Below are 56,768 nucleotides of genomic sequence, written 5' to 3'. Positions count from 1 at the left end.
ACGCAGGATGACGAGCGCCATCTCGTCGGCGATGGAAGCCAGGGCGTTCTTGACGATCTCCAGCGTCACCGGATCGGAGCGCGTCCGATCGGGAACGGAATTCGTGGCAAGCATGATGTTACCTTTCGGATGCTGTGAGCACGAGGTTGCCCAGTTCGTCTAAGCCCGCGGTCCAGCCGGGCGGCACGACGCAGGTGGCGTCGTATTCCTCGACGATCAGCGGACTTTCCCGGTCGCCGGCAGCGAGGTCCCAGCGCGTGATGACCGGGGTTGGCAGGTGGCCCCATTCCGCGCCGAACCAGCAGATCCGCGCCGCTTGGGTACCGGATGATGCCGTCTGCGCTTGAGGGACTGACGGCCGGTAGGCCGTGGCGCTCTCGCTATGAGGGCGCCCTGTGATGCGGATGTTGACGATTTCGAGTGGATCGTTCGCCGAGGCATGGCCATAGGTCAGCTCGTGCTCGCGATGGAAGGCCTCGCTCGTGGCCTCGATGTCGATCGCCCCGTCCGGATGACGGGCGACTCCGATGGTCAGCTCATAGGCCTGCCCGGCGTAACGCAGGTCCGCGAGCCGATCGATCTCGATGTCGTCCTTCGCGAACCCGTCCGTCTCCAGGCCGGCAACCATGCTCGCCTCGAGCTTGCGGTAGGCAATATCGAGCTCGTCGGTGTCGACCCCATCCAGGGCGCAGAAATAGGTCTGCATCAGGTCGTGCTCGGTCGTCGAATAGAGCAGCCCGAGCGCGCTGAAGACGCCGGGATGCGACGGGACGACGACGCGCTTCATGTCGAGGAGACGGGCGATCTCCGCCGCCACGGCCGGGCCGTTGCCGCCGAATGCGAACAAGGTGAAGTCGCGCGGGTCGCGCCCGCGATAGGTCGAGACGGCCTTGACGGCGCGCATCATCGTCGATGCCGCGATGGCGTAGACGCCATGCGCCGCAGCCTGGAGGTCGAGGCCCGTCGGCGCGCAGACCTGCTCGCTGAGCGCCTGCCGGGAGCGCTCCGCATCCAGGCGCACGGCGCCGCCGGCGAGGTGTTCCGGATTGATGTAGCCCAGCATGACGAGTGCGTCGGTCAGCGTCGGCCGGGATCCGCCCGCGCCATAGCAGGCCGGCCCCGGAACGGCGCCGGCGCTGTCTGGGCCGACCTGGATCAGGCCGCCGGCATCGACCCGGATGATGCTGCCGCCGCCTGCCCCGATCTCCGAGACGTCGATGAACGGCAGCTTCACCGCATGCCCACCGCCCTTGACCAGCTTGCTCGAAATGTTGATCCCGGCCCCGACCTCGTACTCAGTGGTGCGGGCGGGCTGGCCTTGCTCGATGATCGCGGCCTTGGCGGTCGTGCCGCCCATGTCGATGGTGATGATGTCGCTGGAGCTGCCGGCCGCACCGATGCGGGCCGCCGCGATCACCCCGGCCGCGGGACCTGACTCGATGATGCAGGCCGGCTTCTCGCTCGCCGCCAGCGCGCTCATCACGCCGCCGCTCGACTGCATCACCTGCAGTGGAGCGTGGATGCCGGCCTCGTGCAGCCGGGTCGTCAACGCCCGCAGATAGGAACGCACGACCGGCCCGAGATAGGCATTGACCACCACCGTGCTGGTTCGCTCGTATTCGCGGATCTCCGGCAGGACATCGCTGGAGCAGCAGACGAAGACATCCGGGCCGAGGGTCTCGGTCAGGATCTCGCAGGTCCGCCGCTCGTGCTGCGGATTGGCATAGGCGTGCAGGAAGCTCACCGCGACAGCGCGCGTACCGTCGGCGGCGATGCGGCGCGCCATCTCGGCCACCGCCTTCTCGTCCAGCGGCAGGACGACTTCGCCATGCGCACCGATGCGCTCGGGGATTTCGTAGCGCCTGTGGCGCGGCACCAGCGGCGTCGGTTTCTCGTAGTTGAGGTTGTAGAGCTCGGGCATGCGCAGCCGGCCGAGCTCGAGGACGTCCCGGAACCCGCGTGTCGTCAGCAGCGCAGTCTTGGCGCCCTTGCCTTCCAGGATGGCGTTGGTCGCCACGGTCGTGGCGTGCACGACCTCCTCGATCTCGCTCACCTTGCCGCCGATGCGCTCGAGCAGCGCCAGGATGCCGTCGACGATGCCGCGGCTGTAGTCGTCCGGTGTCGACGGGTGCTTGAAGGAATGAATCGTCTCCCCGTTTTCGAGGAATGTGATGTCGGTGAACGTGCCGCCGATATCGGCGCCGACGCGAAACGAGCGCGTTGTCATGGGTTGGTCTCCGCGATGATGGGCCGAGATGGCGCGAGGTGGCAGGCGACGAGCCGGTCACCGAGGAGGACCTCGGGCGGTTCGCTTTCCGCGCAGATCGGGATCCGGTTGCTGCAACGGGGTTCGAAGGGGCAGCCGCCATGGCGGGCGGCTTCGGAAAGCGGCGGTTCGGCGGGGCGATTGCGCCCGGCGAGCCCGCGCGGAATGGCCGCGACTAGGCGCTGCGTATAGGGATGCGCCGGCTCCGCCAGGATCTGTGCGGCAGGCCCTGCTTCGACGATGCGCCCGGCATACATGACGAGCACGCGGTCGCAGAACGCTCCGACGAGCCCGAGATCGTGGCTGATGATCACCAGCGTCAGCTGCCGGTCGCGGTGCAGTTGCTGCAGCAGCGCGACGATCTCGCTCTGCACGGAAACGTCGAGCGCTGATGTCGGCTCGTCGGCGATCAGCACCTCCGGCTGGCGCGCCAGGGCACGGGCGATCCCGATGCGCTGCTTCTGTCCACCCGACAATTGATGCGGCAGCCGGTCGAGCAACTCCGGCCCGAGGCTGACCTGCGCCAGCAAGGCGCTGAGTGCGCCCGGCGCGGGTTGGTCCGGAAAGGCTTCGCTCAAGCTGCGCGCAACGGTCTTGCGCGGATTCAGCGCCGTGTGTGCGCCCTGAAAGACGAATTGGACGCGGTTTCGGAAGCGCTGCCAGTCCGTGGCCGCAAACGAGGACAGATCGCGCCCTTCGAACAGAACCTGGCCGCTGCTTGGGCGGTCGAGGCCGACGAGGAGCCGCGCGAGCGTCGACTTCCCGCTGCCGCTTTCGCCGACGATGCCGAGGACGTCGCCGGCCCGCACCTCCAGGCTCGCCCCGAGAAGGGCGGACGTCGTGCGGCGGTCGAACAGCCGCGCCAGCGGCGAATGCGCCAGTGGGTAGCGCCGGCCAACGCCCGCGGCAGCAAGAAGTGGCGATGGGAAGCCTTCTGCCCGCATCATCTCAGGCACTCCGCCAGCAGGCGCACAAATGCGAGCCCTCGCCCTGCAGGGCAGGCCGCACGTGGCAATCCGCATCCGCCCGGGGACAGCGGGAAAAATAATCGCAAGCCCTCTCGCCGGGGCTTTCTTGCAAGCGGCCGGGCACCGTCGCTCGCAGCGGGTGGCCGGGTCGCGGGACGGCGTCCAGCAGGAGCCGCGTATACGGATGCTGCGGCGAGCTGAAGATCGCTTCCGTGCTGCCGGATTCCACGATCCGGCCGCGATACATCACTGCGATCCGGTCGCAGAACTCCGCAACCAGATCGAGATTGTGCGAGATGAACAGCAACGCGATCCCGGAGCTGGCGCAGATATCCCGCAGCAGCGCGATCACCTGGGCCTGAACGGTGACGTCGAGCGCCGTCGTGGGCTCGTCCGCGATCAGCAGGCGCGGCCGGCAGGCGATGGCCATCGCGATCAGGACGCGCTGGCGCATGCCGCCGCTGAGTTCGTGGGGATATTGGCCGCTTCGCCGGCGCGGGTCGTCGATGCCGACCTTGGCAAGAAGCTGCTCGGCTTCCGACCAGGCCGCCTTGCGGCCGGGATCGTCATGGCTGCGGATGGCGTCCACGAGCTGCCGGCCGACGGTGAAGGCGGGATTGAGGGCTGTCATTGGATCCTGGAAGATCATTGCCACCTTGCGGCCGCGCAGCTCCCGGCAGGCGCTTTCGGGCAAGCTGGTGATGTCCTCGCCGTCGAGGCGCATCGAGCCGCCGACGATCCGCCCGGCGCGTCCGAGCTGGTGCATGACCGCAAGCGCCGTGACGCTCTTGCCCGAGCCCGATTCGCCGACGATCGCCAGCTTCTCGCCAGCCCTGACCTGCAGCGTCACGCCGTGGACGACCTTCCGGGCTGCGATCTCGGGACCGAAGGCGACCGACAGTTCGGTGAGGCACAGTGCGGGAGCGGTCATAGCGCCGGCCCTCCGTCGCGCCGCCGCGGATCGAGCACCGTCCGGAGCGCATCGCCGACCAGATTGAAGCCGATCACGGCCAGGAAGATGGCCAGGCCCGGCCAGGTCGCGACCCACCATTCGTCGGAGAAGGCGAGCGAGCGCGCATCGGCCAGCATGCCACCCCAACTCGGTGTCGGTGGCTGCACGCCGAGGCCGATGAAGCTCAGCGACGCCTCAATGATGATGCCGATGCCGATCAGCACGCTCGCCTGCACGAAGAGTGGCGAGAGGATGTTGGGCAGGATGTCGCTGGTCATGATCGACCACGCTCCCGCGCCCTGCAGGCGCCGCGCCGCGACATAGTCCGCCTTGGCCTCGGCCAAGGCCAGGCCATGGGCGACACGCGCCAGCCCGGGAATGAAGAGCAGCCCGACGAGCAGGATGATCTTGGCTTCGTTCGGAACCAGGAGCGGGCCCAGCTGCACCGGCCCGGTGCCGAAGATGCCGACGATGGCGATGGCCCAGACGAGCAGCGGGATCGCCGCGAAGATGTCCATCAGGCCCAGCAGCACGCTTTCGACCAGCGTCCCGCTGTAATAGCCGGACAAGATCCCGACCAGGAGGCCACCCGAGAGTCCGATCGCGACGGTCAGCACGCCGATCATCAGCGAGCCCCGCGCCCCCCAGACCAGCCTGGCGAAGATGTCGCGCCCCATCTCGTCCGTGCCGAGCAGGAACGACGCGCCCGGTGGCTCCAGCCGGTGCTCCATCATCAGATCGAGCGGATCATGCAGCGGCAGCCAGGGCGCCAGGAGAGCGGCCAGGAAAAGCAAGCCGACGATCACCAGGCCGACCAGGCCGATCCGGGTCCCGGCGAGGCGGCACATGAGACCGGCAAGCCCGGAGAGCGGATGCAAGCGCCTCGCATTGGCAGCCTCTGCTGCGGGGGCAGATCCCGTGGAGCGCATGACGTCAAGCATGTCGCAGCCTCGGGTTGATCAGCCTCTGGATGAGGTCGGCCACGAGGTTCGAGACGATGAACATCGCCGTGACGACCAGCACTGTGGCCTGGATCATCGGGTAGTCGCGCTGGGTGATCGCCGTCAGCAAGGCCCGCGAGAGGCCAGGAATGTTGAAGACCAGCTCGATGATGATCGCCCAGCCGAACATGTAGCCGAACGACATGCCGGCGACGCTGACGAAGGGCGGCAGCGCGTTCTTGACCACGTAGCGAGCGACCAGGAGCCGGCTCAAGCCAAGCGAATGGGCGGTGCGGACATAGTCCTGGCCGAGGACCTCGATCACGGCGGCGCGCATCAGGCGGCTCAGCGCCCCGATGTAGTAGAGCGCGATCGACAAGGCCGGCAGCACCAGGGAGGCGAGATGGGCGTGCCAGCCTTCGGCGAGCGGCGTGATCCCGATGGGTGGCACCCAGCCCAGCTTGACCGCGAAGACACGGATCAGGATCAGGGCAAGCCAGAACCCCGGAACCGACACGGCCATCAGGGACAGCATGCGGATCAGATGGTCCGGCCAGCGATCCTCGGTCAGTGCAGCGATAAGACCGAGCGGAATCGCGCCGGCCAGGGTCAGCAGAAAGGTGATCACCACCAGCTCGACCGTGACAGGCAAGCTCTCCAGGAGCTCTAGGTCGATCGAGCGGCCGGTGATGTAGGAGGCCCCGAACCCTGACCGGGGAAGCTGTGCAACCCAGGCCGCATATTGCGCGGGCAGGCTGCGATCGAGGCCGCGATCATGCTCGAACGCCTGGATCTGCTCGGTGGTGGCATCGGAGCCGAGCACGATCCGCGCCGGCGATAGCGGCGTCAGCCGCGTCAGCGCGAAAAGCAGCACGCTGACCACGGCGAGCACCACAAAGCTGCTGGCTATTCGACCTGCGAACCACATCGATCTCACCTCAGCGGGGGTCGGTCACGGCCACGTCGGTCAGGCGAAGCGTGATCCCTGTGTTGGGCTCGAAGCCCTGCACATTGGTCCGCCAGAGGTTGAAGCTGTGGACCGCGCCGATCCAGGTCGAAGGCGAGTCCTCCGCCAGGATCGCCTGCATGTCGGCGAGGATCGGCCCGAGCGATGGCTCGTCGTCGACGCGGAAGCTGTCGGCCAGGAGCGTGTTGAGCCGCTCGCTGCTGTAGCCGGAGCTGCGCGTCATGACCTGGTTCGGCGTATAGATGCCCTGGATAATGAAGGTCGGGTCGGAAGGGCCGATCACGGCCATGAGCACCGAAGTCTGGTTTCCGGCGAAGACCTGCTCGATCAGTTGGCCGGTCTCGAGCGGCTGGAGCTTCACCTTGATTCCGAGCCGCGCAAGCGATGCCTGGATGAACAGGGCCGCATCGCCGACATCCAGCAGATAGCCTTGCGACGAATAGAGCAGCTCGAACTCGGCACCGGACGCGTAGCGGGACTTGGCGAGATAAGCCTTCGCCTTGTCGAGATTGAAAGCCAGCGCCTCGGCCGCCTTGGCATTGTACCACCAGGCCGAGGCTGGCGCCGGTACTGCCGAAGGCTCGACCAGACCGTTGAAGATTTTCTCGGCAATGGTCTTGCGATCGGTCGCCAGCGACACAGCCTTGCGAAAATTGGGGTCGTCGAACGGCGGCTTGCGGGTGTTGTGGATCATCAGCATCATGCTGCCGAGTGCCGGGCGGCTGCCTCCGGCGAGGCCCTGCGCCTTGGCCTGTTTCAGGCGAACATAGTCGCGGACGGGCGGCGCTCCGATGATGTGCACTGACTTCGACAGCAGCGCAGCGATCCGGGCCGCCTCCTCGGAGACGATCCGCACGCGCAGCCGGTCCCAGGCAAGGCTGTCCTTGCGCCAGTAGTTCGGGTTGCGGCGGAATTCGACGACATCGTTGGAACGCGCCGAGACGAAGATGCCGGGCCCCGTTCCAAGCCCTTCCGGCCTCTGCTGGAAGACCTCGTTGCCGTATTTCTCGCGGCTTCCGGCCGGGAAAATCCCCATGTACTTGGTCATGTAATCGAGGAAGGGCCGGAAAGGCGCCTTCAGCTTGAAGCGCACCTTGTGGCGTTCCAGGACATCGACGGATTCGATATTCGTCCAGACCGAGCGCCGCAGCGCCTTGTGGGCCGGATCGAGCATATAGTCGTAACTGTACTTCACATCCTCCGCGGTGAACGGCTGGCCGTTCTGGAATGTGACGTCGTCGCGTAGCTCGAAGACATATTCGGTTCGGTCGGCGGAGATCGCCGGCAGCGCCTTCGCGAGCATGGGGCGACGACGGCCGTCGCCGTCGATCTCGATCAGGTTCTCGAAAATCAGCTGATTGACCACCATGGCGTCGTGATTGCCCTGGTTGATCGGGTCGAAGGTCGAGGGGTTCGACGGGATCGCGACGACCAGGGAGCGCTCGTCGGCCGCCCGGACGGCAAGGGGGAGGCCAAGCCCTCCGATGGCGGCGACTCCGCCCTGGAGGAACGCGCGACGAGCAAGTGAGGTAAGACCCATGGCAATCCCCTCCTGGAAACGTTTCCATATTTTCTGGAAACGTTTCACCAACCGAATTTGTTGTCAAGTCTCGAGGTCTCGATTTCAACCGGAGCCCGTCGCGATGCGCACAAATTCTCCACCTCGCGCATCGCGCCAGATCGCATGCAGGGGGACTGGGAGGCCCGAAGCCAAATGCGATGAGACTAGGGGGAGGTCACCTCGGCCTTCCGCCCGTGAGGCTGCGAATTTTGGGAGAAGCTCACGAATGCCGGGCAGGGGTGGGTTTCAAGCTCAAGGCGCCAAGGCGTTAGAAGCTGCGCCGCGCCAGGAGCGGACATAGCAAGGGTGCCCGAAAGCGGGCATATCGGGACAGCGCAGGGGTCGTCTTTATAGGCGTATCCTAACAAACAGCTCTTCAGCGTAACATTTGTCATTAACCTGTCGTCGGCGGTTTGGAGAAGCGCGGGTCCGTTAGCCGTTCTAGGCCAGATGCTTCGTTTTCTCGTTCTTCGTTTGCTGCGCGCCCTTCTCACCGTCGCGATCTGCGTGTCGGCGGTGTTCCTGGCACTGCGGCTCGCTGGCGATCCCGCCGACATCATGCTCTCAATCGAGACTCCGCCTGATGTCCGCGCCCATTACCGCGAGCTCTGGGGGCTCGATCGTCCACTCCCCGAGCAGTATCTGCGCTATCTCGCCAGCGTGATCAGAGGCGATTTCGGCCTCTCCTTCGCCGATGACCGGCCGGCCTTCGCCGCGGTCGTCGACGCCCTGCCGAAGACATTCCTGCTCGGGGCCTGCGCGCTCCTGCTCGCTCTGCTGATCGGCATGCCGCTCGGCGCCCTGGCGGCGCTGCGCCACAACAGCGCGGTCGACCGCTTCGCCATGGCGGTCGCCGTGCTCGGCTACGCGATCCCGATCTTCTTCCTCGGTATCCTGCTGATCCTGCTCTTCGCGCTGAAGCTGCGCGTGCTGCCCTCGGCGGGGTCCGAGACCCTCTGGCACCTGATCCTGCCGGTGGTGACGCTCGCTTTGCCGCTGGCCGGCCGCCTCGCCCGCTTCGCGCGCACCGCGACGCTCGAAGTCCTCGGCAAGCCGTTCATCCGCGCTGCCCGGGCCCGCGGGGTGATGCCGCTCTCGGTCATCCTGCGCCACGCCCTGCCCAATGCCGCCGTGCCGCTCCTGATGTTCATCGGCATCGAGATCGGCCACATCCTCGCCGGCAGCGCGGTGGTCGAGACGATCTTCGCCTGGCCGGGCATCGGCCGCCTGCTGGTCGATTCCGTCTCGACGCGTGATCTCGCCGTGGTCCAGGCGGTGATCCTGACCGTGACCGTCGTCATGGTCGCCGCCAACCTGCTGGTCGATGTCCTGCACATCCTGATCGATCCGCGCCTCGGCGGCTTCTCGCGCAGCCTGGGCAAGCCGGCATGAGCGCGAGCCTCGATCTCGGCGCCGCTCCAGCCACCCGTCCGCGCGGGCGCCGCATGTCGCCGGTGGTGAAGCTCTCGGCCGGCTTCCTGATCCTGGTGGTACTCGTCGCCATCCTGGCCGACTGGCTGGCGCCGATCCACTACACCACCCAGAACCTGCTGGCGCGGCTGAAGCCGCCTTTAACGCAGAGCGGCGGCACAACCTACTGGCTCGGCACCGACCAGCTCGGCCGCGATATCCTCAGCCGCATGATCTACGCGGTCCGGACCTCGATCCTGATCGCGGTGATGGGCACGCTGATCGGGGCGATGTTCGGCACGCTGCTCGGCTTCATCGCGGCGCGGATGCGCGGCGTCGTCGACCAGACGATCATGATGCTGGTCGATGCGCAGGCGGCGATCCCGGCGCTGTTCCTGGCGCTGACCATGCTCGCCTTCTTCGGCAACAACATCGTGCTGTTCATCATCCTGGTCAGCATTGACGGCTGGGATCGCTATACGCGGCTCGCCCGCGGCCTCGTCGCCTCCGAGCAGGAGAGCGACTACATCAATGCGGTCGAGGCGCTGGGTGCCAGCACCCCGCGCGTGATCCTGCGTCATCTCCTGCCGAACATCGTCGCAGCGCTCGTGGTACAGGCGACGCTCAACTTTCCCGGCACGATCCTGCTCGAGACCTCGCTCTCCTTCCTCGGCCTCGGCGTGCAGCCGCCCGGCACCTCGCTCGGCCTGATGCTCGGCGAAGGCAGGCGCTATCTCCTCAACGCCTGGTGGATCGCCGTCTTTCCCGGGCTCGTCATCTTCCTGACGACGCTGTCGATGAGCCTGTTCGGCGACTGGCTGCGCGACCGCTTCGACCCGACCAGCGAGCGGCACTGAGGTCATGAGTTTCTCGATACGCAGCATCGCCGGCCCCCTACCGCTCGCAATCGCCCATCGCGGCGGGGCTCTGCTCGGCCCGGAAAACACTGCCGAGGCCTTCGAGCGGGCCAGGATGGTCGGCGCTGAGATGATCGAGACCGACGTGCGGCTCAGCTCCGACGGCGCGCTGGTCTGCCTGCACGATGCGGACCTCCGGCGCACCGCCGGCGATCCGCGCCTCGTCGCCGAGATCAAGCTCGCGGAATTGCGTGCGATCCTGCTCGGCCTGCTGACGCTGGACGAGGCGATCGCGGCCTCCACGCCGCTCGGCCTGCTGCTCGACGTCAAGCTCGCCGACCCGGCCATGCTGCGGCGCATCCTCGACAGCGTCTCGGCAGCCGACGCCACCGGGCGGGTGCTGCTCGGCCTGCGCTCGCTCGATCTCATCGCCGCCGCACGCACCTTGTCCGAGGAGATCGCCATCCTCGCACTGGTTGCCGACCCGGATACCTACCGGCAAACTAAAGCCCTCGGCGCGAACTGGTTCCGCTTCTGGCAAGGCGAAGCGACATTCGAGCGCATCGCGGCTGCGCGCGCCGCCGATCTGCGGACGGTCATCATGGTCGGGCAGCCGCGCTCGGTGGCGATAGCCGGCTATCCGCCCTTTCCGGTTGGGCTGATCGATGCGGACGGGATTGACCGCCTCCTCGGGCTCGCTCCCGATGCGGTGATGCTCGACGATCCCCGTTTGCTGCTCTCGGCTCGCCCCGTCACGGCCCTGTCGTCAAGCTGAGGCATGGCAGCCGCAGCGTGCGGCAGGCCGGATCGGCGTCGCCGCCGATAGCGATGCGAGACACGCCATGATCACCATTTCCCGCCGCCGCTTCATCGAGGGCGCTTCGGCCGCCTCCGCGCTGCTCGCCGCCCCGCAGGCCTTCGCCGGCGAGACGCGCCCCAACTTCACCGTCGCCGTCGCCGACCTGCCGGCTACGCTGGAGCCGGCGCGCGAGCTCTCCAATGTCGGCACGCGGGTCACCTATTCGATCTTCGACACGCTGATCCGCCGCGATTTCCTCGGAGCTGCCGATGGCGGCGGCTCCGAGCTGAAGCCGCATCTGGCGGTGAAGTGGGAGCGCGTCTCGCCGCAGGAGCTGGTCGTGACGCTGCGCCAGGGCGTCAAGTTCCACAATGGCGACGAGCTGACGTCGGAGGACGTCGCCTACACCTTCCGGGACGGCCGCCTCTGGGGCGACAAGGCCCAGATCCCCGGCGGCAAGCCCTATTTCGGCATCCTCGCCAGCGTCGAGCCTATCGATCGCTACACCGTGCGCTTCCGCACCAAGGTCGCCGACGTGCTGCTGGAGCAGCGCCTGGCCTCCTGGTGCGCCTGGATCGTCAACAAGCGCGCCTATGAGGCGATGGGCTTCGAGGCCTATTCGCGCAAGCCGGTGGCGACCGGCCCCTACCGCGTCGTCTCGCATTCGGCGGCCGAGGCGACGGTGCTGGAAGCCTTCGACGACTATTTCATGGGCAAGCCGACGGCGAGGCGCGTCACCTTCCGCCGCGTGCCGGAGCTGGCGGCGCGCGTCGCCGGTCTCGTCGCCGGCGACTACGACCTGATCACCAACATCCCGCCCGACCAGATGAGCGTGGTCGGCGCCTACAAGGACATCGACGTCCGTTCGGTCGTGCTCGCGAACGTGCACGTCCTCGCCTACAACGAGCAGGACAAGGTCCTGGCCGACAAGCGGGTGCGCCAGGCCCTGAACTACGCCATCGACCGGCAGAAGCTGGTCGATGCGCTCTGGCAGGGCACGGCGCAGGTGCCAGCGAGCCATAATTTCCCCGAATACGGCCAGATGTTCGTCGAAGGCCGCAAGCTCCCTTACGACCCGGCCAAGGCCAAGGCACTCCTGCAGCAGGCTGGCTACAAGGGCGAGCCGATCGTCTACCGCACCATGGCCAATTACTACACCAATGCGCTCGAGGCGGCGCAGATCCTGGTCGAGCAGTGGAAGGCCGTCGGCATCAACGCCTCGCTGCAGGTGGTCGAGAACTCCACCCAGATGCGCGGTGCCGGCGCGCAGATCTTCAACTGGTCGAACTCGACACGCCTGCCCGATCCGCTCGGCGCGATCTGGGTCGCCTGGGGCCCGGCGGGCGAGCACCAGGTCTCGAAGTTCTGGACCTCGGCCGAAGGCTTCAACAAGGCCGGCACGGCGCTGGAGGCAGAGGTCGACCCGGGCAAGCGCAAGGCGCTGTTCACTGAGATGCTCGACATCTGGGAGGACGAGGCGCCAGCGACGATCCTCTACCAGCCGAGCGAGGCCTATGCGATCAAGAAGGCGATCGCCTGGCGGCCGACGACCTTCTACTTCATGGATCTGCGCCCGGACAATCTGTCCTTCGCCCGCAGCTGAGTGGTGCGCGTGCGCAATAAAAAAGGGGCGGCATAGCCGCCCCTTTTTGCGTTCGTTCCCTTGGATCAGTGCCCGCCGAGGATGAAGCGGCGACCGTCCTGCTCGGCGAACTCGACCTGCTGCACGAAGGCGCCGCGGCTGGCCGAGACACGGCGGATGCGCGCTTCCTCCCGCGCCGGGCGGGAGAGGTCGCGGCCGACCATGCTCGGCGCCTTATCCAGACCGGAAAGGCCGAGCACGGTTGGGCCGATGTCGATGATTCCGGCTGGCTCCTGCGAGATCATGCCGGCGTCGGCATTGCCGCCGGAGACGATCAGCACGGTGTTGAGCTCATGCGGATTGATGCCGCCGTGCATGCCGCCGCCGAGCGGGACATCGCCCGGCGTCATCGCGCCGAGGCCGGGCAGGCCGTACTGGTCGGCCTCCAGCGACGATTTCAGGATGAACATCAGGTCCGGCTGGCGCCCGGCATGGCCGGCGCCGATCAGGTCGAGCGACAAGGTGCCGGCGATGTCGCCTTCCTCGCTGCTGCCGCGCGAGAAGACATGGCCGACCGTCGGCTGCTCCATCAGCCAGGCGGCGATACGCTCGAGCTGACTGCGGTCGTCGCCGCGCAGGCGGATCTCGCCGCTGATGCCGCCGGTCGCCAGGAAAGCTGCGCCGTCGACCGCCTTGGCATTGCTGAGATCGAAGCCGGCCTGGCGCGCCGCATCGAACAGCGGCTCGACCGCCCCGGTCGAAATCTGGCCATGGTCGGAGGCGGCGATCACTGCGATGCGCTCGCCATCGGGCTGGGCTTCGACCCAATCGAGGATGGCGCCGAAGGCACGATCCGCTTCCTGAAGGCCGGCCTTGGCCTCCGGCGAGCCGAGTCCGCGATAGTGGAAGGTCGTGTCGGGCTCGTTGAACCAGATCAGGGCGACATCGGGTTTCAGCGTCGGTAGCACGTGCTCGACCATCACCCGGCCGCCATAGGCGACCTCGCCGAGGCGCGGCAGTTCGCGCTCCGGCAGCGGCCCAATCCTGGCGATCGCTTCCTCGACCGCTTCCGGCGTCTGCGTCGCCTCGGCGCCGTGCATGGAGAAGGTCCAGTGCCCGTTGGCGCGGGCGCGCGGATTGATGAAATGCGCTGAACCGGCTGAGCCGGTATGGACGACGGCGAGCCTTTTGCCCGCCCGCGCCAGCACGTCGCCGAAGGTGTCGACCGCGACCAGCCGCCCGCCATGATGTGCCTCGGCCCGGCGGATCAGGGCGGCGTCGCTGGTGTCGAAGATGCGCTCAGGGATGGCGTCGCCGAGATAGAAGGCGTTGCCGACGATGCCGTGCACGCCGGGTGGTGCGCCGGTGGCGATCGCGCTGGTCGCGACGCGGGTCACCGAGGGGAAAACACTGCGCGCCTGCCGGAACCAGGTGCCGCGCGCTGCCAGCCGCAGGATGTTGGGCGTCAGCTCCGGCGTGACCAGATCGGGCCTCAGCCCGTCGAAGACCGCAACGATGACGCGCGTGGCTGGGGAACGATCGTCTTGAGTCATGTCGGTGTCCGGTCGGTCGGTGGGATCAGGCGGCAGCTGCCCTGGCGTCGGCAGTCACCGGTACCAGATGGCAGGCGGCCAGTCGTCCATCGCTGGCGAGGCGCAGCGCCGGTGCCTCCTCGCGGCAGCGGGCGATGGCGCGCGTGCAGCGCGGATGGAACGCGCAGCCCTGTGGCCGGTCGACCGGATTGGGCGGGTCGCCGCGCAGGACGATACGCTCGCGCGTGCGGCGCTGGAGCGTCGGCACCGCCGATACCAGCGCCTCGGTATAGGGATGGGCCGGCGCGTGGAACAGCGCCTCGGGCGGGCCCTGCTCGACGATCCTGCCGAGATACATCACCGCGACCTCGTCGGCGATCTGCCGGACGACCTTCAGATCATGGCTGATGAAGAGATAGGCCATGCCGAAGCGCGCCTGCAGATCCTGCAGCAGGTTGATGACCTGGGCGGCGACGGAGACGTCGAGCGCCGAGATCGGCTCGTCGCAGACCAGCAGGTCGGGACCGAGGATCAGCGCGCGGGCGAGCACGACACGTTGGCGCTGCCCGCCGGAGAGCTCGTGCGGATAGCGTTCGAACAGGTCCGGGCGCAAGCCGACCGCGTCGAACAGCTGGAGCGCCTTCTGCCGCCGCGCCTCGGTGCCGGCTTCGAGGCCATGGATGACGAGCGGCTCGACGATCTGCTCCCCAACCGGGAGCCGCCGGTCGAGCGCCGCGAGCGGGTCCTGATGCACCAGCTGCATCCGACGGCGCAGCGCCCGCCACTGTCGGTCGCGGATCGCACTGACCTCTTCGCCAGCGAACGCGATCCGCCCGCGCGTCGCTGGCAGCAAGCCGAGCACGAGCCGCGCGGTGGTCGACTTGCCGCAGCCGGACTCGCCGACCAGACCGAGCGTCTTGCCGGCGGCGAGACTGAAGCTCACGCCGTCGACCGCATGGAGCAGCCGTTTCTGCCCGGTGCCCGTCGCGACCGGGTAGTGCCGCGCAAGGTCGCTGACATGCAGGAGCGGAGTCATGCGAAGGCCCCGGCAGGAGCGGCCTCCTGGGCGACCTGCGCCGTCGTGGTCTCCGCGAGGCGCAGGCAGGCGGCGCGCTGGTCCTGCGCTGCCAGGACCAGCGCAGGCGTCTGCTCATGGCAAGCCTCGATCACGAGCGGGCAGCGCGGCGCGAAGGCGCAGCCGGGAGGCATCCGATCGGGTGCTGGGACGGTGCCGGCGATCGGTGTCAGCCGGCGGCGCGGCCCATCGAGGCTCGGCAGCGCGGCGAGCAGGCCGCGCGTATAGGGATGACGCGGTCGACTCAGCAGATCTCGCGTTGCGGCAGTCTCGACGATGCGGCCGGCATACATCACCGCGACGCGGTCGCAGAGATCGGCGATGACGCCGATATCGTGCGAGATCAGCACCAGCCCCATGCCGCTCTCGCGGCGGATGTCGCGGATCAGGTCGAGGATCTGCGCCTGGATCGTCGCGTCGAGCGCTGTGGTCGGTTCGTCGGCGATCAGCACTTCGGGCTCGCCGGCGAGCGCCAGTGCGATCATCACACGTTGGTTCATGCCGCCGGAGAATTCGTGCGGATACTGCCGCAGCCGCCGTGGCGCATCGGCGATGCCGACGCGATCAAGCAGGCGCAGCGCCTCGCGATGGGCGGCGTCACCGCGCAGCCCGCGGTGCAGCCGCAGCACTTCGGCGAGTTGGGTGCCAATGCGCTGCACTGGGTTCAGGGCGCTGGAAGGGTCCTGGAAGACGAGTGCGATACGGCCGCCGCGGACATGCGCAAGCTCGCGCCCGGACAATTGCATGATGTCGCGTCCGTCGAGCAGCACCTCTCCGCTGGTTGTCACGCCCTGTCCAAGAAGGCGCAACGCTGCGAGCCAGGTGATGCTTTTGCCGCATCCCGACTCGCCGACGATGCCGAGCGCCTCGCCGCGAGCGACGGAGAGCTCGATCCCACGGACCACCGGCACGCCTTCTCGAACGGAGACGGTAAAATCCTGCAGGCGGAGTAAAGGTTCTCCGGCACCCGCAGCAGCGAATGCCGAGACCAATTCGGCAGGCCGCTCCCGCGTTAGAACTGACGATGACAGCATGGCGGCTGGCATACTGCCGGTCTCATGACCGCCATGTGACGGCGCCCTCAGGGATTCATCGTGGACCAATACCGCAGCATTGCCAGCTAGCGCCAGAAGCCGACGTTCCGGAGGCAATGGGTGAGTTGATTGAGTTTAGGTTCCCGACCTCAGACGGCCACCTCGGGGAAGCCAATCTTGCCGCTAGCCTCGAGCCAGACCAGAAATTGAGGTGCTGCCGCGTAAGCGGGGATCCGTGTGAAGCCCGGCGGTCAACCGGCCCCATTGCGACAGCGGGATAGGGACCCGGAGCTTTGAAGGACTACCAAGTTATCTTCAGACCGACCCGCCCGTCATAGGCGTGGGATCGACCGTCGGTTCCGATCGAGTAACCTGCCGAGGCGTAAAGGGTGGTATTTCGCGAAAACTGTGCATCCACCCCTGCCTTGAGCTCGACCCAGGAGCCGCCGAGATCGGAGCTAAAAGTGACGGGCCCTGCGTCGGATGAGAACGAGGTTTTCGGGTTGCCAAGGAACTCGTTCCAGAGGCTTGCCTTGAGCCAGGCCGTCATCATGCGCGGGGCAGGCGCGTTGCCATCCAGCGCCCAGCTTCGCGCCAGCCGGGCACCGACGCGCCCGGCAAGCGAGTCGACATCGGAGAAGCGGACCAGCGCGGCCCCGTCATGTCCGGAGCCGTTGATCAGCGTCTGATAGATCAGTTGCGCCTGCGGCTCGATGATCCAGCCATTGCCGAGTGCAATCGGATAGCCACCCTCCAACGATGCGGCGAAGCCGAACCCGTCGCGGTTGAGCTTAATCGAGCGCTTGGAGTCAGCCTCGGCGTCGAACCACGTTCCCTGAACCACGCCATCGAGGTACCAGCCTGACGGGCCGAAGTGCGTCCAGTAAGCCCCAAGCGAATAGCCGTCGATGGTATTCGTGCCCGCTCGGAGGCCATTATAATGCGTGACATCCCCTCGAATGCGTCCGACGGCTCCATAGACGCCCGCGTGATCGCGCGACCCGTCTGAGTTCCACCCCCTGTAAAGATCGATGCCGGCTTGAAGGGCAAAGATCTCGTAATCGAAGTTGGGGCCGTTCCGGAAAATGCCGCCTGGGCCACCGTCATGATTGCCGTGAGTGCCGATGATCCGGCCCCAGCCGAGCGACGCATGCGAACGACTGGCAGAAGCGGAATCTGGCGCAATCTGCACGCGGGTCGCGCAGCGCTCACGGCGTTCAGCGGGACATGGGATGGCGCGCTCCTCTGCGAGCGGGGTGAGCTCAGTCGGACGCAACTCGCCGATCCGTTCGTGCAGGCTGTCGATGATGGTCCGTCCGTAAAGCAACCCCATGGCGGGAAGGGCAGAGTAAAGGGAGACCTCCCGACGATAGTTTGGAAGTGGTGAAGGACCAGGCGTCGGATTGGGCGGGGACGGACCAGGCGTCGGATCGGGCGTCGGTTCGGCCGTGGAGCGCAGATACCAATCGTTTGGTGCTGTGCCATCGAAGCTACCGCGATAGAGCAGGTATTCATACGGCCCTGCAACCACTGGACGGCCGAGTTGGAACGCGTTGGCCGTCGTGCCACCGTTCGCTTCCACTATCCGTATCCCATCGCCGACCGTTATTGCGCCGAGCCCGCCGACATTGTTGACCAGAATGCTCGCCGTGCCTGTCGTAGCGCTGCCTCCGAGATTGAGCACTAGGAGGTCGGTGTTCTGCACGCTGGCGTCGTTCAGGAAGGTGTTAAAACTGACGCTGCCGCCCAGCGAGAGCGCACTTGTATCGATCGTGAAGACGCTTCGTGTTCCCTGTTGCCGACCGGCAATGGAGAGATCGCCGGCCAAGTTGACCGCATCCGCCCGAAGGAATGCGGTCGCGCCGCCCTGAAGCATCGTCCCGGGCAGCGTGGAGAACGTCGTAGGCGCGGCGCCGCCAACGTCGGATGCCAAAACACCATAGGTCGCGCCGTTGGCGATCTCGAATGTTCCGCCGGCAAGAGTCGTTTGTCCGTAGAGCTTCGACCATCGATCTGCCGGAGCTACCATTCGGCTGCCGTCGAAGCTGACGAGGCCTGCTCCGGTCTTCGACACGGCGAGCAAACCGTTCACCGCATTGCTTTCGACCGGATCGAAGAACAGGATCGATCGCCCGGCAGCTGCGTCGAATGTTGCTACGGCGTTGCCCGGCTCGTTGTTGAAATAGATCGCGTTCGGGCCGCCACCCTGGAGGTTCCCGGAGAAAGTGATGTCACCGCCCGCTGCCGCCAGGTTCACGTTGCTACCCGCATAGACGGCACCGCCAAGCGTGCCTGCCGTATTCGACAGGAAATTGGTGGGGCCGGCCGAGACGACGTTGAATGCCCCGACGGCGAGGGCTGCGCCACCCTGGCCCGTTGTGGCGGTATTGCCGATCACGTCAAGCGAGCCTGACGTCGGTGCGAGCGTGATGCTGCCGAGCGAGTAGAATGCGCCGCCATGGACCTGCGCCGAGTTTCCGGAAATCAGGACGGAGCCGTAGTTGCCAGCGAGATCGATGGCCGTGCCCGCGTAGGCAGCTCCGCCACGCGAGGTTGTCGATGAGTTTCCGGAGATGACGAGGCTACCGACATTGCTGGACGTATCCCCGATTGCGATGCGCCCGAGCGCATGCAGCGCTCCGCCGTTTTGTGTAGCGACGTTCGAGGTGATGGCGATATTCCCGTAGTTGCCGCTGATCGCGATTCCCCCAGGGCTGTTGCCATAGATTGCGCCACCGTGCCGTCCGGCCTGGTTCAAAGTGATGGTTAGGTTATTGGTACTTCCCGCCGGGTTGCCGTTCGAGATAACAATCGGACCGTTGGCGACGAAGGCACCTCCGTTCACTCCGGCCTGGTTCCCGATTATCGTAATGTCGCCAACGCTAGCGGGAACAATGCTGATGCCCGCTCCGGGAGCAAGCGCACCACCGCTGCCGGTGACCACGTTCCCGGACACGAGCATGCTGCCGATCGTGGTGGGGGAATTCGCCCCGAAGGATATTAGCCCGGGCGCGTTCATGGCGCCCCCGCTGTCGGCGGTGTTCCCGGTTATGACGATCGACCCATAGGTCCCATCGAAGGAGATGGTGCCACCGCTGCCGATAGCACCCGCGCGCGTACTGGTATTGTTGCGGATCGCAAGCGTCCCAACTGTGGCGTTTACGATAATGCTGCCCGGCGTGGACGCTGCTAAGCCGCCGCCGAAAGGTCCCTCTGCTGTATTTCCGTCGATCAGGATGCTGCCGTAGCTGCCCCTGATGATGATGCCATCCGCGCCTGCACGAAGGCCTCCGCCGGTGCTCAGGCCATTGTTGTTGGTGATGGCCAGAGCGCCGCTGGTTTGAGTATCGAGTATGATACCCGTACTGGCAAAAATTGCCGGTCCGGTGTTTCCGTCGATGATGATGTTGGTGAAGCTGCCGCTGAACGAGAGCGTTCCGGCGGTTTCCGCGCCGCCGAACCGCGAGGAGGTATTGTTCAAGAAGCGCAGCTCGGCATTGTTACCGACGATGCTTGTTGACCCCGTTGAGTGGATGGCACCAGCATCGGTCGTTGCTTCGTTACCGCTAAAGGTGACGGTTCCCGTCAGATTGAGGGTCGAATTGGCGCCCAGCCGGAGTGCGCCGCCGATAGCGTCAGCTCCAATACCTCCCGCACGCCCACCTGTCAGGGTAACATTCGAAAGGTTCAGAACTGAATTGGCAGGTGTCGAGAAGCGCCCGAAGTGGGAAGCCCCGTCGTTCAACGTGATGAGACTTCCGCCGGCCGCGCCGATGATCGAGAAATTCTGAGGCAAAGCCTTCGTGACGAGGGGCGTGGTCAGGTTCGAAAGATAAGCATCGCCTGTCAGCGTCCAAATCCCGCCATTTGGCGCGGCAACCGGATTTAGATTATCTCCGTTCCCGATTGACTGAGCTTCGGCTGGAGCTGTTAGCGAGCACGACACGACAGCAACAATGGTCGCCTTCAACACGGTGCAATTGAGCGCGCTTTTCCGCCAAGCTTTCCGACAGTCCCGTGCCATGAGCAGCTCCGGCAGAGGCCAACTGGCCGATTCCGGCGACCCTTATTAAATGCAACTTGGCCGCGAGTTGGCCGGCTTGTCTAGCCAGAAACGCCTGTTGCCCGGAGCTGTCGCGGCCATACTTAAGATTTGGTGGATGGCTCCCGGCGGGCTTCTTTCCGTCGGCCTCAATGCTTGCACACGGTCCGAGAGAGAAACTGCGCGGCCCGTTTCCGAGTGCCGCGCGACGGTGCCAAATTGCACCACCAGGGAGCAGACGTTCCCAATTTCGGGAAAGGGCCAGATCCGCGACAAAAACTCGGCCACTGCGGTTGTCACCGGGAACCGCAGTAGCGCGAGACCGAGGCGAGAAACGGACTTCGGGCGCGCCCAAATATTCTCAACGGCCACGAAACTGAGAACGTCCCGGCGCCTTCAAAGCACGGAAATACCGGCCATTTCTGGCGATTCTGCGCTGAGGGCTGAAGCTGACAGACTAAATGGCGGACAGGGCGGGACTGGCCCAAATCCGCCCTTAGCTATGCAAAATCAATCACTTAGAAGCCGCTGATTTTGATCGCGTGTACCACTCCTGTGGCCCACCGTCGAGCCCGCTGGGCGCTTCCTACCGGGCGCTCTCCCCGCGGTATTTTCGGCAATCGGCGAGCATGGCCTCGGTGGTGAAGAAGCCGGTCAAGCTCGTGTTCTCGGGCAGGATCTCGCGCATGAGCTCGTCGAATTCACCATCGGTGTTGTAGGCCAGCGTGGCTTGGCCGAGGCGCAGTTGAATGAGCTTGGCGTTCAGAACCTGGTCGAGTTGCTTGTAGGCCATGGGCGAGCGATCGAAATAGAGCTCGATGCCGAGGGAAACGCCCGGCAGCGTGAACGGGCCTTGGCCGTCGAGGCTGAACTGGCCGTCGATCTTGTTGTGCAGCGACGGATAGGGCGCGCCCTGCGCGATCATGTCCTTCAGGAAGAAGTCGAGATGGGTGGATGTGCGCCGGCTCTTGGGGCAGACGAAACTCATCTGCTGGATCAGCGTCGTCGCGTCCCTGTTCACCGAATAGCGGACGTAGGATTTCAGATCCGGCCGTATGTGCGCTTTGGTGGTGATCCAGAACGTGGTGACCGTAGCCGCGATCTCGCCGTTTTGGGGGGCAGGCTGCACTTGGGCGATCGCGCTGCTGCTGACAATGGAGCAAGTCAGGGCAGCGGCGAGAAGGATAGCGGTTCTGCTCATCGGACACCTGGTGGCGGGAAACGGTAGGATTTGGCGGGGCGCACGGCTGATCGCTCAGCGCATGTTCTTGAAGAAGATCGCCAGCATGCCGCCGACCTCTTCGCCCGTACGTGGATTGCCGGCGAAATTGCCTTCGACGAAGACCAGCCGCTTCTCGTCGGGATAGTGGTCGACGTAAAAATCCCAGGCCGGCTTGCCCGGCGCCTGACAGCTTAGCGTCGAGGGGCCAGAGCGTGGTCCCCCCGCATTGTCGAGAGCGCAGGACCAGTTCTGCATCTTCGCGAACTCGTAGAAGATCCGGAACGGACCAAGATCGCGCTGCTCGCCCTGGATGGTGACCTCCATGGTCGTGCTCGGCGGGAAGTCCATCGGGCTCCATTTGATCCGCGGCACCTGGGCAACGGCGGCGGTGGCCACCATGCAGGCGGCGATGATAAGGGGCAGGCGCATGGTCGAGCCTCGCGTTTGGCTGAAGAGATGCGGGTTGCTGGCGCGGGGCTCGCTCAGTCGTAGAGCACGGCGAAGATGTCGCTGAACGCCTTTCCCTTCCAAGCATTGCTGTTCATGCTGGCCAGGCTGAAGCTGCGTCCATCCGGATTGACGGTCCACTGGATCTCGACCGGCTCGCCCACCGGCCAATAGGCATCCTCGGCCCAGGTCTGGACCACGTCGCGCATCAGCGTGAAGGTCGCCCGGATCGCATCGCAGGCCGCCAGGGTCGTCTGCTGCGCGCAGCCATGCTTGTCCGCGATCGGCTGAAGCCGGTTGCGGGCCTTCAGATGCTCGATCGCGGTCTGGTAGTAGGGCAGCAGCGTGTCGTAGCTGCCATAGCGCGCATTGATGTCGTTTTCGGTCGCGGCCTCGTTGACCGGCCGCATGAGCTGCTCGATCGCGTTCGCGTGCAGGCTCGCATTGATCCGGCCGGTGAACTTCACCACCGTCGCTCCCTTGTCGGAGGTGAAGGGCTGCCACTCGGCATCGTCGAAGCTGGCGGCCAGGGCCTTGCCGATGGTCGTGCTGGAATAGCCGGTCATGTAGCCGTCGCGGACTAGCGCGACCGAGCCGCCGCCCCAGCTCGGCAGATTGAGATGCGGCACGCCCGCCGCGGCGATGACGAGGGCGAACGCCACGATCGGCGCGACGAGATTGACGCCGCCGGTCTGCCTGGCCTTCGCCAGCGCGACGGCCTGGTCCGGTTCCTGGCGCAGGGCTTCCCAGCGCTTGCGGACAACGTCGAGATACCAGGCGTTGCCGTAAAGCGCGAACACGACGCCCAGGCCGAAGGTGGCGAAGAGGAAGGCGCGGGCAACCGAAGTCGGCACGCTGTCCGGGAGCAGCACATAAGCGAGCTGGACGGCGAGCACGATGCCGCCGAGCACATACATGCGACGATACAGGAGCCAGCCATAAGGCAGGAACAGCGCCGGCCAGTTCCATGAACTGGTCGTCGCGATCTTGGCCGGATCGCCGCCGGCCTTCGCCAGGATCGTCCGCCACTTCGCGAGATAGTGGTCCTGCTTCTTGCCGATCAACGCTTTGGTCAGCTCGCTGTCGAAGAAGTCGCTCGGCTCGGAAGCCGGCCGACCGGGATTGGGCGGGAGGGCCGGCGGCTCCTTGTTCGGCAACGGCGGCGGCTTGATCGGCTGAGGCGGGGCAAACTCTGTATCGCCGAGCCGCTTCCATTCGCTGCCGAAGGCTGCCGTCCAGACCAGATTGGTGAGGCTGATCGCCCCGCTCGACACCATCGTCTTGAGCTCGTCGGCACTGACCGGCCCGCCGCGCTCGCCATTTTTCTCGAAATACCAGTCGCTCACGCCAGCTCGCCTTCGTCGCCGAATTCCATGCAGCGAAGGCGAGCAAAGACAGACCAATCGCGTTCGAGTCGCGATCGTCCTGGCTACTGTCTGCGAACTCCCCCGCTTCCTCGGTGCAATTCACGCGAACACGCAGTTTCTTTCGTGCGCTACCGAATTGTGTTGAACATATTCGATGGTTTACGGCACGGCAAGTTGCTGGCTTCGCGCTCATGGATGCGCGGACGCGAGTGGCATGGAATCTGCGACGGATCAGGGTTGAGCGAGGCCTCTCGCAGGAGAACCTGGCCGTCGACGCCAACGTGGATCGCAGCTACATCAGCGGCATGGAACGGCAGGAGTTCAATCCGACCGTAGACCTCCTCGACCGGCTTGCCGCAGCGCTCGATGTTGACGTTAGCCATCTCCTCCATGCGCCAGAGGCTGGAGAGGAACCACCAAAACCGATGAAAAGTGGACGACGCGCGAAGTGATTTGCGGCCACCGGAATTGAATGCCGGCGCACGGTTCCGCTGGTAGCGAGCAGGCTTGAGCCCCCGGCGGATCGCCATCAAGCTCCTACTAAGTTAGTGGCGATTCGCTGCAGCGAATTGTCTCAAGAGACATAAATAGCCGCGGCTTTGCGCATAGCTTGACGCGAGAAAGACGGGTCATGTTCGAACTGCCTGAGAATTTATTCGATGCTCAGAGGTATCTTAATGCGCATGCCTCTCAGCATTTAGATTCCTTGGGGTCGTTGTTCACGGCTTACGATTTTCGATCGTGTGTCGCTGCAGCTGGAGGGCTTCTGACAGTCCCTGCGTTGCAAGCAAACACCGTTCGACTCGAAGCGATCTGTCACCTCGCCGTGGCAAACGCCGCCGGCAGAAAGAAGCCGGTAAAACAGGATGCTTCACGCTGGTTCAAGCAGGTAGGAAATGCGGTCTCTCTTCTCGAAGACCCGGCCGAAGATGTATTTGCAACTCGCGTTTGGTTGGACGGCAAGAACTACCGCGTGCTTGAAGGTCTGGCCGAGGCCAATGGTCATTACCTCCAGCATTTACTGAATGTGTTGATGACTATGCCGAAACGAGGGCCGTATCTCAGCCTTCGCGAGGTTTGTCGGTGCTTGCTCGCCATATCGGATACCGTTTGCGAGCGAGCAGAGATCGAAGCCTACACGAAAGGGGAAGAATTCGGGCAAAACGATCTCGATCTCACCGCGTTGCCTACGCTCAAAACGTTGGCGCGGCGCGTAACCTTCGAGAGTGAAGAGCTGGCCATACTTTGTGGCACCTCCCACCTACATCTGCTTGAACGCTTTGTAACGCGGCTGAGCGAACGACAGGTCGGCTATGGCGGATCGGGTGACCGTTTCCTCGAAGCCAAGCCGTTGGTCCAGTCTGGCGAAGAGCTCATCGTTGCGCTCCCCTCGGCTGTTGGCCTCGCAATTCGACGGGCCATCATTGCCTCATGTATCGAGGCAGGTGGCCTGATACCGTTGCGCACTTTACTACTCCAGTCACAGACCGATCAAATCTCCGTCAATCCTCTAATACATGAACTGCCTCTATTGCCTACGCAAATAGACATGTCATCGTGCGTAATACCCTCAGATCCCGTTGAAATCGGGCCGGGATATTGGGTTCACTTGGTATTGGTTTGCGATGACTTTAAAGACTTCGAAGTAACAGGATTCGACCGACCTGGCCCGAGCGGCACGACCATATCCAACCAGCTTGAGATAGAGATTAAGAACACGGCCGAACGATGTGCAAGTGCGTCAGGATTTAAAGCGGGCCTGAGCTTGGTCGTCTTATGTGGTTTCGGTCGAGCGCAAATGATTGAGCTCAGCGCCCCCAAAAATTGGACTACTGAAGGGCTAACGTCATATGACCTTGAAGTACTTGGGTGGCGCAGTGACATTAACATAAAAGAGCTTCTAAAATTCCTTTTTGCTGAGCAAGACGCCGCAGCTAAGGGGTTTCCGCTAGCTGCGATTAATGGCTTGCTGGCAAGGTTGAGTTTTGCCGTCCAGAATCGTGGCCACGTCATTCCTCACGAGGCGCTACCGGAAGGTGCGCACGACGCAATGCTCATGATCCCGACGAATGCACATCTGGATATAAGAGCACAGCACCACAAGAAATTTGATTTGCGAGTAGTCAATACGCCGACACAGGACGCAATCATTGTACGAAAAAAGGATGGCGGTAGTAGGTCTAGCCAGAGAGATCAGCGCATTTACGTATCCGAATCAGATGCTGTTCGTGGTCGTTTTCGCGCCGTCTGGATCGGAGAAAAGCAAGAATGGTGGATCGAGACCGTTGGTAAAACCAAGGATGTAGCGAATCTCTACCCTATTTTTGAGATGCAGTCGGTTTGGTGGGAGCGAATTGCGCCAACTCTGCTTAGCTCGATCGCCGAGCTGCCAGAAAAGCTGACTTGGAGATTAGTCGCGGGGAATTGGCCCGTCCAACGGACTCAAGACATTGACCCTCCCTCCAGAGCAGAAATTGCCGCTTCGATCAGGACCCGAATCGATGTCGAAAACGTAACGATAGAGAGTGAGATTTCGGATGGCTTTTTTCTCGGATTATCCCATGCTGATAACGTATCAGAGGCCGAGCTGGTTCGATCTTTCGTATCTGCCGCTTTGAATTTATTTAAGAGCGAAGTACCTAATCTTGAAGAGTTGATTAGCGAAATAGTGCCATCGCCATCGGCTCGCCAACTTCATGCGTTTGCCCCTCAAGGGTTTCGAGACCACGTTCGAAGTGCTGTGGGCAGACGTTTTGCAAGGATTAGCGCAATCGATGATGGCGCCGTTCGGCTGGGGCTCGGTTGGCATGGCGTCCCTCGACCTGGCGGTGTCGTCCGTGGACGTGAAAACTGCACCAAGGCATTGAATGCCATAACGACTGCCGCGGAGAATGCGTTTTGCGCCGACTTGTCGCGGTTCGAGCGTCGACAACTCGTAGAACGAGTTGTCCGAAACCATGAGGCCGCACTTATAGACAAAAATGAGTGGGAAAGGACGGCGACAGCGATTTTAAGCTTATCTGGAAATCCAGAGGCTTCACGAGAGGATATATTTGAGAGAATCGCAAAGGCAAACGGAATTTCCTTGGCCAGTAGGATAATTATTGAAGCAGCTCTTTGCGAGAGTCCTCTTGGATCAGGAATTCAAGCTGCGGATATCGATCTTTCGCGCCTTATGGCGCAGGCCATGATCATTCACTATCTCGGTGGGTACTCGGATGCGATCCACTATGAAGGCATGAAGCCAGAAATCCGAATATCGCCGGCTGGCGAGGTCCAGATTGATACCGATTTCTTTGAATCGATCGTAACACCCATCGGAAAGTCGTTTGCGTCGAGCCAAATTGAAAAAAATCGACGCGATTATGCGGACCTACTTCGTCAACCTAATATCGTGTCTGATGGAGAGATCCACAAAATTGATCCCGCCTTCTTATCCGCGTGGAAGGCAGAAATGGGTGTGCCATTCGATGAGTTCCGGACCGCTGTCGAAGCATTGGAGGACCGCCTCTTCCAGGCGGAGAAGGCTTGGGAAATTCTTCCCCGTAGCGATCTTGTTACTTATCTAAGTGCGCGTATAATCTGCGCTGAGGAATTTGTTTCGGCGCTTGAACTGGCGCCACGAGCCAAATGGAAAAGCGTGGCTCCTCCATTTACCGATCAGGATCGGCAGCCGTGGCGCTTTCGCCGACGCCTGTCTGTCGCTCGCCGCCCAATTTTGAGACTGGACGCGGCGATCGAATCTGAGGTGCTAGTTGCCCCCGGAATGCTCCGAGATGCCTTCCTTGTTCTCTTCCATGGTTTTTACTATGGAAACTTTGATATCGGCACGCTCGCTTCAAAGGAAATGAAGAGATGGAGAGAGCATATTGTCGCAAAAGAAGCTGATGAATTTGAGGATGTCGTCGTTGAACAATTTAAAGGGTTGGGTTGGTCTGCGAAGCGGGGGGTAAAATTCCAGCAGATCCTTGGCGGGTTAAGCGAGGACCCCGGCGACATTGATGTTCTCGCTTGGAATGACGATGGCCGGGTCTTCTTACTCGAATGCAAAGACCTTCAGTTCGCCAAAACCCCAAGCGAGATCGCAAAGCAACTATCAAAATTTCGAGGCGAATCGGACGAAAAAGGACGGCTTGATCTATTAGGAAAACATCTAAAGCGAGTTGAGCTGGCCAAGGCAAATATACCTGCTTTCAAAAAATATCTTAGCTTACCGGATGCGCTGATTGACGGTGCCTTGGTCTTTTCGAACACGGTTCCGATGAACTTTGCAGCAGAACGGATAGGCCATGCTGTAAAACTTTTGACATTTGACCGGCTGGCCGATTTTTTCGGCCACTCGTGAGTTGATCGCATGCGCCGCTGTAATCCTTACGCTTCCAGAGCTGCAGTTTTGGCAGCGTAAGGACGCGGGATGTGGAAAGCCCATCGAGGAAGCAGCGCTTGATAGATTTCTCAAGGGGCTATCATCCACGAGCTTGCCCTACGATACATGCCGAATCCCTTCCCAAGCCGGCATCACCCGGCCGGCGCTGAGCCGCGGTCGTAGATGCACACGGTGACCGAGAACGGTCAGTCTCGTTTCGCACGCAGGACGGCCTCACGAAACATCGTGCCGAAGCAGCAGTTTGAGGCGAGCGAACGCACCGTCCCAGCATGCGAAATTTCCCCGAACGTCATCCCGCCAAGCTATCGGAGTGGCGGAGAGTCCTGCATGAAGCTCGCTAGCTGGGCAGCAAGATCGTTTCTGTGCGTCTCGCAATCCCAGAGGATCAGCACATCCCAGCCTCTGTCTGCCAGTTCTCGCTGCTGGCGCTCGTCTCTCGCTTGATTGCTAGCGATCTTCGGCAGCCAATAATCCTGCCGCGACCTCGGGCGGCGGCTGCCTTCGCGACAATCATGCCCGTGCCAGAAGCAGCCATGAACGAAGATCGCCTTCTTGCGCCCTATGAATGCAATGTCAGGCCGTCCTGGTAGATCCTTGCGGTGCAGGCGATAGCCGCTAAACCCCATCGCTCGTAGCGCCATGCGCACGATCAGTTCTGGCTTCGTGTCCTTCGAACGGATAGCGCGCATGTTCGCGCTACGCCGGCTGGGAGAGAGCTTATCCATGAAACAATAAACGTATCGGGCAGGTTCTGAGACCGCTTATTGATCAGCCAAGTTGGTCAGCCAATGTTCCAAGCTTACGAGGCGTCCGCTATCGATGTGATCGAGCACCCGACGCCAAGAGATAATGGTATCTCCTCGCGTAGGCCGGAGCTTACCATATGTGGCTCGTACAGCATCGGTGTTAATGTGGACAACATGGTCAAACATCAAGCTGTTGCGGTGGAGGTTCTCGCAAGCACGCATGAGCCGCGCCGGATCAAACTCGTTTGTCACGAATACATATTGAAATTTCCGATTTTCTGACTCGGCATTGATATATTCATCATATTCAGTCGGGAACTGTTTCTCCCGGTCTGCGCGGACGCTCCATTTCGCAGTGACGAGGGTGCGCATCGTGGGCCGGATGATGGCTAAGTCGACCTTGTTCTCCTTGCCGCCTTGCCGCGCACGGTTGAAGCCGGGTATCTCGTAAAGGAGGCTCCTGGTCTGAACGGACGCCTTCTGCACTCCGCAGGCTCGGCGGACCACTTGCGCGAGAACGTCCTCGAAACCCTCGCCGACGAGGTTTTTGCGTTTGTTCTGCACAGCCAGGAATTGGCGCACCTTCTGGGTCACCGCGCGCCAGCGCTCTTCCGGCGGCTCTTGAGCAAGATAGGGCCCTAGTGAAGTCTTGATGATCGCCGCGAGCTCGGGATCGGCGCCTGGCTCGGGGAAGTCGCGATCGCGGTAGGGCTGGCGCTGCACCGCCGCGACCTCAACGAGACGCGCCTCCCGGCGGAGCATGGCATCCGCCAGATCGGAACAAGCCTTTATGAATAGCCAATCAATCTCGTGACCGAGCGCATCCGGCTTTACACCCAGCTCTGAACAGAGCCAATCATGGAAAGCCAATGAACGGGCATACCAGGGTTTTCCGGGCTGCGACTTGTCGCTCTCGTAGCAATGGGCGAGGCCGGTCGTTGGATCGGACCAGAGCAGCAAGCGGTATACGTGCTGCCACGCATCGGCAGGTGTAATGCTTCCGCCCGCCGTGGTGTCGAAGTATTGATCGATAAGCCGGTTGCGGTTGTCAGCGCCGAACGCACGCTCAACCGCTTCCTTTTCAGCTGTAGTACCGTTTTCTGGTTGGAGGACTTCCTCCTCGGCCATCCGATTATCCCGCCATCAAGCGAATCATTTCCTGATCGTTGTGGGCATTAAGCGCATACATGAGGCTCTGCGCCACATTTTTGGCGAGAAGCGGGGGAACCGCGTTTCCGACTTGACGATAACGGGAGTGCGCGGGACCGCCATCGTGACGCCCCTCAAGAGGTCCACGGCGCAGATCCGTCGTGAAGACGAAATGATCGGGGAACGACTGTAGGCGTGCTAGTTCGCGCACTGACAGCGCGCGCGGCACTGCATAGTGATAAACACAGTCAGCCTTAGTGTTGAGAGTCCATGCCCAGAGCGCCGGGTGGAGGCGCCGGTATGCATAGAAATGCTTCCTTGAAAGCTTGCCGGTGCCGTTGTCCTGGCCCCACCGCTGGCCAGTCAAATAACGGCCAAGAAGTTCTTTTTGGAGATCGCGGTGATTTCCACCCTGCGGAATGTCACGCAACCGCATTTCAGTATCTTTATTGATACGGGGGACTTGCAGATTGAACGCGCTCTTGCGCGACTGGGCGCGCATGAGCCGTTGATAGGCGCTAGTGGGCTCGGGCAACCCGCTCCAACTCAGTTCGTTCTCACGATTGCCGACAGGGAGATCGGCAAGGTCCGAAATCGCTTGAGCAGCAGTAACCGCAGTCAGATCTTCGCTGTCTTCCAAGGCTTCTGCGAGCCGCATGCTGAGCAGATTCTGCTGGATCACCAACTGATAGCGGGGTCGGCGTTCGCCGGTGAATCGGGCCAACACGAGAGAATCGGTAACACCTGAGCCCGCAAGCGTGGGGGCGCTTACTCCAGCGCTGCGCCGGACACCGAGAAAGAGCAAACGTTTGCGCGTCTGAGGCACACCAAAGTCCGCAGCATCCACGACTTGCGCGCGCACGTCATATTCACCGTCAAGCGAGAGGTCGGCGAGAATCTGCTCCCGAACCCCCATCTGGTCCATGCCGGTCACGTTCTCCATGACGAAAGCTGGTGGCTGAGCCATCCGCAGCGTGTCCACGAACTCGCGATAGAGGGAATTGCGCGGATCATCGATCATACGCGCGTGGTTGCGCACCTGGGAGAACGCTTGGCAAGGCGGGCCTCCTACGAGCACCGCCGCTTGGCGAGCCACATCGAGAATCTGCTCCTTGATGGCTCCGTCGCGAATGTCGCCCAAAATTGTCCGAGCTTCAGGGAAATTGTAGGCAAAAGTAGCCAGAGCGTCGGGATCATTGTCGCTGCCAGCCAAGACAGTGAAGCCGGCTTGCCGGAACCCCTCGGAAAGGCCGCCCGCTCCGCTGAACAAGTCGACTACGGTTAGGCCGCGGGCGAAACCTGCCCGCAGCAGCGCCCCGCGGCCAGCCTCTGCATCGTCTGGTCCCCTGCCGTCCATTTGCCAGCCCTCGCTCCGCATAGCGTTGTATGTTCCTATTATGTTCTTAAAGATTCGCCAATCCCTAGAGGACGATCACCAAACGCCGCAAAACCGCAAGGGAAGCCCGCTCTCGAAAGGAAATTGCACGTGGAGTAAGGGATTTAGGCAATGAGCCAGGGCAGTCCCGGAGCGTTCCGCCCAGCCATTGTCCCTACTCTTCCAGAACCGCAATTGTGGAAGCGCAGGGATGTGGTTTTGGAAGATCGGTCTGGAAAGTTCAGCTCGATGAGCCGCTTATAGGTATGGTTTAATACCGGCCGATCCAGGCGCCCTGTCGAGGATCTTTTCGGGCCGATTTCTCTCATCCGGCTGGCGCCGAGCCCCGATCGTAGAGATAGGCCGTGACGGGAAACGACCAGTCCCGTTCCGCCCGCAGGACAGCCTCACGAATGGTGGTGCCGTACTGCCAGACCACGGCGAAGTAGGCGCCACTGTTGGCCGTCTCGTCCCAATCGAAGAAGGGCTCGCAGCGGCGGCGCTGGTCGTCATGAACAGAGGGCTCGAACACCACATCGACGTGCGGATTGAGCCTGTCAGTGCGGTGGTCGACGATGTTGCCGAGCATGGCTCTCTGCCAGTGAATGGGCCTGATTGAATACGGGAACGGACCGATTTGGGAGCCACTCTAGTGCGGCTTGAAGAACGGCGCGCCGGTGGCTAATTCCCGTTCTGGTAAAGACAGATAGAGCGCCCCATGACCGACGAAACCGCCCAAGAGTCCTTTGAGAATTATGTTGAGCAGCACCACGAGGCATCGGCCTACAGAGATGTCGAGGAGGTCGAGGTCGAAAGTCTGGCGCAGGCCTGGAAGGTGGAGGCGCTAGCCCAGGGGTTCGAGCAGCAGCAGATCGACGATCTCGGTGATCTGGCCGCTCTCGCTCGCGGGAAGATGCACGCGATGAACCGGGAGGAGCTCGCTCGCGTGCAGTCGAGAAGCTAGCAGCACCGGTCAGGCGATGATCCGTGAGTGGGCGCGGGCGAGCGCCGCATAGGCCGAGAGCGGCTTGTCAGGGCGGAAATGCGCATCGCGCTCGACCGGCAGGTGAAGCCGGCCACGGAACCCTGCCAGTTCGGCGAGCGAGACATAGCCCAATTCGGGCTCGCCAACGCTGAGATCGCAAAGCCCGAAAGCGATATCGGGGTTGCTGGGATCGAGCTCGGAGAGGAGCCAGACCGCGTCTGCGTCGGCCATGAACAGCTTCACGACCGGGAGCGGGTCGAGCTCTTCGCCCGCGGCGCTGAGCCGGCCGTTGGCGAGCAGGCGCTCTCGTTCAGCCGAGGGGATGATGAAGGGCGCGCTCATGCGCGCCCTCCCGGCAGGAGCTTGAGCGGGCCGGCGGCCGTCACGGCGGCGGGTTCGCTGGCTGTCCCGATCGGGCCGTCGCCGGCCCAGAACAGGTTGAGTTCCCCGTCGACGAGTTGGAAGTCGCAATACCGGCGGTACAGCCTGGCCGCGTACTTCTCCTCGCCGGCCATGGCGAGGGCGACGATGGTGTCTTCCAGGGTGATGCTGGCGAAGCTGACCTGATCGTCCCCGGCCGGCCTGAGCTCGGCCTGATAGCCGGCGATGGCGCTCGCGACCAAGGTGTTGAGCCGCGGCGCGATGACGACGAACCGGCCCTCGTCATAGTCGCCGCGCATCAGCATCGTCTGCGCGAGCAAATGCTCGCGGAAGAGCTGTTGCGACGGGTTGGTACGCAGCGCCGGCTTCCGGGGTTCGACGAACAGGCCGGAGACCTCGGCGAGGTCGTCATAGCGCGGCCGGATCGCCAGGGCGGGTTCCTGGCAAGACTCGCTGTATTTCATCTCGATCGCCACGAAGCCTCTCGTCTCATCCGGTTTTTCGTAGCGGAGGAGCACGTCAAAGGCAGAATGATCGCCAGTCAGAACCGGATTGCCGCGGCCGGGCGAGTGCTCGAACAGAACGGCCTGGACTTGGGCACCAGCTAGATCGGGGAAAAGCTCGGCCAAGACGCGCGAGGCGAAGGCGAGGTCGAGCTTCAGCAGGCCGAAGACGTTGAAGGCGAGCGGCATCGAGCTCAGCAAGTTGCCGAAGAGCCGCGCCTCGTCGATCATCGCGGCTGGTTCGCGATAGGCGAGTTCGCGCCGCACCAGTGCGGCGATGGCCGGCGCCATGAAGTTCTCGCCGGACTTGGCGGCGGCATGGCTGATACGCGAGCCGAGTTTCTTGCGCTTGCCGTCGATGCGGTAGTGGCCGATCGGCAGCTCGCGGTCCTCGCGCCACATCGCCTGGAGCAGGCGCGCGGCCGAACGGAAGCGATGGTCCAGCGGCTCATGGACGTAGTGCTTGCGGAGGAGTTCCGCTGGCAGCAGCGGGACGAATGGGAGCGGATCGAGGTAGTCGGGCGCCAATGAGGCCTCCTCTGCGATGAGATGCAGAAGGGCTTCAATTTTGGTGCGTATGAATTCACACAGTTAGCACTCCAAGTGCTCAACTCGTAAATTACCAATAGGAATTAGCAATTAGAAACTCGGCAGATAAAATTGTAAACTATTGATTTATTTATGAAATAAAACTCCCTTTGAAACCGGGACCTAGCCGCGAACCGCTGCGTTTCAACTTCCGTGTACGGCACATGTCCGTAGTTTTCACATGAGGAGAATGCGCAATGAGTAATAATCCCCTCGACCATTCAACGGACCCGTTCACGTCCCTCGCGAAGGACGCGAACAACTGCAAGGCGTCGAAGCCTCGCGGCAAGAAGTCCAAGCCGACGAACGCGCTGCGGCCCGAGCCGCTGCCGCCCATCGTGATGCCGAGTCTGTTCGACACCATCGGCATCGAGATCTGATCCGGTGGAATCGGTCACCTACCGCACCTTACTGAAGACCGGCGCCGTTCTGGTGCCGGCGCTCCCCTCCAAGTTTGGACATTCCCATGGATGATGACGTTAAATGGCTACTGGACAACGGGTGGAAGGCGGTCCCGTTCGACTTCGTTGCCGAACCTGCCGCGCCGCAGCCTAAACCAGTCGATGATATTGCTCGCTCCATCTTCCCCCATATCGACCGGATCAAGGCCAACAACTGGGACTTTATGAACCTGCCGCCGTTGCCATCGAAGCCGTTCACCGGCGAGATCGTGCCCGGCAATCCGTTTCATAAGTCGCTTCGCCGATGAAGGAGCGCCATCCGGTCCTGACCGGGCCGGTTGTCGTTGAACTCTACGACAGGCTGTCATTCCTGATGTGGCAGTACGGCGTGGTCCCAACCGCTCATATGGTCATCGCCTGGGAGCGGTACGGCGTTCAAGATCACGCCAAGGCGTCCCGCTTGCTGACCTTGTTCAACCACGAGGTCGGCAAGTGGCTCAAGGTCGGCGCCGAAGCAGGCCGGCCGAAGTTGCGCGTCATGAAGCGCGCCCGAGTTGCGAGTTCGCGACACTTCTACATCTATGTTCACGAAAATGGCCGGCGGCAGGGCTTCCACACCCACGAACTGGCCTTCATCCCGCCCGAGAAGGCGGCCGCGTTCCGGGAATGGGCGCCGCGGTGCCTGGCCCGGCTGGCGGGGCAGGTCTCGGTCGATCCCGAAGCGTTCTTCGTGAAAGTCGACAAGAGCAGCAAGGAAATCGATCGGGTGGCTCGGTGCTGGGGGTGGTTCCGCTACATCACGAAGAGCTTGGCTGAAGGGCAGCTTCTGCAACTCGGCGATGGTCAGTTGGTCGACGCGCGTGCGGTCTTCAAATGCGAACCCTTCGTGCTGAAGCCGCCGGTCCACTGCGCGCAGCTCGCCTCGGGGTCGCACAACATCGGGATGAAGGCCCAGAGAGCGGCGCGCTTTCGCTCCCGCTTCCTGGATGATGGCCAACTGGACTATCTTTATGATGGCTCCGAGCTCGGCGCGTATCGCCGCACGATCGAGACGGCGGAGCTCGATACGGGGTTCATGACCTTGATGAACTCTCTCGACACCTGACGACGAAGACGCTGGCCGGCGGCGATGTCCCGGCCGGCGCCCATTCGCGGAACGCGGCCGCCTTCTCGGGCGGGATGAAGGCCAGTTCGTGGGTGTGGAAGCCCTGCCGCCGGCCGCTGACGCGATGAAGCCCGTGTCCGGAATGACGGTTATGAAGGCGCCGGCCGGCGGTCGCGGCTGTGGTCTCGATGAATGGATGGCGGAGGTTTCCGGGAAGCTTGCCCTTGGCCCGAGGGACCGTAGGCAGGAGTGATCGGGGAAGGTTGGCTGTCGGGGCTGGGAGTGCGTGGGAAGGGAGAGTGTGGGTGGAGTGGTTGTGCCGGTGGCTGCTCTGCCGGCAGTGGCTGTCCTGAGAGTGTGGTTGGGCAGTGCAGTGCACTGCCGGAGGCAGGCAGAGGGAGTGCTTACGGATTTGTAGGGGGTGTAAAGGTAAATAGTACCGAGCGCAGCCGCTTCACAGCTCGCCGCGTGGGGATTGCGCGCCAGTCCCCGAGCGTTCGTTTAGCTAACGCAACAATCGGTGAGGTCCGGCTCTCGGCCTATGAGGGATAGCCCAACGCTAGCCTTTGGCTTTGGTCGATTGGGGGCGGCACCTCCGCTGCGGCACCACATAAAGTAGCAGTGGCATCTCCTATCAAAATCTTGATTGCAGCCGGCTTGTGCTGCAACCTTGGGATAGTAGGGGGGTGCTAACGTGGCCGGAAAAACGAACAAGTTGACAATCTACCTTATCAAGTCCGAGTACTCTGAATTTGTGGACATCGTCGAAGAAGGCACCGCGAGCGTTGAGGTGCCGGGTGTTGGCACATTTTACCTGGAACGTTCGCATCCACATCCACCGAGTTGGATCTCGAGTTTTTTTAAGGCGACAATAGATGAGGCATTAGCGCGCTTCAGCTTGCTGACGGCAAGCGCGAAGGGACTGCTTCTGACGCGCCTGCCTGACGGCGACGGCTTCCAGATATTTGCCTTAGCCTTTGGTCATGGGCGGCATCTGTTGAAGGATGATGTGATCGAAGAGCGTTTTGGGCTCAAGATTGTTCTGAACAGCGTCGCCAAGGACAGCCTCCGAAGCATCGACAAGGTTACGCTTGGCTCCGTCCCTAAACAGAGTCGAGAGCAAATCAGCCGGGAAAGCCCGGCCGGGAGCTTCGGCATCGATGTGGAGCAAGACCTTATCAGCGCGGTCACGGGAAGATCGCGGCTTGAGGCATTCGGGCGCACGATCTCCGGAAAGGACGCATTTGCTACTTCGACAAAAATCGATGTCGAGAATGTCGGCGGCTTCCTCGCGACCTGCCTGCAGCAGTTCCGTAGCGAGGACTACAAGGCGGATTTCGACTGGATCGATCAAATCGCCGAGGTGCGATCCGTCAGAAAGCAAAACGAGCTGAACGACGCTATTATCGCGAGGATCGCGGCGGGGGAGTACGATCACATATGGATGGTCCCCCCGGAGATCGTCGACTGGGCGGACGCCGTGGGCTTCCGTTATGGCCGCCGGAAGCGCGCAGACTTGGTTCCTGACATCGATGTGGCTGGGCTTGTCGCCGAAGCCGACGGCGAGCCCATCACGCTGGAATGGCTGAAGAAGACCAGCATCTATCTCATTTCAGCCCGCACCGATGACGTCCTACACGGATGGCCTGCCTTTCGTTGCCTGTATGCTGAGGTCGAGCTGGACGGGCGAACATACGTCCTCAATGGCGGCAAATGGTATGCGGTTGCTGCGGATTTTGCCCAGCAGGTGAAAGATGCCTTTGCAAATGTGCCCGATGCGGAGCTTGAATGCCCCAGCTATGAGCACGCCGATGAGGGCGAGTACAACGAGGCTCTATCGGCCTCTCTCCAGAACTCATGCTGTCTGGACGCGGACGTGATCCAGTACGGCGGCGGGCGGAGTTCGATCGAGTTCTGCGATGTTCTGACGGCCGAGAAGAAACTTCTCCATGTGAAGCGCTACAGCGGCTCGGCTCAGCTCAGTCACCTGTTTTCCCAAGGCGCGGTCTCAGGCGAACTTTTTGTGCAGGACTCTGCCTTTCGAGCGAAATTGAACGAGAAGCTACAAGATCCCCATAAGCTAGCTGATCCGCGTGTTCGCCCTAATCCTCAGGACTACGAGATCGTATTCGCGATCATCAGCAAATCGCCTCGACCCCTCGATATCCCGTTCTTTAGCAAGGTCACGCTTCGTAATGCATGTCGACGGCTGGAGGGATATGGATACAAGGTGTCCAAGAAGAAAATAAATAATATCTAATACTTAATGGTTTTCTTGATTGTGCCAATTCAACTGGGGGAGTTATATGGTTCCTGGGATGAAAAAAGCTGGCCGAGTGACAGCCGAGACTGCTCGAAGGATCACCGGCATCAGTACGCCTATCTTCGGAATGCAATGGGCAGATCCCGGCCCTACCGAGCGTGAGCGGGTACGCAGTTTTTTGCTCGGCCTGGAGGATCGGCGGGCTCTCTACAATCCTATGCAATTGGAAGTGCGGGGAGATGTGGACCACTCTCTTCGCCAACTTCGACAGGATTGCACTGATGCCTTGAGAGCCCTCGGGGAGAACGCGTTTGCGGCATCTGCCGTCCGGGCCATTCGGGAAGCCTGCCGCCGTTTCCACGATGACGCACAGCTACAGTTTCGCCTTTACTACCACGGTGATGGTAGACTTGAGGGCGATGCAGGTTTTTTTGTCGCGCTTGGGGCGTTGCGCGCCACCGTAGGCTACCAGGTTGCCCTGCTTGCAGCTCACTATAGCATCGATATCGAGAGCGATCTTGCCTCGATCCTTCCTGAGCTTCCGGAGCAGAGCTAATGGCTATCACGGCTAAAGATGTTGAAGCGCTTCATCAGTATGCCAAAGGAGTTATGGATCGGGCTGAACATCACGCCGACCAGGTAAAAGGCATTGCTCTCGCGCTGCTGGGAGGCATCATATGGCGCGGCGAACCAGGTACAATCGAAGTCAGAACCTATGACGGCAAGCCCGCCAACATTCTCTGGGTCACCGTGGGCGGGCGCCGCTACGCCTTCGCCTATAATCACGCGACGGCAGCTATCGAAATTCGTGATCGGACGCAGTCTGGCCCTGCGCTGCATAGCTTTGACAACTCAACGCCCGTCACGCATGTCGAATCCATCTTTCGAGCGCTATAGGCGGTTGTTGCCAACGATCAACTGGCGCCGCTTTGGCTGCGAGCGCCCAAACTCTTCGCCAGGAAGGAAAACTGCATTCAGAGGCGTAAGGGTTGGTCGGGTATAGGGCCGAACGCCGCGTTATATCCCCGAGCGCGATGATCACACGTTAGTCACTGGGCCTTTGAGGTCAATCCAGTTTGAGCGTCGGAATCTTCGAAATCTCGCGATGGGCGGCCTGTGCCTCGAACTCGCCATAGCCGCTCGGAATTTCGCGTCCGGCATGACCGACAAACCTATCGACGATGTCGGTGTCCAGACCGTGGCGGCGAGCAAGCGTTCTCATGCGGTGACGCCAGGAGTGGCTTGGCGCCAGTCGTTCGTCCGTCAGGCCGAGATTGCGGACCCAGCGGCCAAGTACCTTCGTGCCGTTGCCGCCCCGGCTGCCGAAACGGTCTTCCGGGAGGTCGGCGAAAAGTGGACCCTTCTTCACTTTCCGGGCGAAATCGAGGAACTTTGCCTCGATCAGCGCCGGATGAAGCGGCACGACGCGCTCAGAGCCCGCGGTCTTGATCGACCCGGCTTGGGGGTCGACCTTGAAGCACCAGATGTCCTCGATCTTGACGATGTCCTCGCGTCGGAGCTGGCAGATTTCTGCGACGCGGGCGCCGGAATAGGCGCAAAGCCACGGCACCCACCGCTTCACAGGGTCTTTCTCGGCCGCAGCCGCCTTGAGCACGATTTTGGCTTCGGGATCGGTGTAGCCCCGGCGCGAGCCAGCCGCCTTCTTCTTCACGTCCATGGTGATGCGTTCGGCCGGATTGCTCGGCAGCTTCCGGTTATCGACGGCCCATTGCAGGATCGCCCGGATCGGCACGAGGTGGGCATCGCGGATCGTCTTGGCCTGAAAGCCGGCTTCGATCAGCGACGTTTTCCAGCGCACCATTTCATCCGGCGTCAGGCGTGCGGCGTCGTCATGGCCAACGGCCTTCTTCAGCTTCTCGACGACAGCTTTCCAGGCGTAGAGCGTCTTGGCTGCGGGCTTTTTCTCCGCAGCCCAGCCTTTAACCAAGTCGTCGAAAGGAACCGGCTCGGTGATCTTGGCCGAGGAAGGTGCCTGCTGTTCGCCTGCCGCCGCGGACATGGCCCCCAAAGGCCTTCCCTCCAAGAAGTTGCCCTTGGCCCATTCCGCCAATGTCAGGCTTGCCCTCTGGATGGCCGAAGCGAATGCCTTGGCCGTTTTCCGGCGGCTCTCATTGTCGACTGACCAGCCGAGAGCTTCTAATCTCGCATCCGCACTCCGGGTGCAGAACCCTTCAAGCTCCCAAATTTCGGCTTGCTCGGCCACTTCCTCCCAGGATGGATTAGGGTTCGAGGGACGCAGCATTACATGCACTTCGGGCGGGAACAGCTTTTCGCCGAGCGCAATCTTCCATGGTTGCTGGCTCGGGTTATCCCTGTGCGTCGTCAGCCAATAATCATATGCGTGCTGGGCGATGTCGTGAGCCTCGCGTTCCGTGAGCGTGCGGGGACCGGCCCGGAGGTTTGCCCACCGCTCCTCGATGGCGCAGAGCATGGCGAGATGCTTGCGTTTCGCCTCCGCGGGATCGCGCGTGCCGAGGCTCTGCTTCTCCTCGCGCTTGCCGACGAGCTTCTGCAAATCGTCCGGGACGCGCTTGCGGAGCCAGTAGATGCCGGTCTTCGGATGCTTCCAGGGGCGAGACATTGCGAGAGCCATTGTGTACCACCCGTGTGTACCACTCGGGCGGCTGCAAGTTCTTGATTTGCCTAAGCTCTCTGGAAAATCAACCCCTTACGGGATCGATGGCGGACAGGGCGGGATTCGAACCCGCGATACGGTTTCCCGTATACACACTTTCCAGGCGTGCGCCTTCAACCACTCGGCCACCTGTCCGGCGCGCTGCTTATGGCGTCCATGCGCGCGACTTTCAAGGCCTAAAGCCGAGGCCGCTCAGGCTTGCACGCAATTGTCCTTTGTCGTTGCAATATCGGGGGGCAGGGGACACATCCGGGTTCCTCGGCACGAGAGCGGCTCAAAAGGGCCGCGTCGGGGCCGGACGTCGCGGGGATCGGGGGACGAATTGCGCTTTCTCGTCAGGATGCCGGGCTATCTCCTCGTCGCGGGCGGCTTCGTCGCGCTGCTCACCGACGGGGCGCGCTCAATCGCCAATTCGTTCCTACGCTTTACACCGCTCGGCGAGACCTTGCTGACCGTCTTCGGTGAGCGCTTCCGCCTGTTGCAGCCCGCCGTCGAGCGCAATCTCCATCCCATGCTCTGGGATCCGGTGCTGGTCCATGTGCTGCAGGTGCCGACAGCCGCGGCCGGCTTGCTGCTGGGCTTCCTCCTGCTCTGGCTCGGCGCGGCGCCCAAGCCCGAGATCGGCATCGTCACGCGGCGATGAAGCGTCCCGCGCTTGAGCGCAGCCGGCAAGGGGGCCGGCGCCGATTTGGCGCGATCGAGTGCGGCCTCGCCAGTTCACATCTCCGCACAGAAGTTCCCGATATGTTCTTGCAACCCTGACGCGCTTCCGTTAGCGTCATCGCGCGGGGTTGGGGTGCGCTTGCATGGTGACGCGGGTCGCGACGGTAGCGTTCGAGGGCATCGAGGCGCGCGCCGTCGACGTCCAGGTCCAGGTCACGCCGGGCGGCGTCGCCTTCATCCTGGTCGGCCTGCCCGACAAGGCGGTCGGCGAGAGCAAGGAACGGGTCCGCGCCGCGCTGATCGCCTCCGGGCTGGCGCTGCCGGCCAAGCGCATCACCGTCAACCTCGCCCCGGCCGACCTGCCCAAGGAAGGCAGCCATTACGATCTGCCGATCGCGCTCGGCGTGATGGCGGCGATCGGCGCGATCCCGGCCGACGCGCTCGCCGGCTATACCGTGCTCGGCGAACTTGCTCTCGATGGCTCGATCACGCCGGTCGCCGGCGTGCTGCCGGCAGCGATCGCGGCCTATGGCCGAGGGCAGGGGCTGATCTGCCCGGCGGCGAGCGGGCCTGAAGCGGCCTGGGCGGCACGTGATCTCGACATTCTCGCGCCCCGCTCGCTGATCCAGCTCGCCAACCATTTCAAGGGCACGCAGGTGATGGCGCGGCCCGAGCCCGCCGTCGCCCGCCAGAGCGGGCCGCTGCCGGATCTGCGCGACATCAAGGGCCAGGAAAGTGCCAAGCGGGTGCTCGAGATCGCCGCCGCCGGTGGCCACAACCTCCTGATGAACGGTCCGCCCGGCGCCGGCAAATCGATGCTGGCGAGCCGTCTGCCCTCGATCCTGCCACCGCTCGACCCGCGCGAACTGCTCGAGGTCTCGATGGTGCTCTCGGTCGCTGGTCATCTCGCCGGCGGCGAACTGACCGACCGGCGCCCTTTCCGCGCACCGCATCATTCGGCCTCGATGGCGGCGCTGGTCGGCGGCGGCCTGCAGGCGAAGCCCGGCGAGATCTCGCTCGCTCATCACGGTGTGCTCTTCCTCGACGAGTTGCCGGAGTTCCAGGCGCAGGCTCTCGATGCACTGCGCCAGCCGATGGAGACCGGCGAGGTGCTGATCTCGCGCGCCAATCATCGCACCGTCTATCCCGCGAAGTTCCAGCTCATTGCCGCGATGAACCCGTGCCGTTGCGGCAAGGCGACGGAGCCCGGCTATGCCTGCCGCCGCCAGCCGAACGAGCGCTGCATGGCGGGCTATCAGGCCAGGATCTCCGGCCCGATGCTCGACCGGATCGACATCACCATCGACGTGCCGGCGCTGACGGCGGCCGACCTCATCCTGCCGGCCGCGGCAGAGGGCTCGGTTGAGGTCGCCGCGCGTGTCGCTGCGGCCCGCGGCCGCCAGACGGCGCGCTATGCCGCGCTCGGCCTGCCGGGCGGCACGACCAATGCCCGCTGCCCATCCGCATTGCTCGACGAGGTGGCGCGGCCGGATGCGGCCGGGCTCGCGCTCCTGCGCAGCGCCGCCGAGGCGATGCGGTTGACGGCGCGTGGCTATCACCGCGTGCTCAAGGTCGCCCGCACGCTCGCCGACCTCGACGGCGAAGATCAGCTCGGGCGCATCCATCTCGCCGAGGCGCTGTCCTATCGCTCGCGCATCGATCAGGCGGCGCAGGCTGCCTGACGAAGGATTGCCGCCTGATGAAAGGTTAACGAAACCATTCAAACCATTCGGCATCCTCGCAGGTAGGGCGAACCTTTTCTCAAGAGGGGGCGTGATAGGCAAAATGGCATGATCGAGCTGCCGTCTCCCCTCATCCTGCTGGCAGGCGCCGCCGTCGCCGTGGCCATCGCCTGCGCCGTCGTCGCGATCCGGCTGCTGCGGGAGCGCCGGCAGGTCACGCAGCAGGCGCGGGCGCTGACGGCCGATGTCGAGAAGCTCAGCGACCGGCTCTGGGAACTCGCCGACAGCGAAGAGCGCTATCGCAGCCTGATCGAGGCGCAGGGCGACCTGATCGTGCGCCGCAGCGAGGGCCGGATTATCTATGCCAATGCTGCCTACGCGGCACTGATCGGCAAGAGCGAGGCTGATGCCGTCGGCAGCTTCGAGCAGCCATGCGTGCGCAGCGCCCGGCCGGTCCAGGTGCTGCCGGGTGGAGCTCGCGTCATCGACGAGTGCATCGAGACGCAAGAAGGCGAGCGCTGGCTGTCCTGGGTCGAGACGATTGTCCCGGTCGCCGCGGGGCAGGCCGTGCTGCAGCGTGTCGGCCGCGAAATCAGCGGGCGCATCGCCGCTGAAACAGCGCTCGAGGAGGCGCGCAGCCGGGCAGAGGAAGCGAGCGCCGCCAAGTCGCGCTTCCTGGCGACCGTCAGCCACGAGTTCCGCACCCCGCTGAACGGTATCCTCGGCATGGCCGATCTGCTCGGGGACACCAAGCTCGATCCGGAGCAGGCGACCTATGTCAAGGCGCTGCGAAGTTCCGGCGAGGCGCTGCTCGGCCTCGTCGACGACATCCTCGACTTCGCCAAGGTCGAGGCCGGCAAGCTCGAGCTCGCCGAGGCGCCATTCGATCCCGCGGCCCTGATCGAGGATGTCACCGAGCTGATGGCGCCACGCGCCCAGGCCAAGGGCATCGAAATCTCCGCCTTGCTCGGGGCGGACTTGCCGCTGCGGCTGACCGGCGATGTCGAGCGCCTGCGCCAGATCCTGCTTAACCTTGTCGGCAATGCCGTGAAGTTCACGCAAGCGGGCGGTGTCGGCATCGAGGCGGACACCGCCGCGGGCAAATTCGTCGTCAGCATCGCCGATACCGGACCGGGCATCCCGGCCGAGCGCATGGCCACGATCTTCGAGGAGTTCGAGCAGGGCGGGATGAGCGGGCATCGCGAGCAGGCTGGCACCGGCCTCGGCCTCGCCATCGCCCGCCGGCTCGCCCGCGCCATGGGTGGTGAGATCGAGGCGAGCAATCGGGAGAGTGGCGGCGCGCTGTTCCGGCTGGCCTTGCCGTTGCCGGTCGCCGAAGCGCCGGATGCATTCGTTGCCTCAAAGGAATGGCGGGGGCGGCGCATCCTGGTTGCGTCCGCAGCGCCCTTCAGCGCCTACCACCTTGCCGCCAACCTTGAACGGATGGGCGCACAGGTCCTGCGGGCCGGCGATCACGCGCAGGCGCTGGCGGCGCTGGCCGCTGATTCGGCCCCGTCCGCGGTGCTGGTCGATCGTAACCTTCCGGGCGGTGAGGTCGACGCGGTGGCGGCTGCGGCGCGGCGCGCCGGCGTCGCCGATATCGTGATCATGCTGGCGCCGGCCGAGCGCCGCAGCTTCGGCTCTCCCTTCGCAGCTGGTTTCACCGGTTTCCTCGTCAGGCCTGTCCGGGCCCGCTCCCTGCAAGTGAGGCTCGATCCGGCAGGGCGTTCACAAGGCGTAGCCGATACGGCGCCTGCTGCCGATGCTTCGGCAGGACAGCCTGTCTCCGGTCTGCGGGTCCTCGTTGCCGAGGACAACGAGATCAATGCGCTGCTGCTGACCCGCACCCTTGAGCGGTTCGGCTGCATTGCGACATGGGCGCGCGATGGCGGCGAGGCCATCCGCCTGATCGAGGAGGCGCGTTCCGGCAGATCGCAAGGGTTCGCTCTCGCCTTGCTCGATGTCCGTATGCCGGTGCTGGATGGATTGGCTGTCGCCCGGCGAATCCGCGCGGCCGAGAGAGCCCCCGGAACTGCCCGGCTGCCGATCGTCGCCGTCACCGCCAATACGGCGGAGGAGGACAGGCGCGAGGCGCTCGCCGCCGGCATGGATGATTGCCTGGCTAAGCCGCTCTCGCGCGAACAGTTGCGCGGCTGGATCGATCGGCTTTCGCATTTGCGAAGGGCTGAGATTCTGTCGGCCTGAGCCGCGCCTCGATCCACAGATGGTTGGCTTCGTCATCGCTCTGACGTAGTTTTGTCGCGATCCCGTAAGACGGTCGGCGCAGAGCTGTCATGCGTCGATCCGAGATCGCAGAGGCCAGACCGTCTATGACGCGCGATGTTTTCCAGGGTTTCCGTCAGCCGGCAAAGCAGAAGCTGGCCGGTCAGGCCCTGTTGCAGCGCTTCTCGCCATCCAATTTGCTGGCGGCCGGCAAGCAACTCGGCGGCTTCGCTTTTCCCGGCCCTGACGCCCTGTCGGGTACGCTCGGCCGCTCCGGCACGCTTGAGGTCAGGCTCGCTCGCGGCCCACGCGAGATCTGGCGGGCGCAACGCCTGCGCTATCGCGTCTTCTACCAGGAGATGTCGGCCAAGCCCGACGTCATCTCGCGCATGTTCCGGCGCGATGCCGACCGGTTCGACGCCGTCTGCGATCATCTCCTCGTCATCGATCATGCCGCCCGTGGCCGCTTCGGTGGGATCAAGCCGAAGGTCGTCGGCACCTACCGGCTGATGCGCGAGCAGGCTGTGGCCAAGCTTGGCGGCTTCTACACCCAGTCCGAATTCGACATCGCGCCGCTGCTGGCGCGCCATCCCGAGATGCGCTTCCTGGAGCTCGGCCGTTCCTGCGTGCTGAAGCCCTACCGCACCAAGAAGACGGTGGAGTTGCTCTGGCACGGTATCTGGGCCTATTGCCGGCATCACCGCATCGACGCGATGTTCGGCTGCGCCAGCTTCGACGGTGTCGATCCGGACATGCTGGCGCTGCCCTTGAGCTTCATTCACCACCACGCCACCGCCCAGGGCGATTGGCGGGTCGTGGCGCAGCCGGGGCGGCATGTGGCGATGGATCGCCTGCCTGCCGGCATGGTCGACGCCAAGCTCGCGCTGAAATGCCTGCCGCCGCTGGTGAAGGGCTATCTGCGCCTCGGCGCCCGCTTTGGCTCAGGCGCCGTGATCGACAAGCAGTTCGGCACCACCGATATCCTCGTCATCCTGCCGGTTTCCGCGATCGATCGGCGTTATCTCGACTATCTCGACGGCGACGCTGGCCGGTACGCTGCCTGAGCGCGATCACTCCCCTGCCGCGGCGAGGTCGCGCAGCGCCTGCCGGTAATCCGGATAGCACAAGGCATAGCCGAGTTCGCGTTTCACCAGCGCGTTCGAGACCCGCTTGTTCTCGCTATAGAAGCTCGCCGCCATCGACGAGAGCTTGGCCGGATCGAACGGCGTCTCCGGCGGCGGTGTGAGCCCGGCGACCTCGGCGGCGAAGCTGACGACGTCCTGCGGCGGCGCCGGCTCGTCATCGGTGACGTTGTAGACCGCCCCCGCGCGCGGCGCCTCGATCGAGGCCATCAGCACGCCGGCGATGTCGTCGACATGGATGCGGTTGAAGACCTGGCCTGGCTTGACCAGCCGGTTGGCGGTGCCGCCCCGCAATTTGGTGATCGGATTGCGGCCAGGGCCATAGATGCCGGACAGGCGGAAGATCTGCACCGGCTTGCCGCTGCGCTCGCCGAAGGCAAGCCAATCCTGCTCGATTTCCAGCCGCTGTCGCGAGCGCCGGCTGGTCGGCCGGCACTCGGCTGTTTCATCGATCCAGGCACCGCCATGGTCGCCATAGACGCCGATGGTCGAGAGATAGCCGATCCAGCGCAGATTCTCGGCTGCCGCGAGCTTCTCGGCGAGCGCGCCGAGCACCGGGTCACCGTTCTCGTCGGGCTGGGCCGAGACCAGCACCGCATCCGCCTCGGCGACGATCTTGGCCAAAGGCGTCGACACCGCGAAGCCGCCGAAGACCAGGGTGTGCAGCCCTTTCTTGCTGAGCTCGCCCGCCTTCTCGGCCGAGCGCACCGTGCCGGTGATTTCCCAGCCCTTGGCCAAAGCGGCGCGCGCGAAGAACCCGGCAGAATAGCCGAGACCGAAGATGACGAGCTTCATGCGGATTCCAGTTCGTTCGGAGCGCGGCGGGCCCATTCGGCCTTGACGTCGGCATCGGTTTCCCGCGCGAGGTGCGCCGGGGCGAGTTCTGTGGCGCGTGCTGGCAGAAGTCGTCCTAGCGCCCAGACCGCCATTGCTCGGACCAATGGCGAGGGATCGCCGAGCAAAGCTTCGGCGCTCGCAGCCAGGGCCGGGTCGCCACTGTTGCCGATCGCGATCAGGACATTGCGGACGAAGCGGTCGCGGCCGGTACGCTTGACTGGCGTACCGGAAAAGAGCGAGCGGAAGGCGGCATCATCGAGCCCGGCGAGATTGGCCAGTGGCAGGGCTTCGAGCTCGCCCTTCAGCGCCAGGCGCGTCTCATGCGAGGCTTCCGCGAACTTGTTCCAGGGGCAGACGGCGAGGCAATCGTCGCAGCCGAAGACGCGGTTGCCGATGCCCTCGCGAAATTCGGCGTCGATATGGCCTTGGTGCTCGATCGTCAGATAGGCGATGCAGCGCCGCGAATCGAGCTGATAGGGCGCGGGGAAGGCCTTGGTCGGGCAGATGTCGAGGCAGCGCGTGCAGGAGCCGCAATGGTCGCGCTCAGGCTCGTCCGCAGGCAGTTCCGCCGAGGTGTAGATTGCTCCGAGGAAGAGCCAGGCGCCATGCTGGCGCGAGACCAGCACGGTCTGCTTGCCCTGCCAGCCGAGGCCCGCGGCCTGCGCCAGCGGCTTTTCCATCACCGGTGCGGTGTCGACGAAGACCTTGACCTCGGCTTCGCCGCGCGCCGCCAGCACGCCGGCGATGCTCTTCAGCTTGCCCTTGATCACGTCATGATAGTCGCGCCGGCGGGCATAGAGCGAGATCGCGCCGCGATCGCGCTGCTCCAGGATAGCGAGCGGATCGCCTTCGCCGGCATAGCTCATGCCGAGCATGACGACCGAGCGAGCTGCCGGCCACAGGGTCGCAGGATCGGCACGCTCGGCCGTGCGCTCGGTCAGCCAGGTCATGTCGCCGTGATGGCCGGCCTCCAGCCAGCCGGCAAGGCGTCCCGGCGCTTCGGGGATTGCATCGACACTGGCGACGCGCATTACCGAAAAGCCTTCGGCCTGTGCACGCGCGGTGATCGCGGCCTTGAGCTTGTCGCTGCTCAGAAGTCCAGGTCGTCGTAATGGGCTGAGGGCGCCATTCCGGGAATCCGGTCGCTCAGCAGCGGCCGGAAGCTCGGTCTGGACTTGATCCTCGCATACCATGCGCGGGCAGCCTCATCCTCGTCCCAGGGCACGTCGCCGAGATAGTCGACGCAGGAGAGATGCGCCGCCGCGGCGAGGTCGGCATAGCTCAGATTGTCGCCGGCGAGCCAGTTCCGTTTCGCCGTCAGCCAGGCGATGTAGCGCAGATGATAGCGCACATTGCCGCGCGCTGCGCGGATCGCGCTCATCTCCGGCGGGCCGCCGCCCTCGTCCCGGCTCATGAAGCGCTTCATCACCTTCTCCAGCACGAGCGGGGCGGTGATCTCCTCGTTGAACTTGATGTTGAACCAGTCGAGCAGCCGGCGCACCTCGATGCGCCCGCCCGGGCCTTCCGGCAGGAGGCGCCTCTCGGCCAGCGCCAGCCCGCGCGTCTCGTCGAGATACTCCGCGATCGGCCCCGGCCCTGGAATGACGAGCCCGCTATCCTCGCGCAGCACCGGCGTCGTCCCCGCCGGATTGAGCTCGAGAAACTCCCGCCGCCGCTCCCAGACGCGCTCTTCCACCAGCGTGGCGTCGAGGCCGAACTCGCCGAGCGCGAGCCGGATGAATCGCGAATGCGGGCAAAGCGAATAATGGTGAAGCGTGGCCATCGATTGCTGGAACAGAGGGAGGTTCGGGTGGGGTAGGCCGGCGCTGATGCAGCGCGATAGAGCGCCCCGTATAGGCCTGCCGGCTAAGCCAAACAACCCGGGACCGGGTCAAGCGGCGGATTGCGCGGAAATCCTTGCCGGTCTGGTAACCAATTTGCAAAGACCGTGCGCCATAGCTTTAACGCATTCGCCAAGGTTTTGTTGCGCCGCACTCGCTGGTTCGGAAGGACCCTCCCATGCATGACCTGATCGTCGCCGCCGTGCTCGGCGTGGTCGAGGGCCTGACCGAATTCCTCCCCGTTTCCTCGACGGGCCACCTGCTGCTGCTCGGGCATTTCCTCGGCTTCGAATCCAAGGGCAAGGCCTTCGAGATCCTGGTCCAGCTCGGCGCGATCCTGGCGATCCTGCTGGTCTATTTCCGTCGCCTGCTCGACATCGCCCTGCGCCTGCCGAGCGATCCCACTGCGCGGCGCTTCGTTCTCGGCGTGCTCGTCGCCTTCCTGCCGGCGGCGGTGATCGGCGCGCTGGCGCACGGGTTCATCAAGGGCGTGCTGTTCAATCCTTTCCTGGTCTGCTGCACGTTGATCGCCGGCGGCCTCGTCCTCCTCGTCGTCGACGAGCTGGAGCTCGAGGTGAAGCATCACGACGCCACGAAGTTTCCGCTGGCGATGTATCTCAAGATCGGCTTCATCCAGTGCCTCGCCATGGTGCCCGGCGTCTCGCGCTCGGGCTCGACCATCGTCGGCGCGATGCTGCTCGGCGCCGACAAGCGGGCCGCGGCCGAGTTCTCCTTCTTCCTGGCGATGCCGACCATGGCGGGTGCCTTCGCCTACGACCTGATGAAGAACTACAAGGAGCTGACCGGCAGCGACATCGCGCTGATCGGTGTCGGCTTCGTCACCGCCTTCATCTCGGCGCTGATCGTCGTGCGCAGCTTCCTCGATTTCGTTTCGAAGCGCGGCTTCACGCCGTTCGCCTGGTGGCGGATCATCGTCGGCTCGGCCGGCCTCGCCGGGCTCTGGGTCTTCGGCTGATCTCAGCCTGAAGCGGGCAGGGGCCCGCGCCAGGTTCCGAGCAGCATCTCCAGGAAGCGCTCCGCTGCCGGCGCCAGCTTGACGCCGCGGCGCCGGACCACTCCGATGGTGCGCGAGACTTCCGGGTTCCGGATCGGCCGCGTCACGATGATCGGGTGATCGGCGCCCGGCGTCGCCAGTTTCGGCAGCACCGAGATGCCGAGGCCCGCCTCGACCAGGCCGAGTGAGGTTGAGAGGTGCGTCACCTCGAAGGACCAGTCGAGCCTGACCCCGATCTTGACCAGCGCCGCATCGAGAATGGCGCGGTTGCCGCTGCTGCGGCTGACGGTGACCAGCGGATAGCCTTCAAGATCGCCCCAGCCCAGTGACGATTTTCCGGCCAGCGCATGATCGTGCCGGCAGGCGAGCACGAAGGGATCGTCGATCAGCGGCTCGAAGCTGAGCTCGGCATCGGAGCCGCCGATCAGGTTGATGCCGAACTCGACCTCGCCGCGCGCCACTGCCTCTAGCCCGTCATTGGCCGAGAGGTCGAGGATGCGGAAGCGGATGTTGGGATACTGTGTCTGGAAGCGCGCGATCACCGAGGGCAGGAAGTAGAAGGCGGCGGTCGGCACGCAGGCGAGCGCGATCAGCCCGGCGCGGCGGCTGCCGAGATCGCGCATCGCGAAGATCGAGGTGTCGAACTCGTCGAGCATGCGCCGGACCAGCGGCAGCATCTCGCGCCCGACCATGGTCAAAGCGACCCGGCGCGTCGTCCGCTCCAGCAGAGCCGCCCCGACCGCGCTTTCCAGCCGCTGGATGCGCCGGCTCAGCGCCGGCTGGGACATGTTGAGCGCCTCGGCGGCGCGGTGGAAGCCGCCGAGCTCGACCACCGAGATGAAGGCGCGCAGGTCGAGGGCTTCGAAATTGATGCTCATGGCACATTAATAGCGCCGATCTCTGCATTTCACAGCGAATGTTGGATTTGAGAGGAGAGGGTATCGCAATCGCCGGGTGACGCCCTTGTCCGCTCCCTTCCAGCTTCCGCATGCTCAGACCCTGCGCATACCCTGCGTGCTGATGCGCGGCGGCACCTCGCGCGGTCCGTTCTTCCTGGAGCGCGACCTGCCGAGCGATCCGGTGGCGCGCGATCGCGTCCTGCTCGCCGCGATGGGCTCGCCGCATATGCTCCAGCTCGACGGGCTGGGCGGTGGCAATTCGCTGACAAGCAAGGTCGCGATCGTCAGTTGCTCCAGCCGGCCCGACGCCGATGTCGATTATCTCTTCGCTCAGGTCGCGGTCGAGCGCGCTCATGTCGATCTCGGCCCGAACTGCGGCAACATGCTCTCCGCCGTCGGCCCCTTCGCGATCGAGGCCGGCCTGGTGCCAGCGCTCGACGGCGAGACGATCGTGCGCATCCACAATCGCAACACTGGCGCGCTGATCGAGGCGGCCGTGCAGACGCCCGGCGGTGTCGTCGCCTATGACGGCGCGACAGCGATCGACGGTGTCGCCGGCACGGCAGCTCCGATCAAGCTCGGCTTCTTGGAAGCCGTCGGCTCGAAGACCGGCGCGCTGCTGCCGACTGGCCTCGCCCGCGAGGAGGTCGACGGCGTCTCGGTGACGCTGATCGACTATGCCACGCCGATGCTGCTGCTGCGCGCCGCCGATCTCGGCCTCGCCGGTGACGAGACTGCCGCTGAGCTCGATGCCAACGCCACCCTGCTGGCGCGATTGGAGGAGCTGCGGCGCGAGGCCGGCCGCCGCATGGGTCTCGGCGATGTCACCGGCCGCGTCATTCCCAAGGTCGGCGTGCTCTCGCCGGCGCGCCGCGGCGGCAGCCTGACCTCGCGTTATTTCACGCCGGATCGCTGCCATCGCAGCCATGCCGTCACCGGCGCGCTCTGCGTTGCCGCGGCGAGCCGCATCGCCGGTAGTGTCGCCGCTGAGATGCTGGCCGCTGAAACCAATTCGCTGGTTACGGTCGAGCATCCGAGCGGCGCCATCCAGGTCGACCTTTTGCTCGACGCTGCCGGTCAGGTGACCCGCGCGAGCCTGGTGCGCACCGCGCGCCGCATTTTCGAAGGAAACGTCATCGTCCCCGCCAGTGCGATCCTCGCACTTGCAGAGAGGGCGGAAACGGGAGGAGAACTGACCCATGACGATCACGCGCCGCCAGCTCTGCAGCCTGATCGCGGCCGCCGCGGCCAGCACCTGCCTGCCTGAGTTCGCTCAAGCCCAGGCCGCCTTTCCCGACAAGCCGATGAAGCTGCTGGTGCCCTATGCCGCCGGCGGCGGCACGGACGCGATCGCGCGCCTGGTCGCGCAGGGCGTCGGCGAGCGGCTCGGCCAGTCGCTGGTCGTCGAGAACAACGGTTCGGCCGGCGGCAACCTCGCCACCGCCCAGGCGGCTGCGGCCTCGCCGGACGGCTATACGGTGCTGATGGCCAATCAGGGCCCGATGGTCGTGAACCCGCATCTGTTCAAGAACGTCCGGGTCGACCCGCTGACCGCCTTCGATCCGCTGACGCTGATCTCGGCCGCGCCGCTCGTCGTGGTGGTCGCGCCGAACTCGCCGCACAAGACGCTGGCCGAGCTCGTCGGCCTGGCCCAGAAGAATCCGGGTAAGCTCACTTATGGCTCGGCCGGCAATGGTTCGGCGAGCCATCTGGCGACGATCCTGCTGGCGCAGACCGCGCAGTTCGAGGCGGTGCACGTGCCCTATCGCGGCGCCGGCCCGGCGCTGACCGACCTGCTTGCCGGCAATAGCGACTTCATGATCACCACCGTGCCCTCCGTGCTCGGCCTGATCGAGGGTGGCAAGGTCAGGGCGTTGGCGGTGACCGGCAAGGCGCGCGCCAAGCTCTTCCCCGAGGTTCCCTCGGTCGCCGAGAGTGGCTGGGCGGATTACGAGGCGACCGCCTGGTACGGCTTCGTCGTACCCAAGGGCACGCCGAAGGAGGTCGCGGCGAAGCTGCGGCAGGCGACCGTCGAGACCATCAACAGCGCGCTGATCCGCGAGCGCCTCGAGAACGAGGGCGCCGAGCCGATCGGCAACAAGCCCGAGGAGTTCGCGGCGATGATGGAAGCCGAGTCGCGGCGCTGGGCCGGCATCATCAAGCAGGCCCGGCTGGCGATTAACTGAGGCGTGTCAGGCGATCCGCTTGTCGGCGGAATCGCAGAGATCGGCGACGACGCAGGTCTCGCAGACAGGGCGCAGCGCCTTGCAGGTGTAGCGTCCGTGCAGGATCAGCCAGTGATGCGCGTGCCGGCCGAACTCGGCCGGCACCGCCTTTTCCAGGCCGAGCTCGACCTGCAGCACATTCTTGCCGGGGGCGATGCGCAGGCGGTTGGCGACGCGGAAGACATGGGTGTCCACCGCATGCGTGATCTCGCCGAAGGCGATGTTGAGCACGACGTTCGCGGTCTTGCGGCCGACGCCGGGCAGGCTTTCCAGCGCCTCGCGCGCGGTCGGCACTTCGCTGTTGAACTCGGCGATCAGCTTCTCCGAGAGCGCGATGACGTTCTTCGCCTTGTTGCGGTAGAGCCCGATCGTCTTGATCAGCTCGCGCACCCTGTCCTCGCCGAGGGCGAGCATCTTCTCCGGCGTGTCGGCGAGCTCGAACAACCGCTTCGTCGCCTTGTTGACGCCGGCGTCGGTCGCCTGCGCCGAGAGCACGACGGCGACCAGCAGGGTGAACGCATTGATATAGTCCAGCTCGCCCTTGGGCTCAGGCCTTTGCTCCCGGAAGCGGCTGAAGATCTCGTAGATCTCGGCAGCGCTGCGCGGCTTCGGAGACGTGATCCGCTTGGGCGGCGGGCTGCGGCGTTTCGGACTGTTCGGCACGGGCATCGCGGCGTTATAATTGCCGGATGACCTTGGGCAAGCCCGATTGCGACGCTGCAGCCGAAGCGGCCGAAAAGCCGGTCTTCGACGCGACGATCACGCCGCACCGCTCGCTCGGCCAGGACGGCTTCCGCATCGTGATGACCCTGGTCTGCCTGATCAGCGTCGCCGCCTCCATCCCCTTCATGGTGCTCGGCGCTTGGCCGGTCGCCGGCTTCTTCGGCCTCGACATCATTGCGATCTTCATCGCCTTCAAGGTCAATTTCAACGCAGCGCGCGCCTTCGAGCGCATCGTCGTGACGCCACTCGAGGTGCTGCTGCGCAAGGTCTCGCATCATGGCCGCGAGAAGATCTGGCGCTCCAACCCCGCGTGGACGAAGCTCGAGCGCGAGGACGACGAGGATTACGGCCTGCTCGAGCTCTCGCTGGTCTCGCGCGGGCAGCGCACCGTGGTCGCTTCCGCGCTCTCGCCGCAGGAGCGCGAGGGCTTTGCGCAGGCGCTCGGCACAGCGCTGGCCAAGGCCAAGCGCGGCCCCGATTTCAAGCCCGTCTGAGCATGGCCGCGACGATCATCCCGCTGATCGCATGGGCAGTGATCATCGTCGTGATCGTCGCGGCGGTGCGAGCGAATCGTGGTCCGCGTGGCTCTTTGCCAAGCCAGAACGGCGGCGAGGAATCGGTTCGGGCTTATGGCCTCATCCTGCGCGACAAGCTCGATCGCGCCCTGTTCGGCCCGGTTCTGGCGGGGCAAGTCTGGGACCGCGTGATGACCTGCAAGGTCGATGAGGGATTGATCCATGAATTCCATCGCGACTATTGCGGCCACGGCCTGATTCGCACTGAAGACGGCATCAAGCTCTGCGAGATCGACGATGGCTGGCACCCTGGCAAGGCTATCGCCGAATGGCGTTCGCGCGACGAGTTCGTCGCCTTCTTCGCCGAGCAATCGGACTACAGCTGCAGCGGCTGGGACGAAACTTCGCCGGTCTTCTTCACCAGCGACGAATGGCATCGCAACAACCAGCGTCTGACGCGCGAGAAGCTGCAACGGTTCGTTTGACGAGCCTCTTACCGCCGCTGCTGCGCCAGCCAGATCGTATGGCCGCCGCACTCGGGATCGTCGACGACATGCTCGACCACGGTAAAGCCGTTCTCATCGAGGAGGCTGCGATACTCCGCCGGGGCGAGGCTGGCATGGTAGAGCGGCTCGCCCTCGAAGCTGCCGATCGCCTCGCCATCGGTCGACCCGCTGGTGAGGAGCAGCGCGGCCCCTTTCGCCGCATGCTTCCGGAAAAGCGGGAACATCCGCCGCTGATCGTCAGGGCGCAGGTGGAAGAAGCTGTCCCAGGCAATCAGCCCGTTGAAGCGCTGGCCGAGCGCGAGTTCGCGCATGTCGGCGACCTGCCAGGACCGCTGCGGGAAGCGCTCGCGGCAGAGCGCGATCAGCGGCTCCGACGAATCGATGCCGGTGACCGCGCAACCGCGCTCGATCAGATGCCGGGCAATCGGCTCGCCCATGCCGCAGCCGATATCGAGGACCAGCGGATTTGCCGGCAGCAGCGACAGCAAGCGGCCGAGCCAGCACGCCTCCATCAGCTGTCGGCCGCGCTGTTGGTCATAGGCGGCGGCATGGCGCTGGTAGAGCGAGACGATGGCGTCGGCGGAATCGGTCATATGTGGAGTTCTAAGCGCCCCTGATGGCGAAGACGAGCTTGTCAGCTTTCGGGTGGGAGACGCATGCTGACATCACTAGCTTCGTGAGCATGAGAGATCAGAGCGCGAGGACAGGAAGATGAACGCTCACGTCAGAACCGCGATGAAACCGATCACCGTCTCCAACGCCGTGCTCGCCCGCGCCGCCGAAGCCATGCCCTCCGAGGCCGATTTCCCGGCGGCCGCGCCCGGCTCGGATTACGACACGGTGCGCCGCATCCTCTCCTACATCACCAATAACTGGCGCCAGCAGCCGACGATCGAGGCGATTGCCGATGCGGCCGGCGCGACGCCGACCGACGTGCACCACCTGTTCCGGCGCTGGTGCGGGCTGACGCCCAAGGCCTTCCTGCAGGCGATCACCCTCGACAACGCCAAGGGTCTGCTGGCCTCCTCCGCCAGCATCCTCGACACCAGCTTCGAGGTCGGGCTCTCCGGCCCGGGGCGCCTGCATGATCTCTTCGTCACCCATGAGGCGATGTCGCCGGGCGAATGGAAGGTCGGTGGCGAGGGCTTGCGCATGTCCTATGGCTTCCATCAGTCGCCTTTCGGCGAGGCGCTGGTCGTGGTGACCGAGCGCGGCCTTGCCGGTCTCGGCTGGGTTTCGAACAGCCTCGACGGTGGCAAGGTCATCGGCGGCCGGGCGGAGGCGCTCGCCGACATGATGCGGCGCTGGCCGCATGCGGATTACCGCTTCGATCCGCAGGCGACGGCGCCTTATGCCAGCCGCATCTTCGAGCCGGGCAGCTGGTCGCCGCAGACGCCTTTGCGGGTCGTGCTGATCGGCACCGATTTCGAGGTCCGCGTCTGGGAGACGCTGCTGCGCATCCCGGTCGGCTGCGCCACGACCTATGGCGACGTCGCCGGCCATATCGGCAAGCCTTCCGCGGCCCGGGCGGTCGGCGCGGCGGTCGGCAAGAACCCGATCTCCTTCGTCGTCCCTTGCCACCGCGTCATCGGCAAGTCCGGTGCGCTCACCGGCTACCATTGGGGGCTGACGCGCAAGCGCGCCATCCTTGGCTGGGAAGCCGGGCAGGTTTCGGGCGGAGAAGCTGCCTGAAAGCAGAGCCTATTGGATGGCTGGAGCGGGCGCCGCCGCGGGCGGGGGTGTCCGCTTCGCCGTGGCCGGGCGCGGCTTTGCCGTCTCGGGCTTCGGCTCGGGCAGGCCGAGACGGGACCGGATCGAGGCGGCGCGCGCCTCGGTGATACGGGCGCCGCAGAAGCCGTGCGAGCCCTCGCGCTGGAACTCGCGGCAGATCTGCTCGCGTTCCGAGGAGAAACCGGCCTGCTCGCGGGCGATGGCGCGCTGCTCCGGCAGGTCAGCCTTGGCCGAGAGCGCCCGAAAGCCGTCGCGGACTGCCGTCTCCGCCTTGCTGCGCTCGCCTTCGATCTCCTTGGCGTGAGCGGGCAGGCTGCGCGCATCCGGCCCCCACACACCTCGCGGATCGATGCGGCAGGCGGCAGCTTCGATCACGCAGGGCTGCTCCGGTTCCACCACCAGGAAGGCACCGTCGAGCACGTCGAAAACGATCGGGCAGGCCGGCGCTTCGAGCTTGTAGCGCGCCAGCCCCGCCGGCTTGCCGAGCGATGTCACCGGCACGGCCGCGTCACCGAAGGAGATCGCGCAGGGCTCCACCAGGTTGCCGGACTGGAAGCCCTCGGCGCGCAGCTTCAGGCCATAACCGCTGCCGGTCTTCTCGAGCGTTGCTTCGCCGAAGCCGCCGTTACGGCGCAAGGTCTTGCCGAGGATCGAGTCTTCGCCGGGAATCTTGATGGCCGGCATGGTGCGCGGACGCGGCGTCGCCGGGCTGCCCATCGAGGCCGGCGCCGATTGGTGGGCGCCCGGCTGGTTGAAGGGTTGCGCGCCGGGAAGTTGCAGCGGCTGCGCCAGCGCCCCGCCCACAAGGCCGAGCCAGGCCAGCGCTGCGCCGGCGGCAAGGCGATGGGCAGTCGGGCGGCGAAGCGTCGTCACGGCTGTTTCCTGTTGGCGCAAGGTCTTCCTGAATGGAATGGCTACGCCCGCTGCGCAAGAGCATGCGCGCAACACTTATCCGGAATGGTCAGCCCCGGCGAATTCTGTGCAGGACACCGCTCAAAGCCGATTCTTAATCCGGCTCCGTGCCTTGCAAGCAGGGCGTCACCCTCCCTATATACGCCGCGAAGCGGTGGTTTTGCCGACCATCGGGACCGGATTGCGCCAGGCGCGAGCACTGATGTGCGAACGCTGAAACGTAGGGCCGGTCGATCTTTAGTTGCAACCGGCGGACGAAGCCGGACCGGAGCCAAGGCTCCGTTCCGTCACTT

General features: G+C 64.1%; 51 protein-coding genes and 1 tRNA gene (1 of these 52 cut by a window edge). 23 read left to right on the top strand and 29 right to left on the bottom strand.

The window, feature by feature from the left end:
• The 7 genes in view from AC07O0_RS18985 to AC07O0_RS18955 are tightly spaced (at most 55 nt apart) and all read right to left on the bottom strand, a layout consistent with a single transcriptional unit that may run on beyond the window.
• Nucleotides 1-114, bottom strand: the 5' end (the start) of a protein-coding gene (locus tag AC07O0_RS18985) for a hydantoinase B/oxoprolinase family protein (RefSeq protein ID WP_494625236.1). Its footprint begins 1,731 nt before the window's first position; only the first 114 of its 1,845 coding nucleotides appear in the window; it begins with the start codon at nt 112-114; the stop codon falls past the left edge of the window.
• A 4-nt stretch (nt 115-118) separates the two neighbouring features.
• A complete protein-coding gene (locus AC07O0_RS18980) occupies nt 119-2,227 on the bottom strand; it encodes a hydantoinase/oxoprolinase family protein (protein ID WP_494625235.1) in 2,109 nt (702 codons plus the stop codon).
• Nucleotides 2,224-3,210, bottom strand: a complete 987-nt coding sequence (locus tag AC07O0_RS18975) for an ABC transporter ATP-binding protein (RefSeq protein ID WP_494625456.1) — start codon at nt 3,208-3,210, stop codon at nt 2,224-2,226. Before AC07O0_RS18975 ends, AC07O0_RS18980 begins: the two co-directional genes overlap by 4 nt.
• Nucleotides 3,211-3,214: 4 nt before the next feature.
• On the bottom strand, nt 3,215-4,165 hold the full coding sequence (locus AC07O0_RS18970; protein WP_494625234.1) for an ABC transporter ATP-binding protein: 951 nt from the start codon (nt 4,163-4,165) through the stop codon (nt 3,215-3,217).
• Entirely contained in the window at nt 4,162-5,064 is a 903-nt protein-coding gene (locus AC07O0_RS18965) for an ABC transporter permease (protein WP_494625233.1), read from the bottom strand. Before AC07O0_RS18965 ends, AC07O0_RS18970 begins: the two co-directional genes overlap by 4 nt.
• A 55-nt stretch (nt 5,065-5,119) precedes the next feature.
• On the bottom strand, nt 5,120-6,055 hold the full coding sequence (locus tag AC07O0_RS18960; RefSeq protein WP_494625232.1) for an ABC transporter permease: 936 nt from the start codon (nt 6,053-6,055) through the stop codon (nt 5,120-5,122).
• A gap of 10 nt (nt 6,056-6,065) precedes the next feature.
• Nucleotides 6,066-7,634, bottom strand: a complete 1,569-nt coding sequence (locus tag AC07O0_RS18955) for an ABC transporter substrate-binding protein (protein WP_494625231.1) — start codon at nt 7,632-7,634, stop codon at nt 6,066-6,068.
• A 471-nt stretch (nt 7,635-8,105) separates the two neighbouring features.
• On the opposite strand from AC07O0_RS18955, the gene AC07O0_RS18950 reads away from it, so the two are divergent.
• The 4 genes from AC07O0_RS18950 to AC07O0_RS18935 all read left to right on the top strand — a co-directional run bounded on the left by AC07O0_RS18950 (nt 8,106) and on the right by AC07O0_RS18935 (nt 12,324).
• A complete protein-coding gene (locus AC07O0_RS18950) occupies nt 8,106-9,047 on the top strand; it encodes an ABC transporter permease (RefSeq protein ID WP_494625230.1) in 942 nt (313 codons plus the stop codon).
• Nucleotides 9,044-9,922 (top strand): ABC transporter permease, encoded by an 879-nt coding sequence (locus AC07O0_RS18945; protein ID WP_494625229.1) that lies wholly within the window; start codon nt 9,044-9,046, stop codon nt 9,920-9,922. Before AC07O0_RS18950 ends, AC07O0_RS18945 begins: the two co-directional genes overlap by 4 nt.
• 4 nt (nt 9,923-9,926) lie before the next feature.
• On the top strand, nt 9,927-10,697 hold the full coding sequence (locus tag AC07O0_RS18940; RefSeq protein WP_494625228.1) for a glycerophosphodiester phosphodiesterase: 771 nt from the start codon (nt 9,927-9,929) through the stop codon (nt 10,695-10,697).
• Nucleotides 10,698-10,764: 67 nt separating this feature from the next.
• Nucleotides 10,765-12,324: an ABC transporter substrate-binding protein gene (locus tag AC07O0_RS18935; protein WP_494625227.1), complete on the top strand. Its 1,560-nt coding sequence runs from the start codon at nt 10,765-10,767 to the stop codon at nt 12,322-12,324.
• Between the two features lie 65 nt (nt 12,325-12,389).
• Here the strand turns inward: AC07O0_RS18935 and AC07O0_RS18930 are convergent, their stop codons facing one another.
• The 7 genes from AC07O0_RS18930 to AC07O0_RS18900 form a co-directional block, all read right to left on the bottom strand.
• Entirely contained in the window at nt 12,390-13,856 is a 1,467-nt protein-coding gene (locus AC07O0_RS18930) for an alkaline phosphatase family protein (protein WP_494625226.1), read from the bottom strand.
• Nucleotides 13,857-13,881: 25 nt separating this feature from the next.
• Nucleotides 13,882-14,871 (bottom strand): ABC transporter ATP-binding protein, encoded by a 990-nt coding sequence (locus AC07O0_RS18925; RefSeq protein WP_494625225.1) that lies wholly within the window; start codon nt 14,869-14,871, stop codon nt 13,882-13,884.
• Entirely contained in the window at nt 14,868-15,821 is a 954-nt protein-coding gene (locus AC07O0_RS18920) for an ABC transporter ATP-binding protein (protein ID WP_494625224.1), read from the bottom strand. Before AC07O0_RS18920 ends, AC07O0_RS18925 begins: the two co-directional genes overlap by 4 nt.
• Before the next feature lie 424 nt (nt 15,822-16,245).
• Entirely contained in the window at nt 16,246-19,968 is a 3,723-nt protein-coding gene (locus AC07O0_RS18915) for an autotransporter outer membrane beta-barrel domain-containing protein (protein WP_494625223.1), read from the bottom strand.
• Between the two features lie 604 nt (nt 19,969-20,572).
• The gene (locus AC07O0_RS18910) at nt 20,573-21,187 is read right to left on the bottom strand and encodes a hypothetical protein (RefSeq protein ID WP_494625222.1); all 615 of its coding nucleotides are present in this window, start codon (nt 21,185-21,187) and stop codon (nt 20,573-20,575) included.
• Nucleotides 21,188-21,241: 54 nt separating this feature from the next.
• A complete protein-coding gene (locus AC07O0_RS18905; protein WP_494625221.1) occupies nt 21,242-21,637 on the bottom strand; it encodes a hypothetical protein in 396 nt (131 codons plus the stop codon).
• A 53-nt stretch (nt 21,638-21,690) separates the two neighbouring features.
• The gene (locus AC07O0_RS18900; protein ID WP_494625220.1) at nt 21,691-23,001 is read right to left on the bottom strand and encodes a GYF domain-containing protein; all 1,311 of its coding nucleotides are present in this window, start codon (nt 22,999-23,001) and stop codon (nt 21,691-21,693) included.
• A 212-nt stretch (nt 23,002-23,213) separates the two neighbouring features.
• On the opposite strand from AC07O0_RS18900, the gene AC07O0_RS18895 reads away from it, so the two are divergent.
• On the top strand, nt 23,214-23,474 hold the full coding sequence (locus tag AC07O0_RS18895; protein WP_494625219.1) for a helix-turn-helix domain-containing protein: 261 nt from the start codon (nt 23,214-23,216) through the stop codon (nt 23,472-23,474).
• Between the two features lie 179 nt (nt 23,475-23,653).
• Entirely contained in the window at nt 23,654-27,367 is a 3,714-nt protein-coding gene (locus AC07O0_RS18890) for an anti-phage protein Upx-like protein (protein WP_494625218.1), read from the top strand.
• A 344-nt stretch (nt 27,368-27,711) separates the two neighbouring features.
• Here AC07O0_RS18890 and AC07O0_RS18885 read toward each other — a convergent pair whose 3' ends face one another.
• From AC07O0_RS18885 to AC07O0_RS18870, 4 genes are all read right to left on the bottom strand, one after another.
• Nucleotides 27,712-28,134 (bottom strand): very short patch repair endonuclease, encoded by a 423-nt coding sequence (locus AC07O0_RS18885; RefSeq protein ID WP_494625217.1) that lies wholly within the window; start codon nt 28,132-28,134, stop codon nt 27,712-27,714.
• 36 nt (nt 28,135-28,170) lie between these two features.
• Nucleotides 28,171-29,283 carry a hypothetical protein gene (locus tag AC07O0_RS18880; RefSeq protein WP_494625216.1) on the bottom strand — a complete coding sequence of 371 codons (1,113 nt, stop codon included), beginning with the start codon at nt 29,281-29,283 and terminating at the stop codon, nt 28,171-28,173.
• A gap of 4 nt (nt 29,284-29,287) precedes the next feature.
• Nucleotides 29,288-30,661, bottom strand: a complete 1,374-nt coding sequence (locus AC07O0_RS18875; protein ID WP_494625215.1) for a DNA cytosine methyltransferase — start codon at nt 30,659-30,661, stop codon at nt 29,288-29,290.
• A 343-nt stretch (nt 30,662-31,004) separates the two neighbouring features.
• Nucleotides 31,005-31,268, bottom strand: coding sequence for a hypothetical protein (locus AC07O0_RS18870; protein ID WP_494625214.1), 264 nt, complete (start codon nt 31,266-31,268; stop codon nt 31,005-31,007).
• Nucleotides 31,269-31,397: 129 nt separating this feature from the next.
• Here AC07O0_RS18870 and AC07O0_RS18865 point away from each other — a divergent pair, with 129 nt between their 5' ends.
• Entirely contained in the window at nt 31,398-31,643 is a 246-nt protein-coding gene (locus AC07O0_RS18865) for a hypothetical protein (RefSeq protein ID WP_494625213.1), read from the top strand.
• Between the two features lie 9 nt (nt 31,644-31,652).
• Here AC07O0_RS18865 and AC07O0_RS18860 read toward each other — a convergent pair whose 3' ends face one another.
• Nucleotides 31,653-32,006 carry a DUF2958 domain-containing protein gene (locus tag AC07O0_RS18860; protein WP_494625212.1) on the bottom strand — a complete coding sequence of 118 codons (354 nt, stop codon included), beginning with the start codon at nt 32,004-32,006 and terminating at the stop codon, nt 31,653-31,655.
• A complete protein-coding gene (locus tag AC07O0_RS18855; RefSeq protein ID WP_494625211.1) occupies nt 32,003-33,076 on the bottom strand; it encodes a PGN_0703 family putative restriction endonuclease in 1,074 nt (357 codons plus the stop codon). The genes AC07O0_RS18860 and AC07O0_RS18855 overlap by 4 nt, the downstream gene beginning before the upstream one ends.
• Nucleotides 33,077-33,333: 257 nt before the next feature.
• On the opposite strand from AC07O0_RS18855, the gene AC07O0_RS18850 reads away from it, so the two are divergent.
• The 6 genes from AC07O0_RS18850 (at nt 33,334) to AC07O0_RS18825 (ending at nt 37,802) form a co-directional block, all read left to right on the top strand.
• Entirely contained in the window at nt 33,334-33,516 is a 183-nt protein-coding gene (locus AC07O0_RS18850; RefSeq protein WP_494625210.1) for a hypothetical protein, read from the top strand.
• Between the two features lie 86 nt (nt 33,517-33,602).
• Entirely contained in the window at nt 33,603-33,845 is a 243-nt protein-coding gene (locus tag AC07O0_RS18845; protein ID WP_494625209.1) for a hypothetical protein, read from the top strand.
• Nucleotides 33,842-34,642, top strand: coding sequence for a hypothetical protein (locus tag AC07O0_RS18840; RefSeq protein WP_494625208.1), 801 nt, complete (start codon nt 33,842-33,844; stop codon nt 34,640-34,642). The genes AC07O0_RS18845 and AC07O0_RS18840 overlap by 4 nt, the downstream gene beginning before the upstream one ends.
• Before the next feature lie 694 nt (nt 34,643-35,336).
• Complete coding sequence (locus AC07O0_RS18835; protein ID WP_494625207.1) at nt 35,337-36,902, top strand: TIGR04141 family sporadically distributed protein; 1,566 nt, start codon at nt 35,337-35,339, stop codon at nt 36,900-36,902.
• A gap of 58 nt (nt 36,903-36,960) precedes the next feature.
• Nucleotides 36,961-37,461, top strand: coding sequence for a DUF6650 family protein (locus AC07O0_RS18830; protein ID WP_494625206.1), 501 nt, complete (start codon nt 36,961-36,963; stop codon nt 37,459-37,461).
• The gene (locus tag AC07O0_RS18825) at nt 37,461-37,802 is read left to right on the top strand and encodes a hypothetical protein (protein WP_494625205.1); all 342 of its coding nucleotides are present in this window, start codon (nt 37,461-37,463) and stop codon (nt 37,800-37,802) included. Before AC07O0_RS18830 ends, AC07O0_RS18825 begins: the two co-directional genes overlap by 1 nt.
• A gap of 169 nt (nt 37,803-37,971) precedes the next feature.
• Here AC07O0_RS18825 and AC07O0_RS18820 read toward each other — a convergent pair whose 3' ends face one another.
• Together AC07O0_RS18820 and AC07O0_RS18815 are read right to left on the bottom strand one after the other, a co-directional pair.
• Entirely contained in the window at nt 37,972-39,507 is a 1,536-nt protein-coding gene (locus tag AC07O0_RS18820) for a DUF6538 domain-containing protein (RefSeq protein WP_494625204.1), read from the bottom strand.
• 99 nt (nt 39,508-39,606) lie between these two features.
• Nucleotides 39,607-39,696: transfer RNA gene (locus AC07O0_RS18815), tRNA-Ser, on the bottom strand.
• 187 nt (nt 39,697-39,883) lie between these two features.
• Here AC07O0_RS18815 and AC07O0_RS18810 point away from each other — a divergent pair.
• The 4 genes from AC07O0_RS18810 to olsB all read left to right on the top strand — a co-directional run bounded on the left by AC07O0_RS18810 (nt 39,884) and on the right by olsB (nt 45,193).
• The gene (locus AC07O0_RS18810; RefSeq protein WP_494625203.1) at nt 39,884-40,204 is read left to right on the top strand and encodes a hypothetical protein; all 321 of its coding nucleotides are present in this window, start codon (nt 39,884-39,886) and stop codon (nt 40,202-40,204) included.
• Between the two features lie 163 nt (nt 40,205-40,367).
• On the top strand, nt 40,368-41,906 hold the full coding sequence (locus AC07O0_RS18805) for a YifB family Mg chelatase-like AAA ATPase (protein WP_494625202.1): 1,539 nt from the start codon (nt 40,368-40,370) through the stop codon (nt 41,904-41,906).
• 108 nt (nt 41,907-42,014) lie between these two features.
• Nucleotides 42,015-44,111: an ATP-binding protein gene (locus AC07O0_RS18800; RefSeq protein WP_494625201.1), complete on the top strand. Its 2,097-nt coding sequence runs from the start codon at nt 42,015-42,017 to the stop codon at nt 44,109-44,111.
• Between the two features lie 125 nt (nt 44,112-44,236).
• A complete protein-coding gene (olsB, locus tag AC07O0_RS18795; RefSeq protein WP_494625200.1) occupies nt 44,237-45,193 on the top strand; it encodes a l-ornithine N(alpha)-acyltransferase in 957 nt (318 codons plus the stop codon).
• Between the two features lie 6 nt (nt 45,194-45,199).
• Here olsB and AC07O0_RS18790 read toward each other — a convergent pair whose 3' ends face one another.
• The 3 genes from AC07O0_RS18790 to AC07O0_RS18780 are packed head-to-tail and all read right to left on the bottom strand — an operon-like array spanning nt 45,200 to nt 47,891.
• Entirely contained in the window at nt 45,200-46,066 is an 867-nt protein-coding gene (locus AC07O0_RS18790) for an SDR family oxidoreductase (RefSeq protein WP_494625199.1), read from the bottom strand.
• Nucleotides 46,063-47,301, bottom strand: coding sequence for a tRNA epoxyqueuosine(34) reductase QueG (gene queG, locus AC07O0_RS18785; protein ID WP_494625198.1), 1,239 nt, complete (start codon nt 47,299-47,301; stop codon nt 46,063-46,065). The genes AC07O0_RS18790 and queG overlap by 4 nt, the downstream gene beginning before the upstream one ends.
• Complete coding sequence (locus AC07O0_RS18780) at nt 47,199-47,891, bottom strand: glutathione S-transferase family protein (protein ID WP_494625197.1); 693 nt, start codon at nt 47,889-47,891, stop codon at nt 47,199-47,201. Before AC07O0_RS18780 ends, queG begins: the two co-directional genes overlap by 103 nt.
• Nucleotides 47,892-48,127: 236 nt before the next feature.
• On the opposite strand from AC07O0_RS18780, the gene AC07O0_RS18775 reads away from it, so the two are divergent.
• On the top strand, nt 48,128-48,925 hold the full coding sequence (locus AC07O0_RS18775; protein ID WP_494625196.1) for an undecaprenyl-diphosphate phosphatase: 798 nt from the start codon (nt 48,128-48,130) through the stop codon (nt 48,923-48,925).
• A gap of 2 nt (nt 48,926-48,927) precedes the next feature.
• Here AC07O0_RS18775 and AC07O0_RS18770 read toward each other — a convergent pair whose 3' ends face one another.
• Nucleotides 48,928-49,842: a LysR family transcriptional regulator gene (locus tag AC07O0_RS18770; RefSeq protein WP_494625195.1), complete on the bottom strand. Its 915-nt coding sequence runs from the start codon at nt 49,840-49,842 to the stop codon at nt 48,928-48,930.
• 85 nt (nt 49,843-49,927) lie between these two features.
• Between AC07O0_RS18770 and AC07O0_RS18765 the strand changes: the two genes are divergently transcribed.
• Both AC07O0_RS18765 and AC07O0_RS18760 read left to right on the top strand, forming a co-directional pair.
• The gene (locus AC07O0_RS18765) at nt 49,928-51,130 is read left to right on the top strand and encodes a 4-oxalomesaconate tautomerase (RefSeq protein WP_494625194.1); all 1,203 of its coding nucleotides are present in this window, start codon (nt 49,928-49,930) and stop codon (nt 51,128-51,130) included.
• The gene (locus tag AC07O0_RS18760) at nt 51,063-52,049 is read left to right on the top strand and encodes a Bug family tripartite tricarboxylate transporter substrate binding protein (RefSeq protein ID WP_494625193.1); all 987 of its coding nucleotides are present in this window, start codon (nt 51,063-51,065) and stop codon (nt 52,047-52,049) included. Before AC07O0_RS18765 ends, AC07O0_RS18760 begins: the two co-directional genes overlap by 68 nt.
• A gap of 6 nt (nt 52,050-52,055) precedes the next feature.
• Here AC07O0_RS18760 and nth read toward each other — a convergent pair whose 3' ends face one another.
• Entirely contained in the window at nt 52,056-52,757 is a 702-nt protein-coding gene (nth, locus tag AC07O0_RS18755) for an endonuclease III (protein ID WP_494625192.1), read from the bottom strand.
• A gap of 20 nt (nt 52,758-52,777) precedes the next feature.
• On the opposite strand from nth, the gene AC07O0_RS18750 reads away from it, so the two are divergent.
• Together AC07O0_RS18750 and AC07O0_RS18745 are read left to right on the top strand one after the other, a co-directional pair.
• The gene (locus AC07O0_RS18750) at nt 52,778-53,305 is read left to right on the top strand and encodes a DUF2244 domain-containing protein (RefSeq protein WP_494625191.1); all 528 of its coding nucleotides are present in this window, start codon (nt 52,778-52,780) and stop codon (nt 53,303-53,305) included.
• 2 nt (nt 53,306-53,307) lie between these two features.
• Nucleotides 53,308-53,811, top strand: a complete 504-nt coding sequence (locus tag AC07O0_RS18745) for a hypothetical protein (RefSeq protein WP_494625190.1) — start codon at nt 53,308-53,310, stop codon at nt 53,809-53,811.
• Nucleotides 53,812-53,819: 8 nt separating this feature from the next.
• Here AC07O0_RS18745 and AC07O0_RS18740 read toward each other — a convergent pair whose 3' ends face one another.
• Nucleotides 53,820-54,425: a class I SAM-dependent DNA methyltransferase gene (locus AC07O0_RS18740; RefSeq protein WP_494625189.1), complete on the bottom strand. Its 606-nt coding sequence runs from the start codon at nt 54,423-54,425 to the stop codon at nt 53,820-53,822.
• Between the two features lie 193 nt (nt 54,426-54,618).
• Here AC07O0_RS18740 and AC07O0_RS18735 point away from each other — a divergent pair, with 193 nt between their 5' ends.
• Complete coding sequence (locus AC07O0_RS18735; protein WP_494625455.1) at nt 54,619-55,524, top strand: methylated-DNA--[protein]-cysteine S-methyltransferase; 906 nt, start codon at nt 54,619-54,621, stop codon at nt 55,522-55,524.
• Nucleotides 55,525-55,533: 9 nt separating this feature from the next.
• On the opposite strand, the gene AC07O0_RS18730 is transcribed toward AC07O0_RS18735, so the two are convergent.
• Nucleotides 55,534-56,436: a hypothetical protein gene (locus AC07O0_RS18730; protein WP_494625188.1), complete on the bottom strand. Its 903-nt coding sequence runs from the start codon at nt 56,434-56,436 to the stop codon at nt 55,534-55,536.
• Between the last annotated feature and the right edge of the window lie 332 nt (nt 56,437-56,768).

It is taken from the genome of Allobosea sp. GW821-FHT10B12 (assembly GCF_059415545.1).
This window is presented reverse-complemented; position numbering and strand designations above follow the sequence as displayed.

Bases quoted from the DNA above. Each gene is read 5' to 3' on its own strand.
- queG (WP_494625198.1), bottom strand. From the start codon at position 47,301: ATGGTATGCGAGGATCAAGTCCAGACCGAGCTTCCGGCCGCTGCTGAG.
- AC07O0_RS18960 (WP_494625232.1), bottom strand. From the start codon at position 6,055: ATGTGGTTCGCAGGTCGAATAGCCAGCAGCTTTGTGGTGCTCGCCGTG.
- AC07O0_RS18790 (WP_494625199.1), bottom strand. From the start codon at position 46,066: ATGAAGCTCGTCATCTTCGGTCTCGGCTATTCTGCCGGGTTCTTCGCG.
- AC07O0_RS18865 (WP_494625213.1), top strand. From the start codon at position 31,398: ATGACCGACGAAACCGCCCAAGAGTCCTTTGAGAATTATGTTGAGCAG.
- AC07O0_RS18840 (WP_494625208.1), top strand. From the start codon at position 33,842: ATGAAGGAGCGCCATCCGGTCCTGACCGGGCCGGTTGTCGTTGAACTC.
- AC07O0_RS18980 (WP_494625235.1), bottom strand. From the start codon at position 2,227: ATGACAACGCGCTCGTTTCGCGTCGGCGCCGATATCGGCGGCACGTTC.
- AC07O0_RS18940 (WP_494625228.1), top strand. From the start codon at position 9,927: ATGAGTTTCTCGATACGCAGCATCGCCGGCCCCCTACCGCTCGCAATC.
- AC07O0_RS18945 (WP_494625229.1), top strand. From the start codon at position 9,044: ATGAGCGCGAGCCTCGATCTCGGCGCCGCTCCAGCCACCCGTCCGCGC.
- AC07O0_RS18950 (WP_494625230.1), top strand. From the start codon at position 8,106: ATGCTTCGTTTTCTCGTTCTTCGTTTGCTGCGCGCCCTTCTCACCGTC.
- AC07O0_RS18760 (WP_494625193.1), top strand. From the start codon at position 51,063: ATGACGATCACGCGCCGCCAGCTCTGCAGCCTGATCGCGGCCGCCGCG.
- AC07O0_RS18820 (WP_494625204.1), bottom strand. From the start codon at position 39,507: ATGTCTCGCCCCTGGAAGCATCCGAAGACCGGCATCTACTGGCTCCGC.
- AC07O0_RS18880 (WP_494625216.1), bottom strand. From the start codon at position 29,283: ATGGCCGAGGAGGAAGTCCTCCAACCAGAAAACGGTACTACAGCTGAA.
- AC07O0_RS18750 (WP_494625191.1), top strand. From the start codon at position 52,778: ATGACCTTGGGCAAGCCCGATTGCGACGCTGCAGCCGAAGCGGCCGAA.
- AC07O0_RS18910 (WP_494625222.1), bottom strand. From the start codon at position 21,187: ATGAGCAGAACCGCTATCCTTCTCGCCGCTGCCCTGACTTGCTCCATT.
- AC07O0_RS18735 (WP_494625455.1), top strand. From the start codon at position 54,619: ATGCCCTCCGAGGCCGATTTCCCGGCGGCCGCGCCCGGCTCGGATTAC.
- AC07O0_RS18825 (WP_494625205.1), top strand. From the start codon at position 37,461: ATGGCTATCACGGCTAAAGATGTTGAAGCGCTTCATCAGTATGCCAAA.
- AC07O0_RS18860 (WP_494625212.1), bottom strand. From the start codon at position 32,006: ATGAGCGCGCCCTTCATCATCCCCTCGGCTGAACGAGAGCGCCTGCTC.
- AC07O0_RS18970 (WP_494625234.1), bottom strand. From the start codon at position 4,165: ATGACCGCTCCCGCACTGTGCCTCACCGAACTGTCGGTCGCCTTCGGT.
- AC07O0_RS18805 (WP_494625202.1), top strand. From the start codon at position 40,368: ATGGTGACGCGGGTCGCGACGGTAGCGTTCGAGGGCATCGAGGCGCGC.
- AC07O0_RS18740 (WP_494625189.1), bottom strand. From the start codon at position 54,425: ATGACCGATTCCGCCGACGCCATCGTCTCGCTCTACCAGCGCCATGCC.
- AC07O0_RS18745 (WP_494625190.1), top strand. From the start codon at position 53,308: ATGGCCGCGACGATCATCCCGCTGATCGCATGGGCAGTGATCATCGTC.
- AC07O0_RS18955 (WP_494625231.1), bottom strand. From the start codon at position 7,634: ATGGGTCTTACCTCACTTGCTCGTCGCGCGTTCCTCCAGGGCGGAGTC.
- nth (WP_494625192.1), bottom strand. From the start codon at position 52,757: ATGCCCGTGCCGAACAGTCCGAAACGCCGCAGCCCGCCGCCCAAGCGG.
- AC07O0_RS18845 (WP_494625209.1), top strand. From the start codon at position 33,603: ATGGATGATGACGTTAAATGGCTACTGGACAACGGGTGGAAGGCGGTC.
- AC07O0_RS18975 (WP_494625456.1), bottom strand. From the start codon at position 3,210: ATGCGGGCAGAAGGCTTCCCATCGCCACTTCTTGCTGCCGCGGGCGTT.
- AC07O0_RS18770 (WP_494625195.1), bottom strand. From the start codon at position 49,842: ATGAGCATCAATTTCGAAGCCCTCGACCTGCGCGCCTTCATCTCGGTG.
- AC07O0_RS18850 (WP_494625210.1), top strand. From the start codon at position 33,334: ATGAGTAATAATCCCCTCGACCATTCAACGGACCCGTTCACGTCCCTC.
- AC07O0_RS18800 (WP_494625201.1), top strand. From the start codon at position 42,015: ATGATCGAGCTGCCGTCTCCCCTCATCCTGCTGGCAGGCGCCGCCGTC.
- AC07O0_RS18775 (WP_494625196.1), top strand. From the start codon at position 48,128: ATGCATGACCTGATCGTCGCCGCCGTGCTCGGCGTGGTCGAGGGCCTG.
- AC07O0_RS18935 (WP_494625227.1), top strand. From the start codon at position 10,765: ATGATCACCATTTCCCGCCGCCGCTTCATCGAGGGCGCTTCGGCCGCC.
- AC07O0_RS18895 (WP_494625219.1), top strand. From the start codon at position 23,214: ATGGATGCGCGGACGCGAGTGGCATGGAATCTGCGACGGATCAGGGTT.
- AC07O0_RS18930 (WP_494625226.1), bottom strand. From the start codon at position 13,856: ATGACTCAAGACGATCGTTCCCCAGCCACGCGCGTCATCGTTGCGGTC.
- AC07O0_RS18905 (WP_494625221.1), bottom strand. From the start codon at position 21,637: ATGCGCCTGCCCCTTATCATCGCCGCCTGCATGGTGGCCACCGCCGCC.
- AC07O0_RS18870 (WP_494625214.1), bottom strand. From the start codon at position 31,268: ATGCTCGGCAACATCGTCGACCACCGCACTGACAGGCTCAATCCGCAC.
- AC07O0_RS18890 (WP_494625218.1), top strand. From the start codon at position 23,654: ATGTTCGAACTGCCTGAGAATTTATTCGATGCTCAGAGGTATCTTAAT.
- olsB (WP_494625200.1), top strand. From the start codon at position 44,237: ATGACGCGCGATGTTTTCCAGGGTTTCCGTCAGCCGGCAAAGCAGAAG.
- AC07O0_RS18780 (WP_494625197.1), bottom strand. From the start codon at position 47,891: ATGGCCACGCTTCACCATTATTCGCTTTGCCCGCATTCGCGATTCATC.
- AC07O0_RS18885 (WP_494625217.1), bottom strand. From the start codon at position 28,134: ATGGATAAGCTCTCTCCCAGCCGGCGTAGCGCGAACATGCGCGCTATC.
- AC07O0_RS18925 (WP_494625225.1), bottom strand. From the start codon at position 14,871: ATGACTCCGCTCCTGCATGTCAGCGACCTTGCGCGGCACTACCCGGTC.
- AC07O0_RS18915 (WP_494625223.1), bottom strand. From the start codon at position 19,968: ATGGCACGGGACTGTCGGAAAGCTTGGCGGAAAAGCGCGCTCAATTGC.
- AC07O0_RS18875 (WP_494625215.1), bottom strand. From the start codon at position 30,661: ATGGACGGCAGGGGACCAGACGATGCAGAGGCTGGCCGCGGGGCGCTG.
- AC07O0_RS18830 (WP_494625206.1), top strand. From the start codon at position 36,961: ATGAAAAAAGCTGGCCGAGTGACAGCCGAGACTGCTCGAAGGATCACC.